The organism is Corallococcus sp. AS-1-6 (genome assembly GCF_020037015.1).
Classification (GTDB): domain Bacteria; phylum Myxococcota; class Myxococcia; order Myxococcales; family Myxococcaceae; genus Corallococcus.
Genome location: NZ_JAIQDE010000026.1, coordinates 1 through 55708 on the forward strand (window position 1 = coordinate 1; position 55708 = coordinate 55708).

The window sequence follows — 55708 nt, forward strand, 5'->3', positions numbered from 1 at the left end:
GGGCCTGCCTGCTCGGCTGCACCTATGTCTTTGATTCTGCTTTGCTTTTCGCCGCCGCGTTAAACGGACGCGGATGGTCGAAGGGCGACTCGATGAAATCTCTGGAGAATGACTTCTAGCTTTTCGAGCGCAGGCGCTTCGACAGGTACGGATGACCGCAGGCTTCGGGCTGCCAATCGGTCTAGGTATTGGACTGCCTCTGCAAGTAGCAGATTCTTCGTGTGTACCTCTTCTCGTCTTTGCTCGGCGAGTTCGTATTCCTCCATGTAGATGATGTTGAAAAATTGCCCGGCGCTCATGGTTCTTTCGACCCAGTCGGAAGCTTCGCCAAAGGCATCTACAAGTGCTGATTTTAAAGTGGCTTTGAACGCAGAGAGTTCTGCTGCGGAGATTGGTGTGGAAGCCATTCTTCTTCCACGGTCCATTAGAGAGCGAAGGTGTGCTGCCCCCTCTGAAGGGGGTAGTGTGGGAGACTGTTGTGTGAGTTCTGGCATGTTGGATTCTGATATGATGGCTACATTCTTATGGGGCATTAAGCCAGAACCAGTCCCCATTGCTTCGAAGTGCTTCCGCTAGAAAGCGTGAGAAGCTTGGTGCGATCTCCGGGCAATACTCCGGATTGGGGAACATCTCGCGATAGCCGTCCCGGATCGAGTAGCGATCTTCCTGTGACGCGCTGACATCCAGGATGATGCAGTTGCCGTCCTTGACCGCGCAGATGGACCACCAGTGAGCGGGTCCTCTGTCGTCGGTGTCCTTCCCGCGAATCGCGACACGCGCGCGGACGATTTGCGCGAGCGGATGGAAACGAAACGGGGGATCGATCCGGTCGAAGAGATCCGCTCCGTCACAATGCAGGTAGAACGCACGCAGGTCCGGATCCAACCTCCATCCCACCCGCTGCTCGAAGGCTTCGATCTGCTCGGCCGTAGCGGGCGGATTCGGAAAATGCCGCTGGGAAATCTCCAGCAGCATCGCGCGCATCGGCTCCGGTTCATTCGCCATAGGGATAATCGACTCCCACGCCATTCCATGGCGGTGCTCCGGCATAGCACTGGCCATATGAGTCCGTGACGTACTGGTGGAGGTCCTGAGGCAGCGGAATCACGTTGTCCCAATTGACAGGGTCGCCACCATGACCCAGGTCGAAGACATGGTGCCCTTGCCAGGGTGTGCCGCCCGCGTCGCTCGGCCATGCTCCCATGCGCTTCGCCCACTCACGGCGGAAGGTGTCGCGGATGTTGTTCCAGCGACTGCGGTTCGCTCGCGTCGCGGCTGGCGCAATGGGTGTGTAGTTGCAGCAGCAGTGCGTCACGCCGTACCGGCTGCCCGCGTGGACGACAGGGCCTTCGAAGTCCATCTTGATGTCCGCCAGCCAGATGCATCCCATGACCACGTTGCCCGTCGCCGCGCACTTGCTCTCGCAGGAGCGCATGAACGCGGGTCTGCATTGCCACGGGCCGTAGTGGATGACCGTGCGGAAATGACCTCCTCCGGGGACGGCAACCAGGGGCCCCACCCACTTCCGACCAGGACCCACCAATGAGGGGGTGACCGAGCCGCAAGCCGTGGAGGCAAGCATCAGGGCCACCATGACCAGGATGCTGCATCGCAAGGACCAGGAGGGGGAGGATTCCACGGCCACGATGTTAGAGCGTCCGTGACCTGCGCCGCGACGGTCCATGCTCGCCCGCCAGGCGTGCGTCCCGGGCCGCGTGAGGGTGCGGTCCCATGGCCACGGGGCAGGGGCTCCCCTCGGTGACGCAGGCGGGCACGCGCGGTGCACTGAAGCGGACGTTCCAGGGGAATCTTCCCCCCGCTCAAGTGTCGACGGAGCCGCACCCGCGCTGCTATGCACCTCGCCATGGAAGTCCTCTCCGCATCGCGCCGCGCGCTCGTCGCCGCGCTGGCCCTGACGTTGACCGCCTGCCCCAAGACGCCTTCCCGCACTGACGGCCGGGACGACACCTCCGGGGGTGACTCCACCCAGCCCAACCGGCCGCGCGTGGAGGTGAGACAGGACGCCACCGCGAACGCCGCGCTCGCGCAGGCCCGCACCCAGGCGCAAGGCAACCCGGACAAGAAGCAGGCCGCGGAGGCCTACCTGTCCGTGCGCAAGGCGTACCCCGCCACCACCGCCGGCCAGGACGCGCTCTACAACGCGGGCGTCCTCTACTTCGAGGCGAAGGACTACGCGAACGCGCGCAAGACCTTCAACGAGCTGCTCTTCGAGAACCCCCTCCACGCCCAGGCCGAGGACGCCAAGCACAAGCTCGCCATCTCCGCCATGGAGGTCGGCGCCTACCGCGACGCGTACCAGACGCTCACCAGCCTGGCCGAGCGCGCGGAGGGCGCGGAGAAGGAGCAGCTCCTGCGGGAGGCCGCGCGCGCCGCGGAGGGCGCGGGCCTGTACTCGCAGGCGCTGTCGTCCGCGGTGAAGGAGGCGGGCGACGCGCGGACGGAGGAGGAGAAGGCCGCCTCGGTGAAGAAGGTGGAGCAGTTGGTGGAGGGCCGCGCCAGCTTCCTCGACATCGCCCGCGTGCAGGAGGGGCTGTCCCCGTCCAACCCCGCGTGGCCGGTGCTCCAGTTCAAGCTGGCGCGCATCTACTACCACCTGCGTGACTGGACCCGCCTGGAGGAGACGCTCCAGACGTTCCTGCGGGACGCGCCCAACAGCACCTTCGCGCCGCAGGCCAGGGAGCTGCTCGCGCGCGCCACCCGCCGCGTGGAGGTGCGCCCGCGCACCGTGGCGGTGCTGCTGCCCATGACGGGCCGCTACCAGCCCATTGGCGAGGCGGTGCTGCGCGGCGTGAAGCTGGGCCTGCAGGGCAGCGACATCGAGCTGGTGGTGAAGGACACGCAGGGCGACGTCAACAAGACGGGCACCGCGATGGAGCAGCTCGCGTTCGACGACGGCGCCATCGCCGCCATGGGCCCGCTGCTGGTGGACGACACCAAGCGCGCGGCGCTCCTGGCGGAGGAGCTCCAGGTGCCGCTCCTGACGATGAGCCGTCAGGAGGGCGTCACGGACATTGGCCCGTACGTCTTCCGCAACATGCTGACGAACTCCGCGCAGGCGCGCGCCATCGCGGACTACGCGATGAACGTGAAGGGCTACAAGCGCTTCGCGGTGCTCTACCCGAACATCCCCTACGGCGTGGAGCTGGCGAACGAGTTCTGGGACGACGTGGTGTCGCGCGGCGGCGCGGTGCGCGGCGCGGAGTCGTACTCGTACGACCAGACGACGTTCACCGGCGAGGCCAAGCGCCTGGTGGGCCGCTACTACCTGGAGGACCGCGGGGACTACGCGGAGGCCGTGCGCGACGTGCAGGGTGAGAACATCACGGACGCGTACCGCCGCCGCAAGGCCATGGAGAAGGCGCGCAGCGGCGTGGAGCCCATCATCGACTTCGAGGGCCTCTTCATCCCGGACGACTGGCGCCGGGTGAGCCTGGTGACGCCCGCGCTCGCGGTGGAGGACATCGTCACCAACGCGTGCGACCCGCGCGACCTGGAGCGCATCCGCAAGACGACGGGCAAGAAGGACCTGAAGACCGTCACGCTCTTCGGCACCAACCAGTGGTCCAGCCCCAAGGGCCGCTCGGGCCTGCCGGAGCTGCTGGAGCGCGGCGGCAAGTTCGTCACCTGCTCGGTGTACGTGGACGGCTTCTTCGTGGACTCGCAGCGGCCGGCGACGCAGAAGTTCGTGAAGACCTACCGCGACGCGTACAAGGAGACGGGCCGCGACCCGGGCCTGCTGGAGGCCATCGGCTACGACTCGGCGCGCATGGTGCGGCAGGTGCTGGACAAGCAGCGCCCCAACACGCGCGCGGCGATGCGCGAGGCGCTGGCGGGGCTGAAGGACTTCGACGGCGCCACCGGCCGCACCTCGTTCAACGACAAGCGTGAAGCGGACAAGCAGTTGTTCCTCCTGTCCGTGGACAACAAGGGCGTGAACGAGATCAACGTGGAGAAGGAGAAGGCCGCCGTCCGCGGCTCGGGTTCATGAGCCCGCGCACCGGGGGCTTCGTGCTCGCGGGCGCGCTGGCGCTCACGGGCTGCGCGCACACGGCCGCGGGCCTGCCGCCGGACGCGCGGGGCCGGTTGGCGTCCACGCCCGGAGGCTTCCTCTCCGGCGCGGTGGAGGGCTTCGACGGGGAGCCCACCGTCCTCAACCGCAAGGACTTCATCTACGCGTTGGACTTCGCGCCGCGCGGCCAGCGCGTGGCGTACACGCGCCTGGGGGATGACGCGTACCACGTCTCCGTCTGGGACCTGGCGCCCGAGGCGAAGTCCGGGGACGACGGCGCGCCGGTGCTGCGCGCGGATCCATCGGTCAACGTGCAGCAGTACGACCTGGAGGGCGTGGCCTTCTCGCCGGACGGCGCGCGCGTGGCCACGGTGAGCCGCAGCGGCGCGGTGCAGCTCTTCGACGCGGCGACGGGCTCGCAGGTGGGGGTGCTCGCCACGGAGGAGCCGCTGGTGTCGGTGGCCTTCCATCCGGACGGCCGGTGGCTGGCGGTGGGCAGCGCGCAGGGGCTGGTGTCCCTGCTGTCCGTGCCGGAGCTGGCGTTCGGCGCGGAGGCGCGGCTGCACGCGGGGCCGGTGAGCGCGCTGGCGTTCGCGGCGGACGGGACGCTGTACTCGGGCGGCTGGGACAAGCACGTGCGCGCGTCGGACACGCCGGAGCAGCAGATGCGGCCGGACGTGGCGCGCACGCACTTCGAGCGGCGCGGCGGGTTCGCGGCGGTGCAGGGCCGCGTGGACAGCGGGCCGCCGGTGGTGCTGGCGCTGGACTCGCGCACGCCGGTGGTGGTGCTCACCGCGGCCGCCGCGGCGGCGTCCGGCATCGACGCGGCGTCCCTCCAGGACACCGTCACCGTGCCGGGCGCGATGGGCAACACCGTGGCGCGCCTGTCGCGCGGGCGCACGCTGCGCTTCAAGCAACTGACGCTGCCGGGCGTGGACGTGGCGGTGTGCGACGCGTGCGTGCCGCAGGGCAGCCAGGGCGTGCTGGGCGCGCCCTTCGCCGAGCGCGTGGACACGGTCTTCGACGAGACGACGGCGGAGGCGGTGCTCACGCTCAAGGGCGGCGCTCCGCAAGGGGCGGCCACGGCGACAGGCCGGGCGCTCACGCCGCGGCGGGACTTCACCTTCCCGGCGCACGTCAACGACGTCACCGTGGACGCGCGCGGCCAGCGGCTGGGCGTGGCCTTCAGCCAGGAGAAGGCGGAGCGCAACCGCACGGTGTACGAGCGCGAGCGCAAGGGCGTCCAGGAGCCCCAGGGCCCGTGGAACGCGGGCGCGCTGGTGGACGCGGCCTCCGGGCAGGTGCTGCGCAAGTGGGAGCTGCACCACGGCGTGGTGTCCACCGCGGCCATCTCGCCGGATGGGCGCTCGCTGGTGTCGGGCGGGTGGGACCGGCGCGTGTATCTCTTCTCCGAGGGCGCGCCGGACGCGAAGGGCGAGCTGGAGTTCGGCTGGTCCGTGCGGCGCGTGCGCTTCTCACCCGACGGACGCCAGGTGGGCGTGGCCGCGTGGACGCCGCAGAAGGTCACCGGCAACCAGGAGAGCGACCCGGCGGCGGTGGTGGTGGGCGTGCGCTACGCGGCCCCCACCGTGGAGACGCGCGCGGCTCAGTAGTTGAGGAACACGGCGCTGCGCGGGACGCCGCGCTGGCCCAGTTGGGCCATCACGTCCTGCACCATGTCCTGGGGGCCGCACACGAAGGCGATGGCGTGCTCCAGCCGCTCCTCGCCCAGGTGGGCCTGCACGTAGCCGGTGAGGCCCTGCCAGCCGCTGGCGCCGGGGCGGCTCACGGTGCACAGCACGCGCACGCCGTCCGCCTGCCACTGCTGCAGCTCATGCTGGTACGCGAAGCCGCCCGCCGTGCGCGCGCCGAAGTACAGCGTCACCCGGCCATACGCGCCGCGCTCCTGGCGCACGGCGGCGATGACGGGGCGGATGGCGGAGATGCCGGAGCCGCTGGCGAACAGCAGCAGGTCTCGGCCGCGCGCCTTCTCCATGGGGAAGCCCGGGCCCGCCGGGAGCGTCACCTCCACGCGCGCCCCCAGGGGCAGGTGCAGCAGCGCGGACGGCAGCGAGCCTTCGTCCTTGAGGAGGAACTCCCACCGCGTGCCGGTGGGGGTGGGCGGCGAGGCGATGGCGAACATGCCCGGCTGCCCACCCGGGAGGCGCAGTTGGACGTACTGCCCCGGGTGGGTGTGCGAGCCCACGAGCGGCGTCCCGCCGACGTCGAGCACCCAGTCGGTGAGGCCATCCGCCGAGGGGGTGCGGGCGGTGACGGTGGCGGTGTGCCAGTCGCTCATGGGGACTTTCTAACCCGTCCTCCTGGCGCGTGCCTCCCCTGCTAGAGTCGTGCCCGTGAAGACCGTGTTCTGGCTGTTCATGTTCCTCGTCGGTCTGGCCGGCGTGGTGATTCCGATCACGTACCTCTACACGGCCAGCAAGCTGCCGCGGCTGGAGAGCGAGTTCGACGTCGAGAGCCAGTTGCGCCATCGCATCGAGGGCGACCGGATGAGCGTGCTGGCCGGGCGGATGGACCAGGGCATCCGGGATCGCTCGTCGGTGACGTTCACGCGGCCGGACTTCTCGCGGATGCCCAAGGACCTGGTGGCGCTCTACATCCGCCAGATGAACTGCCCCACCTACTTCCAGACGCCGCGCGAGGACGGGCGCGCGTGGGCGTGGCGCCTGTTCGCCGGCGTGACGCTGGGCAAGGCGCCCCCCGGGGACGGCGCCTGTGAGCGGCGCCTGGCCATGCGCATCGCGCGGGAGATGGGCATCGAAGGGGACCTGCAACTGTCCGTGGCCGCGCACCGGCTGCACGCCTTCTTCCAGAAGGACCAGCTCGTGGCCTACGACCTGTCCATCATCCGCTTCGAGCGCGGCGTCGTCGGCGTGGAGGACGCGGCCCGCAAGCTCTTCCACCGCGAGCTGGGGGAGCTCCAGTTGGCGGAGCTGGCGGAGCTGCAACTGGCGCTGCCGCCGTACGGCTATTACGGCGACATCAAGGCGTGCAAGAACGCCAGCCTCATCCGGCAGAACCGCGACATGCTGTTGCAGGACCTGGCGGGCTACGCGCTGGTGAGCGAGGAGCGCGCGCGCAACGCCATCGCGCAGCCGGTGGCGTGCCTGTCGGTGAAGTAGCCGGCGCTCAGCGCCGCACGTCCGCGGGCACCTGGGGGAGCCAGCCCACCTCCAGCGCGCCCCACAGGCCCAGCAGGATGGCCTCCGCGGCGTCGTGGCGCAGCGAGGTGGGGCGGGGCGCGCGGGACCAGTCGATGACCCGCCGCGCGAGCGTGTCCGCGGCGTCCTTGGCCTGTGCGCCGCTGCGCTGCTCGCGCGCGTAGAGCAGCCGGTGGCGCCAGTCCTCCGCGGCCACGCGAAGCACGGGCAGGGCGCGGCGCAGGGCCTCGCGCTCCCAGACGTCCGCGATGGGGCCGCCGCCCTCCAGCACGAGCCACGCGAGCGGGGACGCTTCCTGGAGCACGGCGGGCACCGCGCGCTTGAGCCGCGCGTGCGTGCCCAGGTTCTGGGAGCGGTACCACTGAAGCCGCCCGTCCGCGCCGAAGCGCGCGAGCCCGCAGCGCAGGCCCAGGTCCACCGCGAGCAGCGCGGCGGGGCCTGGGGACGCGGGGAGCGTCAGAGGGCTTCCTGCTTGACCTCGTTGAGGTCCTTCACGATGCGCGCCCGGTCCGCGGCGGAGGACTCCTCGGTGGCCAACTGGAGCTGGTAGAGGAACCCGACGAAGTGCTTGCGCTCCGTCTCGCCCAGCTTCGTGTTGGCCTTCACCCTGGCGGCGACGGAGCGGATCTCCGCCAGGAGGTCTTCCTCGGAGGGGATCCGGCTGCCGCGGGACGTCGGGCGGCCCTCTGACGGCGCGGCGTGCTTCGCCGCGACCCTGGGGGCCGGCTCCGCCTGCTTCGCGGGGGCCTCCACGACGGGGGCGGGCGGCGGCGGCGGGGTCGCTTCCCGCACGGGCTCGGCGACGGCCTCCGGCGGAGGCTGCGTGGGCGTGGGGTCCGCCTTCGGGGTGGGCGGCGGCGGCGCGGCGACGGCGACGGCGGGCGGCGGCGTCCCACCCCCGCGCGTGGCGATGACCACGCCCACGGCGGCGAGCAGCACGGCCGCGCCCACGGCGATGGGGGCGAGGCGGCGCAGGGACGACGTCTCTTCCTGCGGCACCACCCTCAGGTCGTCCGGCGGGACCGGCGGCGGGACGTGGGTGGTGGGGCGGCGCGCGTCCGCGTCGCTGACGGCGACCGCGGGGGCGGCGGGCTTGGGCGGCGCGGGCTCGACGGGGGCGAGCGCGGTGGGGTTGGTGCGCGTGGCGCGCAGGGTGCGGCGCAGCTTGGCCAGGTGCTGACGCAGGGGGTCCGCGGAGTTGGGGCGCGTCTCCGGGTCCTTGGTGAGCATCTGCAGGATGAAGGCGTCCACTGCGGGCGGCAGGTCGGGGACGAACTCCGACGGCCGGGGCGGGCGCGCCTCCACGTGCTTCATGAGCAGGTCCACCGGGGAGCTGCCGATGAAGGGCAGCCGGCCGGTGATGATTTCGAAGGTGACGACGCCCATGGCGTACAGGTCCGTCATGGGCCCCACGGACTGGCCGCGGGCCTGCTCGGGCGCCATGTACTCCGGCGTGCCGACGACCATGTCGGTGCGCGTCTGCGCGGTGCGGCCGGTGGGGCCTTCGCCGCGCTTGGCGAGCCCGAAGTCCAGCAGCTTCACGTAGCGCGAGCCGTCCGGCTGGCGCACGAGGAAGATGTTGCTGGGCTTCAGGTCGCGGTGCACCACGCCCGCGCCGTGCGCGGCGCCCAGGGCGGCGAGCACCTCATCCAACAGGGACAGGGCCTCCGGGACGGGGAGGCGGCCCTTCTCCGCGAGGATGGCGTCCAGCGGCTGGCCGTCCAGGTACTCCATGACGATGTACTGGCGACCGTCGGGGAGCTGGCCGAAGCCGAAGATGTCGATGATGCCGCGGTGGCGGATGGCGTTGACGGCGCGGGCCTCCGCGAGGAGGCGGGCCACCTGCTCGGACGAGTGCGCCAGCTCGGGGCGCAGCACCTTCACGGCGACGCGCTTGCCGATGAGGGGCTGGATGCCCTCGTAGACGAGCCCCATGCCGCCCACGCCGATGCGCGCGCGCAGCTCGTACTCGCCCAGCTTCAGGCCGATGAGGGGGTCGGTGATGGCGGTCGCTTCGGTACCGGGGTGCTCCACGATGACCTTCGGTTCCGGTGGAGTCGGATGGAACGACGACAGCACGACGGTGCCATCGCGAGGGCACACCGCCGTCTCGGACGGAACGGTGAGGCCGCAGGTTTCGCAGATCAGCTCGGAAGACATCTCCACCACGGGGGAGCGTAACAGGTGAAATCCCGGGAAGCGAAACGCCCGCCCCGGGGCGCCGGGCAAGCAAACAGGCACCTGCCCCCGGGTCGCGTTTTCTCACCCGCTGGTGTCCGGCAGCGGGCGATGTGGTGGGTCAGGGAGCCGTTTGGACACAGCCGCCACGGGTCTCCTGGGAGATGCCGGGGCTGCCCGTGCCGCCGCCGTCGCTGGTTCCACCATCGCCACCGGGGCCCGCGATGACGGTCACCGTGGAGGCCTTGAAGACCGTCGAGTTGGCCCCACACCAGATGCCCACGGACGGTCCACCGCCGCCTCCGCCACCCGCACCGCCGGAGCCGCCCGGACCGCCGTTGCCTCCACGACCTCCATTGCCACTCACGATGTAGTAGTCGGGAGGTGCCCCGGCGACCCGGGAGGTGGACGAGTTGTAGACGCCACCATCGCCGCCCATGCCGCCGGCACCGCCTTCGCCTCGCTCGCCTCCCGCGCCGCCGCTACCGCCGCCCCGGGTCGTGAGCTGCGCGTCCGTGATGGCGACGCTGGAGTCGAGGACGAGCAGCGCGATGGATGCGCCACCGCCCTCGCCCCCACGGCCTCCGGTGCCGGGGCATCCACCGCCACCGCCACCGCCTCCGCCCGCCCCTCCCGTCAAGGTGATGGCCAGATTCGAATTGCAGCTCCCGCCACCGCCTCCGCCTCCACCCCCGCCACCCGCGGCGCCTTGCCGGCCGTCCTCACCCGCTTGATTGGCCATCCAGCGGCCATCGGCTGACACCACGCCGTCTCCGCTGCCTCCATCGCCCGGAGCGCCTGCATCCCCGGCAAGGCCGTCCGCGCCGGGCATGCCGTCGGAGGCGGTGCAGGTACACGTGGTCGCGTTGCACTGGGCGCTTGGAGGAGGCTGCACCCGGGTGGTCGCGCCCCCTTCACCCCCGTCCGCGCCGGCGGCCGCGATGTCGCCCGCGGCGCCCGCGGCGCCCGCTCCGCCCTTGCCCCCCAGGCCACCACTGCTCTTGGGCTCACACGATGTCCCGCCGTTTCCGCCCGGCTGGGGCAACCCGGAGTTGTAGACCGAGGACACGCCCGCTCCACCGTCGGTCCCCTCTTTGCCCGGCGTCCCCGGTGCGCCGCTCTTCCCCATGGCGCCCAGCCCGGCCTCGACGACCAGGCGCCGGAGGTCCACCGAGGGGCTGCCAATGATTCGCAGCGCGATGGAGCCTTCGCCTTCCTGGGTCGCGTTCGAGGAGGCGATGTGCAGCGCATCCAGGAGGACCCCCGCGTCCTGGACGTTCACATCGCGGATGGTGAAGGCCAGCGTTCCTCCGTCGATGAGCGTGGTGCCGCTGCCCGGCAGACGGTTCCAGACACCTGAGCCCGGACCGTTCCAGCGATAGCCCCCGTAGACGGACACGGGCGTCGTCACCAGGGTCGCTGGCTCGTTGTACGCGCCCACGCCCAGATACAGGTTCGTGCGCCCCGGCTCCGCGGTACGGATCAGCTCGAGTGCACGGGCCAGCGTGCGGACTGGAGCCAGGTGCGAGCCCTCATTGGCGTTGTCGCCCCGCTCGGGGTCCACGAAGAAGCCCGCGGCCGCGACGCCATCCACACCGTCGCAGTCCGTGTCCCTTCCCTCATCATCGGGGAGGTCAGGCCCCGAATTGGGAACGGGCTCGCAGTCATAGCCCGCATCCGGGCCACCGTCGGTCCCGGCATCCCCGCTCGCCTGCGGTCCGCAGCGGCCCTCGCCCTGACAGTTCTCATAGGCCGCGTCGAAGTCACTGCAGCCGCCCGCGCCGAGCACCGCACCGAACACCGCGCCCAGCGCGCCGACCTTCCAGAGGTTCCGCATGGCTTTCCCCGTGCTCACTGCCACGTCCCAGCGAAGCTCAGTCCACCGCCCTGCGGTGTGAGCGTCACGGACGGCTGAACGTTCGTCTGCTTCACCGGCAGGAAGTACATCAGCGCGCCCGCGGCGATCGCCGCCGCGCCCACCCCGATCCCCGCCACGCCCAGCGTCTGCGAACGCTTGCCGGAGTCGCGCACCTTCTCCGCGTCCTGCAGGTCCGGATACTCGTTCGTGTTCAGGTCGCTGAGCTTCCCGCGCGACTGCACGTAGAGCACCGTCCCCACGCCCGCGAGCACCACGCCGCCCGCCGCCGGCACCCACGCCCACTTGCGCCGTCCCGGCGTCTCCACCTTCGACCCCTCCCCGGTCACGCCCAGCGCGGTGGGCGGCTGCACGCCGGGCGTCAGGTCCGGTCCCGGCACGGGCTGCTTCACGCCCGGCGTCACGTTGGGCGTCTGCTGCGCCACGGGCGGCGTCACCGGCGGCGGCGCCACCGGCTCCGGACGCAGCACCCGCAGCGTGATGGGCACCACCTCGTCCAGGGACCGCGTCAGCGCGTCCATCACCTGGTCCTTCTTCACCTCCGGGACGGAGTGCTCGGTGAGGGGCGCGCCATCCTGTGCCGTGTACACGCGCACGCCGGCCTTGTAGCCGTTGAGGTAGGGCAGCACCTCCGTCACCATCACCACGTCCGTCTTCGCCGCCGCGCCCAGCGACGCGATGCACGCCGGCTGCGTGCGCTTGCAGCGCATCATCGCCGTGCGCTGCTTCTTCGGCAGCGTGCGCGTCACGTCCTCCACGCGGATCACCTCCAGGCCCCGGGCCTTGAGCTGCTCGGCCACGTGCTCCTGGGCGATTCCGATGAGGTAGCGCGGCGTCCCCCGCGTCGCGTCCGTGGGCGCCAGCAACACGGTGACGGGTTTCGCGGAGGAGGCGGGTGCGGGCGCCTGGGCGACCACCAGGGTGAGCGCGGCGAGGAAGGGGATCAACACGGGAGCACTTTCTCCCTGACCCGCCCTCCTCGCAAGGTCAGGATTCGCGGACCCATGTGGTGGGACAGGGCCCCACCCACCCGGGGGCGACACCGGTGTCCGGCGCCGGGCTCCCCGCGTGGATGCGCTCCGTCATCACGGCGCGGGAGACCTGGAAGGTCCCCCCGCCGTCGGCTACCGGCGCGGGCGCTCCGGCGGCGGGCGGATCTGCGTCTTCTCGGACGTGTTCAGCTCCGTCCTCGGCCGGTCGTCGTCCTCGTCCTCGTCGTCCGAGGGCGGCGGAGGAGGACCCGGCGGACGGCGCGTGGGCGTGGCACCCGCGCGCAGCGTGTTGGACGGCGGCGGACCGGGACGGGCCGGAGCCGGCGGTGGACGGCGCGGCGGCGGCGTGTTGCGCGCGGGCGGGGCCTCCGCGAGCAGGTCCTCGGACACCTGCACCAGCGGCTCGGACGCCGGCGTGGCGCGGGTGTCCTCCTGCTCCGCGAACGGGTTGCGCGTGGGCGGCGGCGTCTTGTCGTCGTCCTGCGGGGGCGGCGGGCGCGGCGGCAGCGAGGGGCGCAGCGCCGGCGCGGCCTTCGCGGGCGGCGGCGCCGGAGCCGGCGCGGCGGCGGGCTTGGACGGGGGCGCCGGCTGCTTGGGGCCGGCGACCGGGCCGTCCGGGGCCGCGTTGCGGAGCACCTGCTCGAACCGGGCCCAGTCCTCCTTGAAGTGCGCCGGGTCCGGCAGCCCCTGCTCGCGGTGCTTCAGGGACGGGGCCCAGCGCAGGGTGTACGCCTCGCCCACCTGGAAGCTGGGCGGGGGCGGCACGCCGTAGGTGGCCGGGTCGAAGAAGGCGTCGTCCAGGTCGTCGAAGCCGTACGCGCGCGCCTTCTGGATGAAGTTGGGGATGATGCCGGTGGGCGCGTGGTAGCCCAGGATGTTGCCGTGCTCGTCCTTGGCGACGGGCGTGAAGACGAAGATGTCCTGGGTGCGGTACTCGCCCTTCTCCGTGAGGGGCAGCACCTCCGACAGGGCAATCGTCTTGCGGCTGCCGTCGTGGAGGCGCTCGCAGCAGATGACGAAGTTGATGGCGCTGGCCACCTGGGCGCGCACGGCGACCATGGGCAGCTCCACGGACGACATGAGGCACAGGGACTCGATGCGGCGCAGCGTGTCCGTGGGCGTGTTCGCGTGCGTGGTGGCCAGCGAGCCGCCGTGGCCGGTGTTCATGGCCTGCATGAGGTGGAAGGCCTCGCCGCCGCGCACCTCGCCCACCACGATGCGGTCCGGGCGCAGACGCAGCGCGGAGTGCAGCAGGTCGCCCATGTCCACGGCGCCCTTGCCGAACTTGTCGGCGGGGCGGGACTCGAAGGCCACGATGTGGGACTGGTTGAGCTGGAGCTCGGCGGAGTCCTCGATGGTGAGGATGCGCTCCTCGTCCGGGATGAGGGACGAGACGATGTTGAGCAGCGTCGTCTTGCCGGAGCCCGTGCCGCCGGCCACCAGCATGTTGAGCTTGGTGGCGATGCCGGCCTCGATGAGGCGCGCCATGGGCTTGGTCAGCGACTTGAACTTCAACAGCGAGTCGATGGTCAGCTTGTCCTTGAAGAACTTGCGGATGGAGATGGTGGTGCCGTTGCGCGCGATGGGCGGGATCACCACGTGGATGCGGCTGCCATCGGGCAGGCGCGCGTCCAGGCGGGGGCGCTCCTCGGACAGGGGGCGGCCCACGAACTGGGCCATGTTGCGCGCGGCGCCCAGCAGGCCTTCATCGGAGAAGGAGGCATCCGTCTTGATCAGCCGGCCCTTGCGTTCGATCCACACGTCGGTGGGGCCGTTGATCATGATTTCCGACACCGACTCGTCGTCCAGGTAGGGGAGGACGGGCTTGAGGAAGGCGCGGAGCGACTCGGTGTACATCGTCATGGCGGGCGCAAGGCTAGCGCGCCCGGGCCCGGGCCCCAAGCTCCCGCCCTGATTGCCTGCTCGCTTTCCGGTGCGGCGTTCCGGCACGATGCCGCCCACGGGCGGCCCTCCGCCCTCCGTTTCCGAGGAAGGGGTGCCAGCCCATGCGCGGTCCCTGGTGGTGCTGCCTGGTGTGCTGCCTCGGAGGCTGCGCGTCCTCCGCCGTGCTCGACCCGGACCTCGTGCGGCCCGAGCCAGGAGCCCCCTTTCTGGAGGAGATTCCCGGGCCCCTGCTGGGCCCCTTCGATTCGGCCTCGGACGCGCTCCTGGCCGCGTGCGGGAAGATCCTCTCGAAGCCCCACGCCAGCGCGGGCCGCCCGGATCACCCCAGCTTCAGCACCCACTGGCGCGTCTCCAGCGAGTACTGCGCATGGCTGTACTACACGCCGGAGCACCAGTTCTCCGTCAGCCGGCTGACCGACCAGTCGAAGGTCGATCCCGCTCAGCGGAGCAAGAGTTGCCTGCTGCCCTCCAAGGTCGCGGATGCGCGGTATCCCTCCGACTCCATCCGCTACATCTACGCCCTCCACAACCATCCCTATGGCAGTGCGCTGTCCTCGAATGACCTGCGCTTCATCGTCTCCGAGGGCCGGGTGCACGGCTTCGAGACCGAAACGAAGGTCGGACGCGTGCGGCTCTCCATCGTCGCGTTCTTCTCCAATGCGATGGAGCCGGCATCGTGCGACGGCTTCCATCAATACATCCCCCTCACGGGGCAGTTGCTGAAGTGGACACGCACCGCATCGGCGGGATGGCAGTGCGAGCAGACGGGGCGCGTCACGTGGCACGATGCGGACGCATTGGACTTCACCCTCCAGAAACTCCAGGGCCCCTGTCTCAGAGGGGCAGGGCCATGAAGCGGCTGCTGCTCGTGGGCGCGGTGCTGTGCACCGCGTGCATGCGGCGCGAAGCGGGTCCTTCTGACTCGCTGACGTCGGAGGACCGCTCCGTCGTCTTCCCGGAGATGTTCGCGCGAGAGGCGCTGACCGTTGGGGCTCCGGGGCAGCCGTACTCGCTGGAGGGCAGCCTGCTTCGGGCCATGGTCGTGGCGGCCGATGACTTCCTCCCCCGTCATCAGGAGGGGCGGTCCTGTTCGAGCAGGAGGGAGGCCCATCGCTTCCGGATCCTCCGTGAAGGAGACATCGTCTTCATCCGCATGGACCTGGACCCGCGCGCCTGTGAACCCGGCGGGATGCTGCTGGATGGAGGCGCCACGTACGCGGTCCGGCTGTCGGACGGACGCATCCTGCGGCGGCTCCACGATGGCGAGCCGGATGGAGCGCTCGTTCCTGCAGGCTCCGATGCGGGTGTGCACACCGGCCCTTCGGACTCGTCCATCCCCGTGGGGGACACCTCCTGGGGCGAGCCGCAGCCCTCGTTTCCAGTCCAGTTGCTGGACGCCGGGAGCCCCCATCCCTGAACGGGCCGCCTCAGGACGCGCGCGCTGGTCTAGGGTGCGGCCCACGGAGGAGTGCAATGAGCCTGGCGGATGGGTTGCCCGAGGACTGGAAGGAAGTACTGCAGGACGCCATCCACGCCCCGTCGTTCGCGGAGCTGGAGAAGTTCCTTCGCAAGGAGCGCCAGGAGCACACCGTGTTCCCGTCGGAGGAGGACCTGTTCTCCGCGTTCCGTCTCACGCCCTACGCGGACGTGCGCGTGCTGCTCCTGGGCCAGGACCCCTACCACGGCCCGGGGCAGGCCCATGGCCTCGCCTTCTCCGTCCAGCCCGGCGTGCCGCCCCCGCCCTCGCTCGTGAACATGTTCAAGGAGCTCCAGAGCGACGTGGGCGCGCCGAAGCCTCGCGACGGGTCGCTCATCCCGTGGGCGAAGCAGGGCGTGCTCCTGCTCAACACCGTGCTCACCGTGCGCCAGGCCTCCCCCAACAGCCACGCGAAGCACGGCTGGGAGCCCTTCACCGACGCCGTCATCCGCGCCGTCAGCGACAAGCAGGACCCCGTCGTCTTCCTGCTCTGGGGCAAGCCCGCGCAGAAGAAGAAGGCCCTCATCGACACGGAGCGCCACATCGTCCTGGAGGGCGTGCACCCCTCGCCGCTGTCCGCCAGCAAGGGGTTCTTCGGCAGCAAGCCGTACAGCACCACCAACGCCGCGCTGAAGAAGCACGGCCAGCACACCATCGACTGGGAGCTGCCCTCGTAGGAGCGTGCCCCGGGGGTTGGCTATAGTGCCCGCCCACGATGGCCACGACCTTCCTCGAAGACGCCGCACGCACCCAGGCCGCGGAAGCCGTCGCGGCCATTGAGTCCCAGACCGCCGCGGAGGTCGTGGTGTCCGTGCGCCGCGCCTCCGGCGACTACGCCCACACCGATGCCCGGCTGGGCGCCGCCGTCGCCTTCGTCATGCTCCTGGTCCTCCTGTTCATCCCGCAGGAGGTCCACCTCTTCGCCTTCCCGCCCGTGGTGCTCCTCTCCTACGCCGCGGGCGTGATGGGCGGCCGCCTGCTGCCGTCGCTGCGCCGCGCCCTCACCCCGCGCAAACTCCAGGAGGACGCCGTGCGCACCGCCGCGAAGGCCGCCTTCACGGAGCTGGGCGTTTCGCACACGTCGCGCCGCACCGGCATCCTGGTGTTCGTCTCCCTCTTCGAGCGCCGCGTGGAGGTCGTCACCGACTACGGCGTGGACACCTCGCTCATGGGCGCCGAGTGGCAGGACGCGCTCACGCAGGTGTCCGCCGCGCTCGCCGCGTCCACCGCGCCCGAGCCCTTCCTCCAGGCCCTGCGCCGCATCCAGGCGCCGCTCGCGCGCGTGCTGCCCCGCCTGGAGGATGACGTGAACGAGCTGCCGGACATGCCCGGAGCCGTGGCGTGAGGCGCTCCCGGTCCGTCCTCCTCCTCGCCGTCGCGCTGTTCCTCGGGCTGGGCCTCGCCGCCCTCCCGGAGGCCGAGGCGCGCCCCGGCGGTGGCAACTCCTACCGGGGCTCCAGCCGCGGCTCGTCGAGCAGCCGCAGCTCCTCCAGCAGCCGCAGCTCGTCGAGCAGCCGCAGCTCGTCGTCCTCCTTCGGCTCCAGCAGCAGCCGGTCCTCGTACAGCTCCGGCAGCCGCTCCTACAGCTCCAGCGGCTCGTCGTCCTCGAACGGAGGAGGGGCGTTCGGCGGCTTCTGCCTGCTCATCGTCGTCGTGGGTGTGATCGCGATCGTGCTCATGAACGCGAAGTCGGGCGCGGGGCAGCGGGACTGGAGCACCACCGCTCCCCGTGCGCCTCCGCCGCCCCGGCGTCAGGGCTCGCTGCGCACGAAGCTCGCGAACCTGGCCCGCGTGGGGCCCAGGGGCTCGGACGGGTCGACGCAGCCGTTGGATCCGGAGTTCTCCATCGTCCTCTTCGAGGACTTCGTCTACTCGCTCTTCGCCCGCGTGCACGAGGCGCGCGGCGGCGACCGCCTGGCCACGCTGGGCGGCTGGCTGTCCGATGACGCCATCGCGTCGCTCCAGCAACTGGGCACCCCGGACGCGGTGAAGGCCGTGGTGGTGGGCGCCGTCACGTACGAGTCCGTGGAGGGCGTCAGCGCGAACAGCCAGCGCGTCCGCGTCGTCCTGCGCTTCGAGGCCAACTACACGGAGGCCACCTCCGGCGCCGAGCAGAGCTGGTACGTCGCGGAGGAGTGGCGGCTGGAGCGCGACGCGTCCGCGAAGTCCCGGGCGCCCGAGGACGCGCGCGCCTTCAAGTGCCCGAACTGCGGCGCGCCGCTGGAGTCCGTGCACGGCCACAAGTGCTCGTACTGCGACACGGTGGTGAACACCGGCGAGTTCGACTGGGTGGTGACGCGCGTGTCGTCGCTGGAGCGCGAGCGGCGCGGCCCCCAGCTCACCGGCACCACGGAGGAGCAGGGCACGGAGCTGCCCACCGTGAAGGACTCGCGCGCGCAGGAGCGGCTGAACGCGCTCCTGCACGACGACCCGGAGTCCACGCCGCTCGCCCTGCGCAGGCGCCTGGAGTTCATCTTCCAGGAGATGCAGACCGCGTGGGCCCAGCGCGAGTGGAAGGGCATGCGGCCCTTCCTCAGCGACAACCTCTTCCAGACGCAGTTGTACTGGATCAACGCCTACCGCCAGGCGGGCCTGCGCAACATCACGGAGGACGCGCACATCACGAACCTGGTGCTCGCGCGCGTGACGCGGGATGCGTACTTCGACGCCGTCACCCTGCGCGTGTTCGCGTCCAGCCTGGACTACACCGTGCGGGACCGGGACGGACAGGTCGTGGGCGGCAGCCGCTCCCGGGAGCGCGCGTACAGCGAGTACTGGACGCTCATCCGCGGCCGGGGCGTGCAGGGCAGGCCCTCCACCCAGAAGCAGTGCCCGTCGTGCGGCGCCCCGCTGTCCATCAACATGGCGGGCCACTGCACGCACTGCCAGGCGCGCGTGACGTCCGGCGAGTTCGACTGGGTGCTCAGCCGCATCGAACAGGACGAGTCCTACCAGGGGTAGGCGAGGGAGCGGGGAGGCGCGCACCCGCTCATCCAGGCCAGGACATCCCCGCCGGGGACACTAGGATGGCGCGCACCATGACCGCGCCCTTCCTCGCCGCCACCCTCGTCGAACCCCTGGAACCCGGGCGCTACCGCTCGCGCTACGAGGCCGCCTGGTATCAGGGCCGCGGCGCCTACGGCGGCGTGGTGGCGGGGCAGGTGCTGCGCGCGCTGGAGCACCACCTGAACGACCCCCAACGGCCGGTGCGCTCGTTCACCGTGCACTTCTGCTCGCCCGCGGCGGAGGGCGTGGCGGACCTGCACACGCGCATCGAGCGCGCAGGCAAGCTCGTCACCCACGCCACCGCGCGCGTGGAGAGCGGCGGCGCGGTGGTGGCCGTCGCCACGGCGACCTTCGGCGCCGCTCGCGGGGGCGCTCCCGGGTACCTGGACTTCGCCATGCCGCGGGTGCCCGCGCCCGGCACGCTCACGCCCGTGCACGAAGACACGCCCATGCCGGACTTCTGCCGCTTCTTCGAGTACCGCTACTGCGTGGGCTCGCCGCCGTACTCGGGCGGGCCCGAGGCGGAGGTGGGCGGCTGGCTGCGGCCTCGCGTCCCCACGGCGCTGGACGCGCCCTTGTGCGTGGGGTTGATGGATGCATATCCGCCGTCCGTCCTGTCGCGGCTGGACGGCTTCCGCGCGGCGGCGTCCGTGGACTTCAGCGTGCAGTTCTTCCAGACGTTCCCGCTGAAGGGCACCGCGCCGGACGCGCAGTACCTGCGCACCGGCCGCTCGCGCCAGGCCGCGGACGGCTACACGGAGGAGACCCAGCTCCTCTGGGCGGAGGACGGCACGCTGCTCGCGCAGTGCCGTCAGCTCGTCGCCGTGCTCGGCTGAAGCGCCAGCTCGGCCACCACGGCATGGTGGTCGGAGACGGCGTCCGGCAGGCGCGCGTAGCGGGTGAAGCGCAGCGCGTGGGAGACGAGCACCTGGTCCAGGCGCTGGCGCGCGTCCGGGACGGGGTAGGTGGGCTCGCCTTCGGTGGGCGTGTGCAGTCCCAGCGCCGCGCACAGGCGGTCCACGGGCCCGTCCGCGTCCTCCGCGTTGAAGTCACCCATCACCACGCGAGGCCGCCGGGGCCGCTGGCGCAGGGCGTGGATGAGCTGGTCCACCTGCCGCCGCCGCACCGCCGCGGAGAACGGATCCAGGTGCAGGGACACCACCTCCGGCCCGTGCTCCCCGGCGAGCGTGGCCACGACGTAGCCCTTGTCCACGCGCCGGTCGCGGCCGAAGTGCGCCGTGTCGCGTGACTCCAGGGGATGCCGGCACAAGAGCGCGGTGCCCTGCGCGAACAGGCCGGGGACGCCGGAGTGCACGCCGTGGTGCACGTGCGGATAGCCGGCCTGCTCCGCGATGCGGGCCACCTGATCCACCCGCCCGCTGAAGAGGCTGGAGCGGTCCGCCTCCTGCAACGCCACCACGTCCGCGCCTTCACGGGCGAGCAGCGCCGCCACCCGGTCCAGCGTGCCCAGCAGCGCGGACCGGCCGCGCAGGAAGGGCAGGGGCACGGCGAACGGCGCGCCGTGCGCCACGTTCAGGGTGAGGACCTTGAGCCGCACGGAGCCGGTGCGCGCGTGACGGCTCAGGCGGCGATCTGCTTGCGCAACAGCCGCGTCAGCTCCGCGGGGTCCACCGGCTTGGGCAACAGCTCCGCGCCGTAGCGGATGGCCACGGGCAGCAGGTCATCCAGGTCCGAGTGGCCGGTGAGGAAGATGAACGGCGCGCGGCACTCCTGCAGCTCGCGCATGGCGACGAGCACGTCGGAGCCGTTCATGTCCGGCATGTTGTAGTCGCACAGGATGGCGGCGACGCCGGTGAGGTCCAGGTGGAAGGCCTCCGCGGGGGACTGCACCGTGAGCACCGTGTAGCCCGCGCCCCGCAGGGTGTCTCCCACGGTCGCGAGCACGAAGAGGTCATCGTCGATGACCAGCACGGTTGGCATGGCGGTCCTCCAGCGCCTGGGCGGCGCGCGCGATGCGCCCGAGTGTATCCGAGCCCGCGCGTCCGCGCGCCACGCCCCACCGTTCAAGTCGCCGGGTTCGGACCCACCCACGTCGTAGGGTGTGGGCAGGGTCCGCGCCCCGGGCCCTCAGCGTTGCGCGGGCGTGACGGGGGAGGGGATGAGGATGAGCTGCTCCTGGGGTGGGTTGAGGTACTCGGCGCCGGTCTCCGTGACGACGGCCATCTCCTCCACGGAGAGGATGCGCAGCGCGTCCGGGCTGCTGCCGTCCTTCCACGCGTAGAAGCCGTCGAAGGCGAACACCTGCCCGGGCTGGAGCTTGCGCAGCGAGGAGCCCGTGGGCGGCTTGCCGGACGCCGCGCCGGACAGGGCGGGGCCGGCGTCATGGGCCCAGTAGCCCACCGGATGGCCCGTGCCCCACATCACCGGCTCGGAGCCCGCTTCGCGCATCCAGTCGCGCTGGGCCTTGTCCACGTCGTAGCCGCGCGCGCCGGGCTTCATCGCCGCGAGCGCGATGCGGCTGCCCTTCTTCGACTTCTCCCACTTCGCCAGCGCCTCCGCGGGCGGCTGCTTCTCCCCCGGCGCCAGCACGTACGCGAAGCGCTGGATGTCCGTCACCCACGTGCCGCCCACGCGGATGCCGAAGTCCGTCTGGATGAAGTCCCCCGGCTGGATGACGCGGTCGGTGGCGTTGGAGTGCCCGCGCGTGGGCCCGCTGTTCACGTTGGGGTTCTGGTCCGGCTGCCACCCATCCCCCACGCCCAGCTCCGCGATGCGCTTCTTGAGGAAGCGCGCCACGTCCGAGTCCCGCGTCTTGCCGGGCACCACCGTGCGGTACGCCTCCTCCTCCAGCTTCGCGGTGAGGTCCGCCGCCTTGCGCAGGATGTCCACCTCCTCGGGCGTCTTCACGGACAGCCACTCGGAGACCAGGTCCTCGGAGGACACCAGCTTCTTGCGCAGCGCGGGGGACAGCGCCGCCTCCAGCTTCGCGCGCTGCGTGGCGGACAGCCCGTCCGCGATGGACATCCGCTCCGACGAGTTGATGGCCACCTTCGCCGGCTTCGCCTTGGCCAGCCGCGCGGCGATGAGCGCGTTCACGTCCGCGCCGCGCTCGAAGGCCACCACCTCGTCCACCACGCCCATGTCCCGGAGCGCCGTGGCCTCGCCCTCGGGGGAGAGCGCGGTGGAGCGCAGCGAGTCACCGTCGCGCAGGAACAGGAACGCGGCGGTGCCGCCCGCGTTCTCCCCGCCCACGTGGGCCGCGAGCGGGTCGTTGTCGTTCTCCCGGCACAGCACCACCCACGCGTCCACGCCCGCGCGGGCCATGGCCTGGGGCAGCAGCTTCTGGAGCCGCTCCTTGCGCACGCGGGGCCACGCGCCCTCCGCCGCGGGCACGGCGGGCGCCGCTTGGGCGAGGGAGGCGAACAACAGGGCGGAGAGCAGCACGGGCCGGACGCGCGTCGTCATGGCGGAGGCGTTCCTTCAGGGTGGGGGGACGCGCGGATTGTTTCACGGCCGCGCCGCGCGGCAACCCACGCGCCGTGCACCGCGCGGGGGCTTCACCCGGAAGTCCAGGAATCACAAGAGACATGTCCGGGACGTGGGCCTGTCCGGGGATGGACGCGGCCCTGCCCTCCGGTCGCGGAGGCGGATGGCTGTCTGTCATTGCGCCGGGACCGCCGGGCGGGCGCGCACGGCGCCAGGGCTTGCGACCGTGCGCGTCGTCTCCAACCCCGGAGTCGCACATGCGTGTCGAAGAAACCAGTGCCGCCGCGGAGTACGTCCAGGGCAACGAGGACCGGGAGCTGCGACGGCTGATGCTCCAGGCCCAGGTGTACGCGCCGCTGACGGAGGGAGTGCTGCGCGGGGCCGGCTTGAAGCCCGGCATGCGCGTGCTGGACGTAGGCTGCGGCGTGGGGGACGTGTCCTTCCTCGCCTCGGAGCTGGTGGGCCCCACGGGCGAGGTGGTGGGCGTGGACCGCGAGGAGCGCGTGCTCGCCTGCGCCCGGCGCCGCGCCGGAGCGCAGAAGCTGTCCCACGTGCGCTTTCAGCAGTGCAGCCTGGAGGCCCTGCCCGTCGGCGCCCCCTACGACGCCGTCATCTGCCGCCTGGTGCTGATGTTCCAGCCGGATCCGGTGTCGTTCGTCCGCCGCATGATGGAGCACCTGCGCCCCGGCGGCGTGCTGGCGGTGCACGAGCTGGAGCTCGCGGCCATGGGCCTGACGCACCCCAGGCTCCCGCTCTTCAACCGCATCTGGAACTGGATGCTGCCCACCTGCGAACGCCTGGGCATCAAGGTCCACATGGGGCTGGAGCTGGTGTCCACGCTGCGGCGGGCCGGGCTGGTGGTGGATGACGGCGTGGTGGGAGGGCGGCTGAGCGTGACGCCGGACTCGGAGCCCACGCAGACCCTGGTGGAGACCGTGCGCACGCTGCTGCCCCACATGGAGCGGCTGGGCGTGGCGCTGCCCATGGAGGTGGACATCGACACGCTGGCCGCCCGCCTCACCGCCGAGCTGCGCTCCAACGGCGGCGTGCTGGTGCCCAGCCTCATGGTGGGCGTCTGGGCCCACCGTCCAGGCCCCGTCTAGCGCGGCCGGCTTCGCACGACTTCACGAGCGGCGGGGGAGTGGGTCGCTTAGAGTGGCCCCATGGCAAAGACGGCATCCCGCAAGTCCCCCGCGAAGGCGAAGAAGCAGCCCGCGCGCCCCGCCGCGCCCGCGAAGCCCCCGGCCCGGCCGGTGAAGGCGAAGGTGGAGAAGGTGGAGCCTCGCCGCGCCTCCGCGTCATCCCCGAAGCCCCCCGTGCTGGAGGCCGAGCCCGTCTTCGACTCCAGCCCCCAGGCGGCCCCGCCCCGGGCCACCCCCAAGGGCCTGCCCGCGGGCGAGCCCCAGGGCCGCGTGCTGCCCTTCGAAATCGACCCGGCGCAGTTGGAGGCCGGCTTCAAGAAGCTCCGGGGCGAGCTGGTCCACTGGACCAACAAGGGCCGCTACACCAAGGTCCGCTTCAAGTTCCGGGGCAAGCAACTGCTGCCCGACCTGCCCCTGGCCGCCGTCGTCGCCGCGGAGGGCCTGTCGTTCTACTGGGGCGGCATCCTGCGCGTGCTCGTGGCCAACGTGGTGGGCAAGAGCGTGCTGGAGGTGGAGCTGGTCAACGACGCGGACAAGCGCGTCCAGGCGGGCCGCGAGGCGCTCCTGTCCGGCGACGTGGACCAGGCGCTCACGCTGTTCCGCGAGGCGCTCGCCATGGACCGCGACAACGCCTCCGCGCACCTCAACGTGGGCGTGGCGCTGAAGCTCCGCGGCGACCGCGAGGGGGCGCTCGCCGCGTTCGAGGCCGCGAAGGCGAAGGACCCCGAAGGCGGCGTGGGCGCGGAGGCCGAACGGCTGGCCGCGAACCTCCGCCCGAAGGCCTGAAGACAGGGCCGGAAGGGCCCCGGAAGACGGGCCTGGAAAGGGCCTCCGGTGGGGCTGAAAACGCACCGCCCGGATGTTCCCTCCGGGTGCCCCGGAAAGGCCCCCTCCGACCCCTGGAACCGGGCGGGCGGGCAGCCGTGGCGAATCCCCCCTGTTTCCCTTATTGACTGAGGGAAATCCGGGGGTTACGAACACTCTCCCATCGGGCGGAGCCCCCCACGCGCGGGGCCCGTCCGCACCTTCCAGAGCCCATGGCTGACGACACCACCGACACGCCGGCAACGCCCCCCGCGCCCCCTCCGTCGAGCGGCGCCGGAGAGCTCATCCCCATCAACATCGAAGACGAGATGCGCCGCTCGTATCTCGACTACTCGATGTCCGTCATCATCGGCCGCGCGCTGCCAGACGTGCGCGACGGCCTGAAGCCCGTCCACCGTCGCGTCCTCTTCGCGATGAACGACCTGGGCAACCTCCACAACCGCGCCTACAAGAAGAGCGCGCGCGTGGTGGGTGACGTCATCGGTAAGTACCACCCGCACGGCGACTCCTCCGTCTACGACGCCATGGTGCGCCTGGCCCAGGAGTGGAGCCTGCGCTACCTGCTGGTGGACGGGCAGGGCAACTTCGGCTCCGTGGACGGCGACTCGCCGGCGGCCATGCGTTACACGGAAGTGCGCATGGAGCGGCTGGCGGAGGACCTGCTCGCGGACATCGACAAGGAGACCGTCGACTTCGGTCCCAACTACGACGACTCGCTGGAAGAGCCGCTCGTCCTGCCGTCCAAGTTCCCCAACCTCCTCGTCAACGGCAGCAGCGGCATCGCGGTGGGCATGACCACCAACATCCCGCCGCACAACATGACGGAGGTCATCAGCGGCACGCTGCACCTCATCGACAATCCGGGCTGCACCGTCCTGGACCTGATGGAGTTCATCGAGGGGCCGGACTTCCCCACCGCCGCCATCATCACCGGCCGCGAGGGCATCCGCCGCGCCTACGAGACGGGCCGCGGGTCCATGACCATCCGCGCGCGCACGGAGATCGAAACGTCCAAGAAGGGCGACCGTGAGGCCATCATCGTCACGGAGATCCCCTACCAGGTGAACAAGGCCCGGCTCATCGAGAAGATCGCCGAGCTGGTGCGTGAGAAGAAGCTGGAGGGCATCAGCGACATCCGCGACGAGAGCGACCGGCAGGGCATGCGCATCGTCATCGAGCTCAAGCGCGATGCCATGTCCCAGGTGGTGCTCAACAACCTCTTCTCCATGACGCAGATGGAGACGACGTTCGGCGCGGTGATGCTCGCCATCGACGGCGGGCAGCCGCGCACGCTCAACCTGAAGGAGCTGCTGGACCGCTTCATCGCGCACCGCCGCGACGTGGTGACGCGCCGCACGCGCTACGAGCTGCGCAAGGCGCTCTCGCGCATGCACATCGTGGAAGGCCTGCTCGTCGCGCAGGACCTCATCGACCTGGTGGTCAGCCTCATCCGCGCGTCGCGTGACCCGGATGAAGCGCGCTGGGGCCTGATGCACATCCTGTCGCCGGAGCTGTACACGCGCGAGCGCTTCCAGAACCTGGAGCGCATCGACTACGCGAAGGCCAAGGCGCAGATGGAGCTGTTGGTCAGCCGCGCTCGCAACGAGGAGCCGGCCTACGGCGGCCTGGAGCACAAGTACGAGGGCGCGGGCTTCAGCGAGGACCAGGCGCAGAACATCCTGGAGATGCGCCTGCAGCGCCTCACCGGCCTGCAGCGCGAGGAGCTCTTCAAGGAGCTGATCGGCCTGGTGCGGGACATCGCGCGCCTGCGCGACATCCTCGCCAACGAGCAGAGCCTGCTCTCCGTCATCAAGGCGGAGCTGATGGAGATCCGCGAGCGCTACGGCGACAAGCGCCGCACGGAGATCACCGGCGCGGTGGATGACTTCACCAGCGAGGACCTCATCGCGGAAGAGACGATGGTGGTCACGCTGTCGCACACGGGCTACGTGAAGCGCTCGCCCCTGTCGGAGTACCGCGCGCAGAAGCGCGGCGGGCGCGGCAAGACGGGCGCGGGGACGAAGGAGGACGACTTCGTCACCAAGGTGTTCGTGGCCAGCACGCACGCGTACCTCATGCCCATCACCACCAAGGGCAAGCTGTACTCGCTGAAGGTGCACCAGATTCCGCAGGGCAGCCGCACCTCGCGCGGCAAGGCCATCGTGAACCTGGTGCAGTTCGGGGAAGGGGAGCGGCTGGCGCAGGTGCTGGTGACGCGCGACTTCCCGGAGAACCGCTACGTCTTCTTCGTCACGAAGAAGGGCGTGGTGAAGCGCACGGACCTGAGCGCGTTCGAGAGCGTCCGCGCCAGCGGCATCATCGCGCTGGGCATCGACGAGGGCGACGAGCTGGTGGGCGTGATGATCACCGACGGCACCAAGGACATCCTCCTGTCCACGGCCACGGGCATGAGCATCCGCTTCAAGGAAGAGGATGTCCGCTCCATGGGCCGTCAGGCCTACGGCGTGAAGGGCATCACGCTGGAGGACGGCGACGAGGTGGTGGGCGCGGACCTCCTGGACAAGGAGCCGGAGGAGGGCCAGGCGCCCGCGGAGCAGAGCAGCGCCATCCTCACGGTGACGGAGAACGGCTACGGCAAGCGCACCGAGGGCGCCGAGTACCGGCAGCAGGGCCGCGGCGGCAAGGGCATCATCGACATCAAGACCACCGAGCGGAACGGCCGCGTGGTGGGCGTGGTGCAGGTGAAGGACAGCGACGAGGTGATGCTCGTCACCAACGGCGGCATGCTCATCCGCATGAAGGTGAAGGAGATCTCCGTCATCGGCCGCAACACGCAGGGCGTGCGCCTCATCGCGCTGGAGAACGGCGAGGAGAAGGTGATGGCCATCTCCAAGCTGCCGGAAGGCGAGGAGTCCGAGGAGGAGACGGAGGCCACCTCGCCGGTGGAGTCGTCCAGCGCCGAGGCTTCCTCGGAGGCCGCGCCGGCGGAGGCCGCTGCGCCGGAGGCTCCGGCGGATGACGCGGGCGCTGCCCCGGAAGGTGAGCCCGGCTCGGAAGGCTGAGCCCAGGCGGTAGGCATCACGGGAGGGCCGGGCATGTGACCCGGCCCTCTTCGTTTTCGCGGGGGACTACTTCTGGGTGACGTCCTTGGGCACGGCGAGGCCGGCGGTCTTCTCGTCGATCCAGAAGATGTTCATCACCCACCAGCGCTGGCCGTCGTTGAAGAGCTGGATGCTGTTGACGCCCTTGGCGATGAGCGGCCCGTCCTGCGTGCCGCGCGCCTCATAGGTGCTCATGACCTGCACCAGCGCGCCGAAGGCGTGGGTCTGGCGAGCAATCTCCTTCTCGAAGAAGCCGTGCGTCGCGGTGCTCTCCTGGCCCCACGCCACGTAGTCCTCCGGGGTGATGGGGCGGGCCGCCAGCGTGGTCGCGCCCGGCGGCTTCGCCAGCGGGATGAGCTGGGCGCCCGGATAGAAGAGGGAGCGGAAGCGCTGCCAGTCGCGAGGCGCGCCCGCCGGTCCGCTGATGACGTCGTAGAGGGCCTTGAGGATGGCGTCCTGGGACTTCACGTCCTCGGGCTTCGCCTTGGGCAGCCGGGCGAGCGCGGCCTGGGTGCGCTCCGCGGAGGACTTGAGGGGGTTGGGCTTCTCCGGAACAGCGGTGGCCTGGGCGAAGGACGTGGCTCCCAGCAGGACGGCACAAGCGACGAGCAGGCGCGACATGGGGACTCCCGGAAGAGGGATGGAGCGGCGAGGAGCCTAATCCCACGGCGCGGAGGTGCTCGTGGCGGACCGCACGAACCTGTCCGACAGTCGGACAGGTTGGGACCGGGCCGGGCGGCGGCGGGACCCGGTGCTTGGCCCGGCCGGTGCCGCACCGTAGTGTGCCCGCCGTCATGGCCTTCCTCTCGCTCGATGCCCTCAGCCTGAAGTTCCTCGGTGCCGCCGCCCCGGTGGTGCGGGACGTGTCGCTGGCGCTGGAGCCGGGCGAGGTGGTGGCGCTGATGGGCACCTCCGGCTCGGGGAAGACGGCGCTGCTGCGGCTGGTGGCGGGCCTGGAGCAGCCGACGTCCGGCACCCTCACGCTCGCGGGCCGCGTGGTCGCCGGGCCGGACGTGTTCGTGCCCCCGGAGCAGCGCCCGCTGCGCCGCGTCCTCCACGACGCGGAGCTCGAAGCCGGCCTCACCGTGCGCGACGTGGTGATGAGCGTGCAGCCGAAGGGCGAAGGCCTGGCGCACGCGCGCGGCATGCTGGCGCTGTTCCAGGTGGAAGACCTGGAGGCGCGCGCCTGCGGAACGCTGTCACGGGGACAGCGGCAGCGCGTCATGCTGGCGCGCGCGCTGGCCTCCGGCACGAAGCTGCTGGTGCTGGATGAGCCCTTCGCCGGCATGGACGCCGGCCTGCGCGCCACCGTCCTCGGGGAGCTGCGCCGCGTGCTCAAGGCCCGAGGCACCGCCGTCCTCTTCGCCACGCACGACGTCGGGGACGCGCTGGCCTTCGCGGACCGGCTGGTGCTGCTGCGCGCGGGCACGGTGGAGCAGCAGGGCACGCCCGAGTCCGTCTACGCGGCGCCGCGCAGCGCCTTCGCCGCGTACTTCCTGGGCGGCACCAACCTGCTGCCCGGCTCGGCCTTCGGCCGCGTCGCGCGCACGGCCCTGGGCAACCTGCCGCTGAGCACGGACGCGCGCGGCGAGGTGATGCTCTCCCTGCGCCCGGAGACGCTGCGGCTCGTCCCCGACACGGACGGCGTCGCGGTGGGCGGCGCCCTGCGCGCGGAGGTGCTGGAGCGCGCCTTCCGGGGCTCGCACGTGGACCTCACCGTGTCCTGCGCGGGCATGGCGCTGGTGGTGCGCGCCGCCGCCTCCGCCCCCTTTCGCGAGGGCAGCCGCGCCCGCCTGGAGGTCGCGGGCCGCGCGGACGTGCTGGAGGAGACATCCGGGGCCGCCCGCTAGCACCCCGGGCGTGCAAGCTCCCGGCACGAATGGTGCAATCACTCGCGTCCCCCATGCGTAGGGAGGGGTATGAACATCGCAGGCCTTCGAGGAATGGGAACCCGCTTCTTCCACTACGTGCGCGACCCTCGGGTGGCGACGTGGCGCAAGCTGGCCGGGCTGCTGGCCGTCCTGTACTTCGTGTCGCCCGTGGACGTGATTCCGGACTTCATCCCCGTGTTCGGCTGGCTGGACGACCTGGGCGTGCTGTCCGCCGCCGCGTTCTTCATGGTGCGCGAGGTCCAGCGCTGGAGCCCCGCCACGCCCGCCGGTGCGCCGTCGTTCGACGGGCTCCCGCGTGACGAGGAGGGCCGCGCGCGCGTGCCCTCGCTGCGCCGGCACTCCTAGCCGTCAGTCGTTGCCGCCGCGGCGGTCCTCGAAGTGCACGAAGTCGATGAGGAACGTCGCGGCCAGCACCAGCGTCCGCACGCGCGGGTCGTGCAGGCCGTCGAACCGGACGCCGAAGTTGTCGGCGTCCGTGAACAGCTCCTTGCCGAACCCGCTCCACTTCTTCGCGATGGTCCCCACCTCGCGGCCCTGCTGCTCCACGTTGAACGTCCACGGCCTGAAGAACGGCCCGCTCAGGTGGGCCAGCGCCTCGTCGTCGGGCCCGAGCACGTCGTAGGCGCGGGTGAAGAAGCGGAAGCGCTGCTGGATGGCGCCCAGGTGCCGCCCCGCGCCGTCCTCCACCTCCAGCCGGGACAGCCAGAAGCGCCACGGGCGGCGCAGCCGCAGGAGCGTCTCCCCGCGCTCGGACTTGAGCTCCATCGTGAAGGGCCGCTTCGCCTTGAGGAAGCCGCGCAGGAGGAACAGGCCCAGCCCGCTGCCCACCTCGCCCGCGAAGAAGAGCGGGCGGCCGTCGTCGCCCACCACCTCGTAGCGGTTGCGGCCCTCGAAGCCGGTGAGGATTTCGCCCCACTCCTTCACCTGCCGCACGCGCAGCGCGCGCTCATCACGCAAGAGGGTCAGCGCCTGGGACTCGACGGGCATGGGCGGCTCCGGGACGGCCGGGGAAAGACAGCCGCCGCAGTCTAGAACTGTCCGAGCACCGCGAGCCCCATCCCCCCGTGCCGCCCCATGGCCGCCGGGACGACGGAGACGGCCGGAGTGTTGTCTGGTGCATCGAAGTCACGCGTGAGGAACGTCGCGGTCCCCAGGCCGGCCAGCACGCCCACGGCGGTCCCCACCAGCAGGGCGTCCCCGTGGTCGTCGTCCAGCGCGAGGAACAGCGCGCTCAAGCCCAGCAGGCCGCCCAGGATGCCGCCCGCGTCGATGAGCAGCACCCGGCCCCGGGAGATGTCCAGGTGGCGCGACACCAGCGCGAAGGTGAGCAGGCCCGCGCCCACCACGCCCTGCTCGATGCCGATGAAGTCTCGCGTCTCTCCGCTCTGGGTGGCCATCAGCAGCCCCGCCACCACGCCCGCCCACAGGCCGCCGGAGTTCGTCAGCGACACCTGCCCGGCGGTGGGCCGCGCGAACTCCGCCACCAGGAGGCCCAGGCCCGTGAAGCCCAGCGCCCCCACCATCACCGCCCCCGTGGCGTTGTCCCCGTCCAGGTCGAACGAGCTCATGGACGCCAGGCCATAGCCGAAGCCCCACACCGTGCCGGAGTTGATGGCCGCCGCCTGGCCCTGCGTCAGCCCGCTCCGGGTGGCGAGCAGCGAAATCGCCGCCCCCGCGCCGCCGCCCAGCAGCGACACCGCCACGTACGCGCGCCCGTCCTCGCAGTGGGAGATGGCGCACAGCAGGATGCCCTGGGTGATGCCGTGCAGCGTCTGCACGACGGTCAGCGACGCCCGGGCGCTCTTGGACGGTCCCTCCTTCGCGCCCACCTCCGGCTCCGCCACCACCGGCCGCGCCAGCGTGTCCTGCGCCAGCCGCGCGGCCGGGTCCAGCCGCGTCCGCGCCAGCCGCGCCAGCTCCGGCGCGTACGGATGCCCGGGGCACACCAGCATCACGCGCTCCAGCAGCTCCAGCGCCTGCGCATCCTGTCCGCGCACCAGCGCGTCGAAGCCCGCCGCGTAGTCGGACTCGGCGGCGCAGGCCTCCTCGCTCGCCACGAGCGGCGGCGCGGAGACGGCGCCGGGAGCCGTGACGGCGGGAGGCGCCGCGGCTTCGCGGGGCGGAGGGCCGGGCTGCGCTGCGACGAGGACGGCCAGGACGAAGGGCGCGAGGACCATGCGGACGCCCACCCTAGTCGACCCCCGCGAAAAGACGGGAGGCCCGGGACCCCGGTCCTCCTGGAAGGGAGGCACGGGGCCCGGGTGACGCCACGCGGCGGTCTACCGCGTCGCCAGCGTCTCCAGGTGCTGGCGGAGCGCGGCCGTGTCCCCCAGCCGTCCGTCCAGGCCCGGAAGGGGCTTCGCGGCCTGCTCGATGCGGCCCCGCGTGCGCGGCCCCGCGGCCACCAGCCACGCCACCCCCAGCGCCAGCTCCGCCACGTCCGGCGCCTGGCCCAACTGCGAGGCCAGCGCGAGCAGCGCGTCCACGGCCTTCTTCACCTGCGCGCCGTGCAGCGGGTGGCTGCTGGTGATGCCCTCGCGCAGGAGCACCAGCAGCACCCGCGCGGTGGCGCGGGCCTGGCGCACCGGCTCCGGCCCTTCACCCGCGCCGGCCCACAGCCCGTTCGCCAACTGCCGTCCCAGCAGGCCGCCCACGTCCTCGGTGGGGATGGACCCCTCCGCCACGGACAGCGGCTGGGACTCCTCCTGCTCGTAGAACACCTCCGCCTTCCCCTGGGCGCGCTCCAGCTCCGGGGCGGAGTCCGGGCCGCGAGCGACGGCCTTGGACGGCATCGCCGCGGACAGCAGCCGGTCGAAGAGGCCGCCCTTCTCCTTCTTCACGGACTCCTGCTCCCTGCGCGCCGTGGGCGCGGCCCGGCCTCCCACGGCCCCGGCGCCATCCGCGGACTCCGCCTGGAAGGAGGCGCCGGTGGTGGGCTCCGGCCCCAGGTCGCGCGCCGGTGCGGGTGCGGGGGCGGCGGCGGGGGCGGACATGCCTGGCGGCGGCGGGGGCACCGCGCCGCCCCGGGAGCGGCTCGGCGCCGCCCCGGGCGCGGGCATCGGCTTCGACACCCTCCGCTTCAGCACGCGCGCCTGCTCCTGCGCGAGCCCGCCCTCCGGCACCTCGTCATCCACGTCCCGCGCGGTCTGGTTGAACATGCTCCAGCCCGCGGGCGCGTTCACCGGCACCACGCGCGTCTCCGGCGTGCCGGACGCGCGGCGGTCGCCCTGGCGCTCCTCCACCACCACGAACGACGTGTAGGGCGTGGCCAACTGGTGCTCGATGGCGAGCCGCACGATGCGCTCCTTCATCGCCTCCGCGCGCCGGCCCACCAGCCCCGCGTCCATCCAGCCCCGGATGCGCTCGGCGGCCCACAGCTTCTCCACCACCGGCCGGTCCGACTGCGCGGGCAGCTCCAACCGCACCGTGAGGGAGAAGGGCTCCCGGCCCGACTTCCCCTTCAGCGTCACGCTGCCCGTGCCCGCCTGCGCATAGCGCCCGAAGAGCGTCCACGGCGTGCCGTCCACCAGCGGCGGCAGCGTGGACGGCGCCAGCTCGCTGGCCTCCACGCCGTCGAAGCGCACCTCCAGGTCGGTGACGCGCGGCGCGAGCGCCCGCGAGAACTGCGCCACCACCTTCTCGTCGATGCGCTCCCCGGGGTGGATGAACTCCACCGCGCCGTCCGTGCGCCGCGCCAGGTCGCGCAGGAGCGCGTCGCTCACGTTGGTGCCGATGCCGAACGAGAACACCCGCCCCGCCCCGCGCGCCGCGAGCACCGCGTTGAGGATCTCCTCCTCGTTGCCCACCTGGCCGTCCGTCAGCAGCACCACCACGCCGTCCGGCGCGGCCTTCATCGCGGTGACCATCGGCTCCAGCAGCTCCGTGCCGCCATAGGCCTTCAGCCCCGCGACCCACGCGTCCGCCTGCTCCAGCGTGCGCTGGGTGAACGGCACCGTCTGCGCGGAGAAGGAGCGGAAGGAGTTCTCGAACGCGATGACGTTGAAGCGGTCGCCTTCACGCAGGTGGCGCAGGCACAGCCGGAGCGCGGCCTGGGCCTGGGGCAGGCTGTCGCCGTCCATGGAGCCGGACGTGTCCACCACGAACACCACCTCCTGCCGGGGCGGCGTCGTCGCCAGGTTCAAGAGGTCCGGCACCACCGTGAGCGCGAACGTGCCCGGGCCTTCCGCCTTCCGGTGCGTGACGACGGGCGTGAGCATCACGTCCGGGTTGGCGTTGCGCATCGTGAGCACCACGTCGCGGTCCAGCGCCACCTCGTCGCCCGCGAAGTCCTTGAGGAGCGAGTCGCGCCGCAGGTTCACCCGCGTGCGCGTGCCGTCCTTCGCGACGGTGATGCGGTGGGACGGGCTCTCCACCACCACGTCACGGCCCACGTCGATGAGCAGGTCCATGCGCAGCCCGTAGTCCACCGCGCCCGTGGGCGGGGTGATGCGGTCCGCGTCCGGCACCCGCGTCGTCGGGGCCGCGCTGCCGTGGCCGGTGCGGTCGCCGTGCACCGCGCCGGGGATGTACCGGGGCGCCACCAGCGTGGGCAGCATCCAGCGCACGCTGCCCTCCTCCGCGGTGAGCGTCTGGAGGAACTCCACCTCCACCCGCGTCTCCTCGCCCGGCAGCAGGTTGCCCACCTGCGCGGTGAAGACGTTGGCGCGCTCCTGGTCCAGCAGCGCCGCGCCGTGGCCTTCGGTGATGGCGTCGTCGTAGGCGCGGAAGGCGGCCTCGCGCTCCTTCACCACGCCGGCCACGCGGCGGCCCGCGCACGTCATGGAGAAGGCGCTGAGCGTCGCGTCGGAGGGCAGGGGGAAGGTGTAGAGGGCCTCCACCGGCCTCTTCTCGTCGTTGCGGTAGCGCTGCGTCACGCGCACCCGCGCGTGCCCCCCGAGCAGCTCACCGGTGACCTCCACTCCCTGCAGGGGCACCTGGGCGCCCTCACGCGTGAACAGCCCACACTTCGCCTGCTCGTTCATGACTGCGTTCCTTCCTGGGACTCCTCGATGAGGGCGCGCACCCGCTCCGCCAGCGCCCGGACCTTCGCTTCCGCCTGCTCCGACACGTGCAATTCCAACCCCGGCGCCAGGAGCCAGCGCTGGTAACGCGCCACCTCCACCGTCGGGTCTTTTCCCGGCCGCTTCAGCGGCATCCGGGGGGGCTCCTCCGGCACCGGCGACGTCCCCGGGCCCACCGGCGTCTCCGCCAGCCGGCGCAGCTCCTCCGGCGACAGCCGCAAGAGCTCCGCCTGGATGGCGTCCAGCGGCAGGAACCGGGCCTGGAGCACCCGGATGGCCTTGAGCCGCACCCGGTGCTCCTCTCCGTAGACCGTGTCCGGCCCCTTGAAGGGCGGCGCGGGCAACAGGCCCCGCTGGACGTAATAGCGGACCGTGCGAGGCGAGACGCCCACCTCCTCCGCCAGCGCGGTCAGCTTCCACTCCGTCTGTGTCTTGGGCGTGCTCACGAACCTGACAGTATGTTGTGACAGCTCGACTGTCAAGACGTCGGTGGCGATTCGTCAGTGGAAGTGTCGGGATGCGGGAGGTGGCGGCCGGGCGGGCGGTGGGCCAGAAGGGGGCATGAACGTCGGCGTGGAAGGCCTGGACCCCTCCTCCATCCAGCTCATCGGTACGGCGGTGACGCCCGCGGTGATGGTGTCCGGGTGCGGCATCCTGGCCACCGGCCTGGACAATCAGATTTCGCGCATCACCGCGCGCATGCGGGACATGGTCCGGGAGTGGCGCACGCTGCCGGAGGGCCACGCGCGCCGGTCGCTCCTGCGCGAGGAGGTGGCCATCCTGGACCGCCGCCACGCCATCCTCGCCCGGGCCATCGGCCTTACCTACGCGGCGCTCCTGTCCTTCGTGGTGACGTCGCTCTTGTACCTGCTGCGCCGCAGCGTCGCGGTGCCGGAGGGGCTGCCGGTGATGTCCTTCTCCCTGGGCGTGGGGCTGTTGGGCTCCACGGCGGTGCTGGCCCTGGCGTCGCTGCGCTTGAGCCGCCGCGCCATCACGCTGGAGGGCGCCGAGCTGTTTCGCGACGAGCGGCCGGACGGGCCTCCCGCGCCCTGAATTTGTTCCGCAGCGCACGCGAAGGTGCTAGCGGGTGCCTCCGAGACGCGCGGGTCTGGTACGTCCCGCCCAACCCTCACCGTGGAGCACGTGAACATGGCAAACGCCAAGGTCTTCTTCGACATGTCGATTGGTGGCCAGCCCGCCGGCCGCATCGTGATGGAGCTGTTCTCCGACGACGTTCCCAAGACCGCCGAGAACTTCCGCGCCCTGTGCACGGGCGAGAAGGGCGTCGGCAAGAGCGGCAAGGCGCTGCACTTCAAGGGCACGCCCTTCCACCGCGTCATCCCGAACTTCATGTGCCAGGGCGGCGACATCACGCGCGGCGACGGCTACGGCGGCGAGTCCATCTACGGTGAGAAGTTCGCGGACGAGAACTTCAAGCACAAGCACACGGGCCCGGGCATCCTCTCCATGGCCAACGCGGGCCCCAACAGCAACGGCTCGCAGTTCTTCCTCACCACCGCCACCACCTCGTGGCTCGACGGCAAGCACGTCGTCTTCGGCAAGGTCGTCGAGGGCATGGACGTGGTGAAGAAGATTGAAGCCGTGGGCAGCCAGTCCGGCGCCACGCGCCAGCCCGTGAAGATTGAAGACAGCGGCCAGCTCTAATCCGTCCCGCCGCTCCGTCTCACCCCGAGGGCCCATCCGTGCGACGCGCGGGTGGGCCTTCGCCGTTTCCTCCGGAGGCGCTTCAGGACGGACCGTGGGACGCGTCCTCGTCCTCCTCCTCGCGGGGCTCCTCCGGGCGGAAGGGCTGGGCGGGCACCGCGCCGAACGCGCGCAGCAGCTCCAGGGGGATGGGCAGGATGGTGTGGTTGCCGCCGCTGGTGATCTCCACCAGCGTCTGCAGGTAGCGCAACTGGAGCGTGGCGGGGTTGCGGCTGAGCACGTCCGCGGCCTGGGCGAGCTTCTCCGCGGCCTGGTGCTCGCCCTCCGCGGCGATGATCTTCGCGCGGCGCTCGCGCTCGGCCTCGGCCTGCCGCGCGATGGCCCGCTGCATCTCGATGGGCAGGTCGATGTGCTTCACCTCCACGTTGGAGACCTTCACGCCCCACGGGCCGGTGCGCGCGTCCAGCACCTGCTGCAGCTCGTGGTTGATGCGCTCGCGCTGGGACAGCAGGTCATCCAGCTCCACCTGTCCCAGGATGGCGCGCAGGGTCGTCTGGGCAATCTGACTGGTGGCGTAGAGGTAGTCCTCCACCTGGAGCACGGACTTGTCCGCCTGGATGACGCGGAAGTAGACGACGGCGCTGACCTTCACGCTGACGTTGTCCTTGGTGATGACGTCCTGCGGGGGCACGTCGCGCGCCACGGTGCGCAGGTCGATGATGACCATCCGCTCGATGAAGGGGATGAGCCAGCGGAAGCCCGCGCGCTTGAGGCCCACGTAGCGGCCCAGCCGGAACACGACGCCGTTCTGGTACTCCGCGACGATGCGCACGCCGGCGAGGAAGAGGAGGAACAGCAGGGCCACGGGGAGAAGCCACCCCAGCGCTCCGACCAGCTCGTTCATGGCATTGGCTCCGCGACGGTGAGGGTGAGCCCTTCCACGGCGCGCACCACGACGCGGGCGCCCTCGCGGATGGGGGTGAAGGAGACGGCGCGCCAGCGCTCGCCGTGGACGAACACCTCGCCGCCCGAGGGCGTGACGGGACCCAGCGCCGTGCCGGCCTCGCCGACGAGCCCCGCGTCGCCGCCCCGCTGGGGCAGCCTGCGCGTCTGGGCGCTGCGGTACGCGACGAAGACCGCGGTCCCCGCGAACACGAGCGCCGTGGGCAGCATCACGCCCCACGACATGCGGAAGGACGGGTCCACGAACCAGCCCGGTTCGAAGCGGTCCACCAGGAACACGCCACCCAATATCAGCAGCCCTACGCCCGCCGTGCCCAGCAGGCCGCTGGTGACGAACAGCTCCGCGAGGATGAGCCCCACGCCCATCAACATCAGCACCAGCGCGCCCGAGCGCACCGGCAGCGTCGCGGACGCCATCAACGCCAGCACCAGCGCCACGCCGCCGATGACCCCCGGCGCCACCCCGCCCGGATGGGACAACTCCACCACCAGGCCCAGCGCCGCGACGAGGAACAGCAGGTAGATGAGGGACGGCTGCGCGAGCGCGTGCACCACCCGCTGGGACAGCCCCGGCTCCAGCGACACCACGTGGGCCTCGCGGGTGGCGAGCGTCACGGTGTCACCGCCCGCCACCTCCACGCGGCGGCCATCGACGGCGGAGAGGAACGCGGCCTCGGTGGGAGCGACGAGCTCCACCACGCGAAGCTCCACGGCGCGGTCCGCGGGGACGCTGGCGCTGTCGCGCACGGCGGCGGCGGCCCACTCCGGGTTGCGGCCCCGCTGCCGGGCGATGCCCTCCGCGAAGGCGACGGTGTCGTTCTCCACCTTGCGGGCGAGCTCCTCGCCCCCCTCCTGCTCCACGTCCTCGCCCCCGGCGCCCACCGGGTGCGCCGCGCCGATGTTCGTCCCCGGCGCCATGGCGCTCACGTTCGACGCGAGCGCGATGAACACCCCCGCGCTGCCGGCACGCGAGCCGGAGGGCCCCACCCACACGAGCACGGGGACATGCGAGCCCAGGAACGCGCGCACCACGGCGCGGGTGGCCTCCAGCGAACCGCCTGGCGTGTCCAGCCGCACGAGCAGCGCCGAGGCTCCCCCGTCCTCCGCGCGCTTCACGCAGTCCGAGAGGTACGCGCCCGAGCCGGCGTCCACCACGCCCTCCAGCTCGCACCGCGCGACGAAGGACGATGCATCGGGGGCCGCCGGAGCGGCGAGGCCCACGAAGAGCAGGGCCAGGAGCCAGCCCCGGAGGGCGTGACGGCGCCAGCGCATCCTGTCGACGTGGTCCCGCATGTCCGCCCCCGCGTGCGCGCCCCTCCGCGCGCACGCACTCGGACAACGGTGCGCATCGGACCTTCGGATGACCGGGCCATGAAGCCGGGGGCCTGGAGGGCAGGCGGGCGGGAGGGCCCCGGTGCCCCGCTCGTGCATCCAATGTTGGACGTTGCAGGGGATGCGCGTTGCTGGAGGAGGACGCACCTCCCTAGGGTCGGCCTCTCGATCTTCTCCCAGGAGGTTTCATGCGCCGTGCCGTGCTGCTCATCGCTGCTCTGGGCCTGTCCGTTGCTGGAGCGGTGGCCTGCAAGACCACCCAGCCTCCGGGGACGGAGGACCAGATGCCCATCCAGGGCCCGGACACGGCCCGCGAGACCATCCAGAACGTGCCCAATGAACAGGGCGGCCCCGCGGGCCCCATCCAGGCGCCGGACGTGGACGGTGGCTTCCCCCAGGGCGGCGGGTAGTCTTCCGCGCCATGTCGGCGGAGACCACGGTCTACAGGGCGGAGCGCGTGTGGACGCTCGATGCGGAGCGTCCGCGCGCGGAAGCATTGGCGGTGCGCGACGGAAGGTTGCTCGCGGTGGGGACGCTCGCGGAGGCGCGCGCCGCCGCGGGGCCCGGGGCGCGCGAGGTGGACCTGGGCCGCGCCACGGTGGTGCCGGGCCTGGTGGACGCGCACGCGCACCTGCACGGCCTGGGCAGGAGCCTGACCACGGTGCGTTTGGAGAAGGCGCCCTCGGTGGAGGACGTCGTCCAGCGGCTGTCGAAGGCGCCCGCGTCGAGCTTCCAGGGGGACTGGTTGCTCGGCAAGGGGTGGGACCAGAACGAGTGGCCCGGCGCCGCGTTCCCCGGCCGTGAGGAACTGGATGCGCGCTTCCCCACCACGCCGGTGTTCCTCACGCGGGTGGATCATCACGCGGCCTGGGTGAACGGCGAGGCGCTGCGCCGCGCGGGCATCACGCGCGACACGCCGGATCCTCCAGGAGGCCGCATCCTCAAGGACGCGCGCGGCGAGCCCACCGGCGTCCTCGTGGACAACGCGATGGACGGGGTGGAGGCCGCCATCCCCGCGCCCACGCGCGAGCAACTGGAGACCCGCTTGCGAGCCGCCCTGGAGCGGTGCGCGCAAGTCGGGCTCACGGGCGTGCACGACGCGGGCATGGACCTGCAGGCCTTCCGCACGTTGCAGGCCTGGGACGCCGCGGGGACCCTGCCCCTGCGCGTGTACGCGATGGCGGCGGGGTAGGGCGAGCAGCGCCACGCCTATCTGGAGCAGGGGCCGTGGCAGGGGCGCCACCTGTCCATGCGCTCGGTGAAGTTCCTGGCGGACGGAGCGCTGGGGAGCCGGGGCGCGGCGCTGCACGAGGACTACAGCGACGAGCCCGGCCAGCGCGGCCTGTTGCTCCTCTCACCCGAGGAACTCGAAGTGCGGGCTCGGGCCTTCATGGCCCGGGGCTTCCAGGTGTGCATCCACGCCATTGGAGACCGTGCCAATACATTGGTCGTGGACGTCCTGCTCCAGGGCGCGGAGCGGACGGGCACGCAGGCCCTGCGCCACCGGGTGGAGCACGCACAGATTCTACGGCTGGAGGACATCCGGAGGTTGGGCGCGGCGGGCCTGGTGGCCAGCGTGCAGCCCACGCACGCCACCAGCGACATGCCCTGGGCCCAGACGCGGCTGGGGCGCGAGCGGCTGAAGGGCGCCTACGCCTGGCGCACGTTGAAGGACGCGGGCGCGCACCTGGCGCTGGGCAGCGACTTCCCCATCGAGAACCCGGACGTGCTCGCGGGGCTCTACGCGGCGCGCACGCGGCAGGACGCGAAGGGCTGGCCGGAGGGCGGCTGGTATCCGGAGGAGCGCCTGAGCGCGGCGGAGGCGCTGGAGGGCTTCACGGTGGGGCCCGCGTGGGCGTCCTTCGAGGAGGCGCGGCGCGGGAGGCTGAAGCCCGGCCTGGACGCGGACTTCGTCGCGCTGTCGGAGGACCCGCTGGAGGGGCCCGCGTCAGCGCTGGTGGACGCGCGCGTGCTGGCCACCGTGGTGGCGGGCGCGGAGGTGTTCCGCGCGGACGGGTGACGGGCTTCAGCCGCCGAAGATGTGCGAGCGCGCGGCCTCGGCGATGGCGACGACGGCGGGGTGGCGCAGGCGGCGCTCCACGGTGATGGCGTAGAAGCACTGCTCGATTTCGTCGGTGTGCCCGATGGCGGTGACGTTGAACTGCCTTTGCACCTCGGCGTCGATGATGGAGGGCATGGCGAAGATGCCGTGCCCCTTCTGACCGAAGGCCTGGAGCAGCGCGCTGTCGTCGAAGTCACCGGCGATGAGCGGCCGGATGCCGAGCCGCTCGAACCACAGGTCCAGCGAGCGGCGCACCGACGACTCCTCCGACGGCAGCAGCATGGGCGCGCCGTCGAGCGAGCGCGGGAAGTCCTTGCGCAGGTGCGCGAGCGGCTGGGCGGCGAAGAACGTCACGCCGCACTTGCCCAGCAGGTGGTTGAAGGACCGGACGCTGACGGGCTCGGAGCCGGGCGCGTCCGCGAGCACCACGTCCAGCTCATGCAGCGCCAACTGTGCGAGCAATTGGGGCAGGGGGCTCTCACGGCAGATGATGCGCAGCGAGGGCCCGGCGTCCAGCGCGGGCTTGAGCAACTGCTCGGCCACGAGCTTGGGGATGACGTCCAGCACGCCCACGTTGAGGCGCAACTGCTGGCCGGTGGGCAGGCCGGAGACGACGTTCTTCAGCTCGTTGCCCAGGCGGAAGATCTCATCCGCGTAGCGCATGACGGTGCGGCCCACGTCGGACAGCACCAGCTTGCGGCCCTTGCGCTCGAAGAGCTGGTGGCCCAGGGACTCCTCGAGAAGCTTGATTTGAGCGCTGATGGTCGGCTGGGCGAGGTGCAGCTCTTCACTTGCCTTGGCGATGCTGCCCGCCCGCGCAACCGTCCAGAAATACAGGAGATGGTGGTAGTTGAGCCACGCCATGAATTAGGAATAACCGAAGGTTTTCATCCAAACTAGCTTATTTTTTAAAGTGTCGCCCCCGCTTATCTCTACGTCCGTCACCGCGCGATGGGAGCGCGGGGGACTGATTGGGGAGGTACGCGTCATGGATGCCATCTGCGAGGAGTTCGAGTCCACGGTGGGGGCGGTGGAGGCCGAGGTGGACTCGGCGGAAGTGGAGATGCGGGTGCGGGGGCACCTGGAGCTGGTCCGCCGGCTGGCCTGGAAGTACCGCTGGACGGGCCTGTCGCTGGAGGAGCTGATGTCGGAGGGCAACGTCGGCCTGGTGGAGGCGGCGCGCCGGTTCGAGGAGCGGGGCGTGCCGTTCGGCGCCTACGCGCAGCAGTGGATCCGCGCGCGCATCCGGGCGTACGTGTCCCGCACGTGGAGTGTGGCGGGGGGCCGCGCGCCGTGGATCGTCTTCCAGCTCCGCCGCGAGCGCGCGCGGCTGGAGGCCCGCTGGGGCGAGGGTCACCCGGAGGTGACGAAGCGGCTGGCCGAGGCGCTGGGCAAGAAGGAGGAGGACGTGGTGCGGGGGACGGACGCGCTGGCGAAGGACGTGTCGTTGAACGCGCCGCTGGGCTGGGAGGGGGACGTGACGCGGCTGGACATGCTGGAGTCGGACGAGGACTCGGCGGAGGAGCAGGCGGACCGGGAGGCCTGGGCGGAGAAGCTGCGCCAGAGCGTGGCGGCGGCCTGGCCGGAGCTGGACGCGCGCGAGCGGGCGCTGGTGAAGGAGCGGATGCTGGTGGAGGACGGGGTGAGCGCGGAGTTCCTGGCGAAGCGCTTCGGGGTGACGGCGGTGCGCATCCGGCAGATCGAGCAGGGGCTGCGCCAGAAGCTGCGCCAGCGACTGACGGCGGGGTGCACGGCCTGGGACAGCGAATCCCCCCGGCTGGCGGCCTGAGTGTCGGGCGAGGAGGAGCGATGGTGGAAAGAGGTTGACGTCGCGGGCCAGTAACCGTAAATCGGCGCTGCCGCTCGCGGTGCGCGGTACGCCCAAGTAGCTCAGTCGGTAGAGCAGGGGACTGAAAATCCCCGTGTCGGTGGTTCGATTCCGCCCTTGGGCACACCAGTACGAAGAATCTGAAGGGCGTCGGACTCCGGTCCGGCGCCCTTTTCTTTTGCCCGCGCTGGCGGGCTGCGCCGTTACGGAGGGCTGATGCGTCCGGGGGCGCCATTGGCGCCGGCCACGGTGTGGCAGGAGCCGCAGGCCCCGGTGCCCTGCGGGCTGTTCATGGCCCACTGGGTGCCGCCGTGGGTGACGCGGGCGGTGTAGGGGAGCGCGAAGCCCTTCGCGTCGTCGGCCTTGAGGAAGAAGTTGCCGGAGGCGTTGGCCGTCAGGGTGTAGGCCTTCTGATTGGCGTCGGTGATGACGACCTGGGCGCCCTCCAGGCCCGCGCAGTCATCCGCCTCGTGCGCGGTGGCCTGGACGGTCCCCGCCACCACGAACTTGGGCCCCTCGCCCCGCTCTGTATGACATTGGATGCAGTTGCCACCGGGATGCATGAGGGCGTTGCCGCTGTCGCCGCCCGTCCACTTCATGCCCGTGGAGCACTCGGAGGTGCTCACCGCCTCCAGGCTGCCTCCGCCGCATCCAGTGAAAAGACTACCCGCCGACAGACACAGCATGAGTACCGGGGAGATGCGTTGTGACACGTGTCACCTCTGGGAAGACTGTGTTTCATTCGAGGCCTTCGCCGCCCCGCTGTCAACGGCACTCCTGGTACGTGGCCCCGCGGGGTGGGTTGGGATGACGAGAGGGTCCGGGGTGCACATCCGGGCGCGACGCGGTAGATGGGAGTTCCGGAGGTTCATCAACGCAATGGACGCGAACGTGGTGGCGGAGCTGGAGAAGGCGGGCGTGAAGGTGGAGGACCCCATGCGCCTGTTCATCCCCGTGGAACGGGACGAGCAGGGCCAGGTGAAGCCCGTGGGCGACGAGGTGCCCGTGCGCTTCGGTGACGTCACCGCCCACGTGCGCCTGCAGCCCATCTCCGCGCTGTGGACCGGCAACAAGCAGCCCCCCGACTTCACCCGGCCTCCCTTCCCCGAGTACGAGCCGTTCTTCTTCCTCATCGAGGCCACCGCCGCAGGCTTCTGCCGCGACACCCGCCACGCGGAGGTCGATCAGGAGTTCTCCCAGCTCTACCGGCACCTCGCGCGCCGGCCGGACGGCCACCACAAGAACCCGCTCTTCTCCTACCTGCGCGCCGCCGCCCGCCTGTACCTGTCCCTGCGCGACGTCAGCCAGGCGGAGTTCGAGGCCGTGGCCCAGCGCCTCCACCAGTCCGCCAAGCTGCACGCGGGCCACATCGGCAGCACGAACTACTTCCAGGCCGTGCTGCGGCAGGTGCTGGGCGCCTGACGCTCCTCGGGGACTCCCGCGCGGCGTTTCTGGAATAGGGTGCGCTTTCGCCCGTTCCCGGGCGCCGCCGTGGTCCCTCCCCAGGAGCAAGGATGTTCCGTCCGCCGTTGTCGTGGTTCGCCTGTCTGGCCCTCCTGGGTGCGCCCCAGGCCGGGGCCCAGGCCGTCTCCGAGTCCTCCGCGAGGCCCGCCGCCGCCTCCACCCCCGCCGCGAAGCCAGGCTCGGACATCCAGGCCCGCACGCTGAAGAACGGGCTCACCGTCATCGTCTGGCCGGACCACGACATCCCCAACGTGGCGCTCGCCAACTGGTTCCGCGTGGGCAGCCGCAACGAGCGCCCCGGCATCACCGGCCTGTCCCACTTCTTCGAGCACATGATGTTCAACGGCGCGAAGAAGTACGGCCCCGGCGAGTTCGACCGCGTCATGGAGGCCAACGGCGGCGCCAACAACGCCTTCACCTCCGAGGACGTCACCGTCTACCTGGACTGGTTCCCGGCCTCCGCGCTGCCCCTCATCCTGGACCTGGAGCAGGACCGGCTCCAGTCGCTCGCCTTCGACCCCAAGGTCATCGAGTCCGAGCGCGGTGTCGTCTACTCCGAGCGCCGCTCGGGCGTGGACAATGACAACAACGGCGCGCTCCAGGAGCAGCTCCAGGCCACCGCCTTCGTCGCGCACCCGTACCAGATCCCCGTCATCGGCTGGCCGTCCGACATCGAGTCCTGGCGCATGGAGGACCTCCAGCGCTACTTCAAGACGTACTACGCCCCCAACAACGCCACGCTCGTCCTCGCGGGAGACCTGGACCCGGACCGCGTCTTCGAGCAGGTGGAGGCCACGCTGGGCACCATCCCCTCGCAGCCCGCGCCGGAGCCCGTGCGCACCAAGGAGCCCGAGCAGCAGGGCGAGCGGCGCATCGTCGTGAAGAAGCTGGCGCAGTCCCCGCTGCTCCAGGTCGCCTACCACGGCCTCGCCGCCAACGACCCGGACATGGAGACGCTGGAGCTGCTGGGCCTCATCCTCACGTACGGGGACTCGTCGCGCCTGCACCGCAAGCTGGTGGACGAGACGCGCATGGCCATCCGCGTCCGCGGCTCCACCGCCGGGGGCTTCGACCCGTCGCTCGTCTGGCTCGCCGTGGACCTGCCGCCGGGCGGTGACCTGGCCAAAACGGAGGCGCTGCTCACCGCGGAGCTGGCCCGCGTGGTGAAGGACGGCGTCACCGACGCGGAGCTGCGCAAGGCGCGCAACGTGGCCCTGGCCACCTTCTGGCGCAAGCTGGAGACCAACAGCGGCCGCGCCCGCGAGCTGGGCAACGCCGCCACCTTCCGGGGAGACTGGAAGGCCCTGTTCGACGCGCCCTCGCGCTACGAGCAGGTCACCCGCGACGGCGTGAAGGCGCTGGCCGCCCGCATCTTCAACCCCGACCACCGCACCGTGGGCTGGCTCGTCCCCACCCCGGCCCCCGCCGCTCCCGCCAACAAGGAGGCCGCGCGATGAGTGCTCCCTTCCGCCTGCGTTCCGCCGGTCCCCTGATGATGCGCTCCACGCTCGCCGCGCTGCTGTTCACCTCCGCGTGCGCGACCACGCCGGCGCCCGCTCCCACGCCTCCGCCCACGCCGCCCGCCGCGGCGCCGGAGGCCCCGGCCACGCCCGCGCCCACCCCTCCGCTGTCCACGAAGGGCGTGACGCTGCCGGAGACGACCTCCGTCACGCTGAAGAACGGCGTGCGGCTGCTGCTCGTGGAGAAGCACGAACTGCCCCTGGTGTCCTTCAGCGCGTGGCTCAAGGGCGGCGCCGTCACCGACCCCGCCGGCAAGGAGGGCCTGGCCGCGCTCACCGCCGAGCTGCTCCAGAAGGGCGCGGGCTCCCGCAACGCCCAGCAGTTCGCCGACGCCGTGGACGGCGTGGGCGGCGAGCTGGAGGTCGTGCCCGCCCGCGAGGCGCTCGTCCTCAACGGCAGCTTCCAGTCCCGCGACACCGCGCTGATGGTGGAGCTGCTGTCGGACATGCTCGTGCGCCCGCGCTTCGACGCGCAGGAGCTGGAGAAGGCCCGCGCGCTGCGCGTGTCCGAAATCGCCTCCGCCAAGGACGGCGACCCGCGCGCGCTCATCGGCGTGTACTTCAACGCCTTCCACTTCCCGGCTCACCCGTACGGCGGCTCCGCGGTGGGCAGCGAGGCGTCGCTGCCGGGCATCAGCCGGGCCGACGTGCTCGGCTGGGCGAAGGCGAACCTGGGCGGGGACCGGCTCATCCTCTCCGTCGTGGGCGACTTCGACGCGAAGCAGCTCGCCGCGAAGCTGGAGGCCGCGCTGGGCGGATGGGCCCCGGCGGCGCAGCCGCTCGCGGCCGTACCCCCCACCGCGCCCACGAAGGGCCGCCACGTGCTGCTGGTGGACAAGCCCGACGCCACCCAGACCTACTTCGCCATCGGCAACACCGGCATCCGCCGCACCGACCCGGACCGCGTCGTGGCGGAGCTGGGCAACACCGTGCTGGGCGGCCGCTTCACCTCGCTGCTCAACACCGAGCTGCGCGTGAAGACCGGCCTCACCTACGGCGCGCGCTCCTCGCTGGCCCCGGCCCTCCAGCCCGGCACCGTCGTCCTCACGTCCTATACCCAGACAGACTCCACGGGCCGTGCCATAGACCTGGCACTGGACGTGCTGGCGCGCTACCGCCAGGACGGCATGGACGACGCCACGCTCGCCTCCGCCAAGGCCTACGTGCTGGGGCAGTTCCCCCCGACGCTGGAGACGGGCGAACAGCTCGCCATGAAGCTGTCGGAGCTGGCCTTCTACGGCCTGGACGCACAGGACGTGAACGGGTTCGCGGACGCCGTGTCCGCGGCCACCCGCGGCAGCGTGCACACCGTGCTCCAGCGCGTCCTGCCCGCCCGGGAGGACCTGACGTTCGTCCTCATTGGCAAGGCGGAGGCCCTGCGCGACGTGGCCCGGAAGTACGGCCCCGTCACGGAGATGAAGATCTCCGACAAGCGCTTCGCCCCGCCGGCCGCGCCGGGCCGCTAAAGGCAGAGGCAGGTGGGCGCAAGCCTGGAATTGCGCCCACCGGAATTATCCTCCAAAAAGTAAATAATCAGGAAGTCAGACGCTTCGCGTATAGAAGGCAGCGTCTGGTTTGGGCCGGGACCGGACAATCATTGCGATTGCTTGTCACGAAGGCCCATCATGTCCTTGCGACGTCTGTCGTTGTTGCTCGTCCCCACCTGCGCGGCCTGGCTGGGCTGCGGGGATGCCGCGCCTCCCTCCGAGGAGGTGAACCCTCCCGAAATCGCCATGGACCCCCGCGAGGGGACCGCGGTCATCGCCAACGAGGACATGCTGCCGGGCTGTGGCGAGCCCGACGGGGGCACGGGGCCTTTGGACGCGGGCACGTCCGTGCTGGTGACGGCGGACTCCCGCTTCCACTCCAGCGCCGGGGTGACGGTGGTGCCCCAGAGCCTGGCCGGCCGCGACCTGGAGATATTGGTCCCCAACGGCATCGCCTTCGACCGGTACTCCGGCACGCCGGTGGCGGGGGGCATGCGCTTCGACACCGTTCCGGAAGGTGAGTACTTCCTGCGCTCCGGCCGGAACTACTACCTGACGCGCGAGCGCCACTTCGACCTGGGCGTCAACCGCATTGGCCGGCCGGACGCGGTCTACCTGCCGGCGTTCGTGGATTCCCCCGCGTCGGTGGAGCTCTTCAACCTGGAGCCCTGGCAGGACTATGTGTCCATCTCCGAGCAGGGCAGCTCCGTGCAGCTCAGCAGCGCGGACGTGGACCTGTTCAGCGCGTTGTCCGTGTGGGCCCCGGCCGGTGACACGTCCATCGTCGACCCGTACGCCTCCGCGTACCTCAACAACGGCTACGGGGCCCCTGTCCTGGATGCGTCGAAGGGCGACCGCATCTACGTGAACCAGCTCAACTCCGTGCAGGCCGGGACGCTGCCGAGCGGCGGGACCCTGGCGTACCAGTCGGTGGTGAGCAGCGCGCACCTGCCGTCGTTCTCGTTCACCCCGGACGGCACCACCCCGCTGCCGCTGGCGGCCACGCTGCAGCCCGTGAGGCAGACGCCCTTCTCCCTGGAGTGGCGCCTGAGCGAGTTCACCCGCTGGCGCTCGGACGCGAACCCCAGCGGCACGCTCAACTACCCGTCGTTGTCGCTGGTGCCCGCGCCGTTCGGCTACCAGGACGGCTGGGTGGGCTATCAGGGGGAGCTGTTCAACATGTGGCTGCCGCGCGGCGAGGACGGCGTCATCGCGAGCCGGCTCGCCTACGGCAATCCCTATCCGTCCAACTGGGGCGTGGTGGGCACCGCCGGCTATTCGTTCCGGTCCGCGACGCCCGTCGTCATCGGGAGCCGGATCCACTACCCCAGCGGCAACATCTACGTCACCGACCGGCTGGACCGCCTCATCGCCGGTCCCATCCAGCCGCCGGTGTCGCCGCCGCGGGAGCTGCGCATCGACGGCGTGGACGCCTATGTGTCGCGCGTGGTGGGCACCAACCAGCCCGTCATCTCCTGGCGGCCTCCCGTCCTGGGCACGGCCCGGAACTACGTGGTGTCCGTCATCCAGTTGATCAGCACCTACGCCGCCAACCCCACGCTGCGCTTCTACGTGCCCGGTGACCGGACGCATGTCCGCCTGCCGCCGGACCTGCTGCTGCCGGGCACCACCTACTATGTGCGCGTGATGGCGGAGGGCTCGCCGAACTACGAGCCCTCGCGCGCCCCGTACGTCACCGCGGAGCTGCTGCCCATCATCACCGCGGACACGTTCAGCGCCGTCTTCACCACGCCGTAGTCCCGGCGTGGCGGCCCGCTACCGCGCCGGCTGGCGGTGGCGGGCCATGCACTGCTGGTAGCGGGCGTCCACCGACTTCGCGAACCACGCGGTGGAGCGCTCCCCGCTCAGCTTCACGCTCTTGAGCGTCACCTGGGGCAATTGGGCGTAGGCGGGCGCCTGTCCCGTCCGGTTCGCGTACACGCGCTTCACCGCCAGGTACGTGTCCGTCTTCTCGAAGTCCGCCGTCTTCTCCTCCTCCACGTCCCGGCGCACCCGGCGCTCGCTCAGGTCCGGCGCGTAGCGCTGACGGAAGAGGAGCAGCGCCTGGAGGCTCTGGCTGTCCTCGCCGCGCGGCTCACCGTCCTTGTCATAGAGCTGGAGGTCGCCGTCGGTCGCCAGGGGGACGCCGGTGAGCCGGCTGACCTGGGCCTGGAGCGCGGCGTTGCGCGAGCTGTAGACGCCGCTGTTGTAGTCCGCGAAGCGGTAGAGCGGCGCGTCGTACGCGGCCTGGAAGCCCAGGAGCCGCGCGGTGCCGTAGCGCACGCCGCCCGCGCGCGTGTAGAGCGACTCGCGCACCGCCACCGGATCCGCGTCCGGGCCCGCCTTCTCCACCGCGTAGCGCACGCTGACCTGCATGGAGCCCGCGGTGGTGACGGGGTTCTGCCCCGCGAACGAAGACGGACCGAACAGCGAGCTGGCCAGGTCCGCGGCCGCGTACGCCGCCGGGTACTCCGCTTCGTAGTACGCCAGCATGTCCCGGAAGAGCCGGTCCAGGTCCCGCTCCGTGCGCAGGGTGTCCAGCCGCGCCCCGAAGGTGCGCTTCGCCCCCTTCGGCTTCGCCGCGAGGACGTCATCCAAAAGCCGCCGCCCCAGGGGGCCCAGCCGCCCCGCGGTGCTGTCCAGCTTCTGACGCACCAGCCTGGGCAGCCCCGGCACCGCGGGGTCCGCCTGGAAGCCGGACTCCTGTTCAATGATGGCCAGCACCTGACACACCTCCGGCGCCGCGGCCGGAATCGCCTCCGCCTCCAGCGCCGCCAGCACGTCGCCCGCCCACCCCTCGCGCTCCGCCGCCCCCTTCACCTTCGCGGGCAGCAGCCGCGCCACCTGCGCCACCGACAACGTGGGCGGCGCTGGCACCTGCGTCACCACCGGGGCTCGGGACGCGCAGGCCGTGAGCGCCAGCAGCACCCCCACGCACAGCCCCTCCGCCCACCGGCGTTCGCCGTTCCGCGTCATGTCAGCCCCCTGAGGCATCCTTCCGCCCGTCTCATGAAACATTTTTTGAGACATCCTGGATGCAGGACCGTTGTCTCCTGAGATAAGCTGAAGAACAGCAAGATGGCTCAGGTTTGCTAAAGCTGTAATTCCAGCTATCCATGCTTGTTGTGTAGGGCGCGAGAAAGTGACCAAACGTACTTTCTCCAAAAAGTAGTTGATCTGATGAATTCAAGTGTGTCACGTAGCACCCCGCTGTTTCTTCATGGAGGTATCGCGTTGGCTCATCGACTGTTGAAGACGATTGGCGCGGCCTGGTTGGGCGTGGCTCTGACGGCGTGCGGTACGCAGGGTCCCTCGGGGGAAGAGGCTCAGGCGCCTGAGCAGGAGAGGTCGGGCGAGGACATCCAGAGCACGCTGAACGCGCTCGGCGGCGCCCAGGTGGTGGGCGTGCACGCGGACGGCATCCCGGACAGCATCCAGGGCGAGCTCGGCCGCGTGGAGCGGACGCTCAACACGCTGGACGCGAGCCGCCAGGCGGTGGCGCGCGTGGCGCCGGCGTTCCGGCTGAACGCGGAAGACATGGTGCTGCGCAAGTCGAGCACCGACGAGCAGGGCAACCAGCACCTGCGCTTCACGCAGACGAAGAACGGCCTGGAGGTCGTCGGCGGTGAGCTGGTGGTGCACGTGCGTCCGGACGGCACGGTGTTCCGCGCCAACGGCTCCGCGCGTGACGGCGCGAACGTGTCCGCGCTGCCGCGCATCGCGGCCGCGTCCGCGCGTGAGGCGGCGCTGAGCGCGACGGTGGGCACGGGCCTGGAGGCCCAGGGTGCTCCCCGCCTGGTGTACGTGCGCACCGAGGAAGGCGCGCTGCGCCTGGCGTACGAAGTGACGGTGACGGGTGAGAGCAACCTGATGCCGCTGCGCGACCGCGTGTACGTGTCCGCCCAGGACGGCTCCATCGTGCTGCGCGCGCCGCAGATCCACTCCGCGCTCAACCGCAAGGTGTACAGCGCGAACAACGGCACCTCCACCCCGGGCACGCTCAAGCGCAGCGAGGGCCAGGCGGCCATCGGTGACTCCCATGTCGACACCAACTACGACATGCTGGGCTACACCTACGACTGCTACAAGGTGCTCTTCAACCGCGACTCGCTGAACAACGCGGGCGCCACGCTCATCAGCACGGTGCACTACAGCACCAACTACGTGAACGCCTACTGGGACGGCACCCAGATGGTGTACGGCGATGGCGACGGCGTGAACTCCATCGAGCTGGGCAAGGACGCGGACGTCACGGTCCACGAGCTGACCCACGCGGTGACGGAGTACGAGTCCAACCTCACGTACTCCGGCCAGTCCGGCGGTCTCAACGAGGCGATGTCCGACACGTTCGGCGCCGTCTGCGAGAGCCGCGTGAACAACTGGAGCACGGCGGCGGCCATCTGGATGGTGGGCGAGGACGTCTGGACGCCGGGCACGGCGAACGACGCCTTGCGCTACATGGATGACCCGGCGAAGGACGGCGTGTCCAAGGACTGGGCGCCCAACGTGACGTCCAGCACGGACGTGCACTACAGCTCCGGCGTGCCGAACCTGGCGTTCGCGCTGCTCTCCAAGGGCGGCGTGCACCCGCGCGGCCGCAGCAGCATCAACGTGCCGGCCATCGGCGTCGAGAAGGCCGCCCGCATCTGGTACAAGGCCAACACCGACCTCTTCACGGCGAGCACCACGTTCGCGCAGGCGAAGACCTGGACCATCCAGGCCGCCGCGGACCTGGGCTACGACGCGGCGACGCAGGACGCGGTGAAGGCGGCCTGGGAAGCGGTGGGCGTGGGCGTGACGGTGCCGCCCCCGACCTCCACCCCGCTGTCCAACGGCACCGCGGTGACGGGCCTGAGCGACAGCGCGGGCAACGCCAAGTACTTCTCGCTGGTGGTCCCCTCGGGCGCCACGTCCCTGTCGTTCACCACCTCCGGTGGCACGGGTGACGTGGACCTGTACGTGCGCTTCGGCGCCGCGCCGGACTCGGCCACCTACGACTGCCGTCCGTACGCCAGCGGCAACGCGGAGACGTGCACCATCACCAACATCCAGGCGGGCACCTACTACGTGATGCTGAACGCCTACTCGGCGTACTCGGGCGTGTCGCTGACGGGCACGTACGGCACCGGCGGTGGCGGCGGCAACGTGCTGCAGAACAACGTGCCGGTGACGGGCATCGCCGGCGCCTCCGGCTCCTTCACCAACGAGTGGATCACCCTGGACGTGCCGGCCGGCCGCTCGGTCACCATCACCACCTCCGGTGGCACGGGTGACGGCGACCTGTACGTGAAGTTCGGCTCCTCGCCGACGACCAGCTCCTACGACTGCCGTCCGTACCTGTCCGGCAACACGGAGACCTGCACCCTCTCCAAGACGACCGCGGGCAAGTACTACGTGAAGATCCGTGGCTACAGCGCCTACTCGGGCGTGACGCTCAAGGCCGTCTGGTAGTCGCATCCGCTTCCAGCCCGGCTCCCTTCGTGTGAGGGGGGCCGGGATGAAGACAGGCACCCGGGGAGCCCTCATGGCTTCCCGGGTGTCGTCGTTTCCGGCCCTAGCGCCGGACCTGCACGTCGCGCGCGACGGTGCGTCCGCCCATGAGGACGAACTGCGCGCGCACCGGGGTGCCCTCCTGGATTTCCTTGAGGGGCACGCGCTGGCCCTGGCGCAGGCCGCGGCTGCGCTGGTCGAGCTGGAGCTCGTAGACGGTGCCTTCACCGTCGCGCACGTGCAGGGTGTTCCTGCCCACGCGCGTCACCCGGCCGCTCACCGTGCTGGACGCGATGATGACCTGCTCCAGCGGCCGGTTGGCGGAGGTGTCCGTCACCGCCGCCCGCGCCGCCTTGGCCGCGCCCTCGTACCAGGCCTCGTCGTCGCTGGCCTGCACGGCCTGGGCGCCAATCATCACCCGGCCCTCGGCGGGGGCCTGCGTCGCGGGCTGCTGCCGCGCGTTCGCCTGGGCCGGGGTGCCCCGCGCGGGCTCGGTGACGCGGGGGCCTGGCAGCGGCCGGGCGCCGGGCGGAGGCGCCGCGTCCGGAGGCACCTGTGCGTTCGCCGTGGGGCTCGCGTCGCCGCTGGGGGCGCGGTCGCCGTCCACCGTGCTTCGCGCCAGCGCGGGCGTGGCCGGCACCATCAGCCCGCCGCTCGCGGAGTCCCGGGTCCGCAGCGTCGCCGGTTCCGCCGGCACCGCGTCCACGGTGTCGTGCTCCCGACAGCCGGAAGCGAGCGAGCACAGCGCCACCATCCCCCACCACATCCAACGTCCACCCATCCGCCAACCCTCCCGCAGGCGAACCTGCGGACGACCCCCTGCCGTTGCAAGCGGCCCACGTGCGACGGGGTGTCGGGTTCTGGATGGCGCGGGCTCAGGCGGGGAAGGTGGCGGCCACGGCGCGCACGTGCTCGCGCACCCGCGCCCTGGCGGCGAGCAGCTCCGCCGCATCCGAGGGCGTGTAGCCCAGGCACAGCACCACGTCGTCCTCGGGGGCGGCGCGCGTGCCCAGCGCCGCGTAGTCCAGCGAGCGCGGGGTGGGTTCGCCCTCGGCGTCATGGGCGAAGCGGCCGAACACGGCGGCCTGCCCGTCGCGGCCGGGCGCCGTCTCCTTGAGGGCGAAGAGGCGACGCACGGCGGCGAGCGAGTCGGGGCGCTCGCGCAGCAGGTCCGGGGACGCGGGACCTCCCAGCTCCCACTCGAGGAGCTTCAGGCAGCCGCGCACGAACTCCACGTCGGTGATGACCAGCCCGTACAGGTACCAGTCCGCGCACGCGGCCTGGACCAGGCGGGCCTGCGCGTCGGTGAGCCAGCCGAAGGACGGGCAGGTGAACGTCTCACAGGTGGTGGCGCGGTAGACGCCGCAGTCGCGCAGGTCCGTGCCGCCCGTCACCCGCGGGTGGCCCAGGCAGCCCACGCGCTGGTGCTCCGCGTCCAGGAAGCCCAGCAGGGGACACACCCGCACGATGGGGAAGAGGGCGGGGGCGTCCCGGTTCGCGGTGAGCTCGCGCGCGGCCTCGCCGTAGGCCTCGGGGGTGTGGGGCGTGCGGGAGAGCCGCTCCGTCTGCGCGGTGAGCCTGCGGGTCAGCGCCGCGCGCGAGTGGTCGCGGAAGTTGTAGAGGCCGCAGCAGGCGCCGCACGACGCGCCCTTGCCGGGCTGGCACAGGTGGAAGGAGACGGACATGTCAGAACCAGTCCGGGCGCATGCGCGCGTACGAGTCCTCGCCCGTGCGGCACAGGTGGGCGAGCAGCGGCACGCGCGGCACCTCCACCGCGAACCAGTACTGCGCGGCGGCGAGCTTGCCCTCGTAGAAGGCGGTGTCCTCCGGCGAGGGCGCGCGCGAGAGCCCCCCCTTCGCGGCGGCGGCCTGCTCGAGCCAGCGCCACGCCACGGCCACCACGCTGAAGAGCTCCAGGAAGTCCGTGCTGTGGCGGAGCATCACGTCCACCTCGCCGGCCATGCCGCGCGCGCCCAGCTCCAGCGTGAGGGTCGTGGCCTGCTGGAGTGCGTCCTCCAGCGCGTCGCTCCACGCGGGCTCCACGCCGGCGGCGCGGGCGCGGGCGGCGGTGGCCCGCACCTCCTCGTCGAGCGCCTGGAGCGCGGCGCCGCCCTCCGCCACCGCCTTGCGCCCGAGCAGGTCCAGGCCCTGGATGCCGGTGGTGCCCTCGTGGATGCTGTTGAGCTTCTGGTCGCGCAGCCACGCCTCCGGGAGGTACTCGCTGGAGTAGCCGTAGCCGCCGTGGATCTGCAGCGCGAGCGCGTTGGCCTCGAAGCCCTTCTCCGCGGGGAACGTCTTGGCGATGGGCGTGAGCAGGTCCAGCAGCAGCCGCGCGCGCCTGCGCGTGGCTTCGTCCGGGGCGTGGTGGGCGAGGTCCGCCTGGGTGGAGGTGGCGAGCAGGAGCGCGAGGCCGCCCTCCACGATGGCCTTCTGGCGCAGCAGCATGCGCCGCACGTCCGCGTGCTCGATGATGGGGGACTGGGCGCGCGCGGTGTCGCGGATGCCGGCGGGGCGGCCCTGGGGGCGCTCGCGCGCGTAGGCGAGCGACTCCTGGTAGGCGACGGCGGCGGTGGACACGCCGTTGAGGCCCACCATGATGCGCGCCTCGTTCATCATCTGGAACATGCACGCGAGCCCGCGTCCGGGCTCGCCCACGAGCCAGCCGTGGCAGTCGTTGTTCTCACCGAAGTTGAGGACGAGGCTGGGCAGGCCGCGCCAGCCAATCTTGTGGATGACGCCGGCCACCTGGACGTCGTTGGGGACGAAGGCGTCGCCCTGGGGCCTCTTCGCGGGCACGGCGAAGAGGGACACGCCGCGCGTGCCGCCCTCCGCGCCCTCGATGCGGGCGAGGGTGAGGTGCACGACGTTGTCGGTGAAGTCCTGGTCGCCGCCGCTGATGAAGATTTTGGAGCCCTGGAGGCGGTAGGCGCCGTCCGGCGCGGGCGTGGCGCGCGTCTTCACGTCCGCGAGGCTGCTGCCGGCCTGGGGCTCGGTGAGGGCCATGGTGCCGGTCCACTCGCCGCTGTAGAGCCGGGCCATGAAGGTGTCGCGCAGGAAGGGCGTGCCGAAGACCTCCAGGAGGTGCGCGGCGCCTATCGTGAGGCCCAGGTAGCCATAGGCGCTCAGGTTGGCGGCCATGAGGTAGGCGCTGGCCACGGCGTGCACGGTGAGCGGGAGCTGCTGGCCGCCGACGTCGGGCGGGCGGGTGGCGGTGAGCAGGCCCAGGTCGACCATGCCGGCGTAGAGCGAGCGCATGGCCGGGTGGACGCGCACGCGGCCGTGCTCGAAGACGGGCGGGGCGGCGTCCATGGGCCGGTAGGTGGGGGCGAGCACCTCGCGGGCGAAGCGGCGGGTGCTGTCCAGCAGGAGCGCGAAGGTGTCGCGCGAGTGCTCCTGGAAGGCGGGGAGCGCACAGAGGGCGGCGGTGTCCAGCGCTTCGTAGAGCTGGAAGTCCACGTCGCGGTCCGACAGCAGGGGGTTGGGGCGGGGCACGCTCATGCCCGCTTTCCCTACCAGGACGCGATGGGGTCGTCGAAGTCGTCGTGCGGCGGGCATTCACCGCCGGACGCAGGAGGAGCGGCGTCCGGGCGTGGGGGCCGCGGAGGCAGCGGGGGCTTGGGCTTCCAGGTGGGGGGTGGGGGCTTGGGGCGTTGGGTGCCGGTGGTGTCTGGCATTGGCGCACCTCCATGTGGGGTGGTCCCGGCGGCGCTCTGGCAAAGGTGCGTCCCATGTCTGTCCATTGCCAGGCGGGGGGCCCCGGGGTCGCAGACACGGGTGGGGGCGGACAGGGAGACAAGGTCCCGCAGGGCGTGTCGGCTCAGGCCTGCGGGAGGGGCAGGCGCGACGCATCGTTGGGAGGTGGAGG

Annotated in this window: 48 protein-coding genes, 1 tRNA gene and 1 pseudogene; 25 read left to right on the forward strand and 25 right to left on the reverse strand. The window is 71.5% G+C overall.

Translation table 11 applies throughout. The annotated features are described in order from the left end of the window. Positions 1–522: 522 nt before the first annotated feature. Both K8612_RS29150 and K8612_RS29155 read right to left on the reverse strand, forming a co-directional pair. Positions 523–1005 carry an SMI1/KNR4 family protein gene (locus K8612_RS29150; RefSeq protein WP_223764670.1) on the reverse strand — a complete coding sequence of 161 codons (483 nt, stop codon included), beginning with the start codon at positions 1003–1005 and terminating at the stop codon, positions 523–525. Next, positions 995–1435: a hypothetical protein gene (locus K8612_RS29155; protein WP_223764671.1), complete on the reverse strand. Its 441-nt coding sequence runs from the start codon at positions 1433–1435 to the stop codon at positions 995–997. The genes K8612_RS29150 and K8612_RS29155 overlap by 11 nt, the downstream gene beginning before the upstream one ends. Before the next feature lie 429 nt (positions 1436–1864). Here K8612_RS29155 and K8612_RS29160 point away from each other — a divergent pair, with 429 nt between their 5' ends. Both K8612_RS29160 and K8612_RS29165 read left to right on the forward strand, forming a co-directional pair. Next, positions 1865–4009, forward strand: coding sequence for an ABC transporter substrate-binding protein (locus K8612_RS29160; protein WP_223764672.1), 2145 nt, complete (start codon positions 1865–1867; stop codon positions 4007–4009). Further along, positions 4006–5643 carry a WD40 repeat domain-containing protein gene (locus tag K8612_RS29165; RefSeq protein ID WP_223764673.1) on the forward strand — a complete coding sequence of 546 codons (1638 nt, stop codon included), beginning with the start codon at positions 4006–4008 and terminating at the stop codon, positions 5641–5643. Before K8612_RS29160 ends, K8612_RS29165 begins: the two co-directional genes overlap by 4 nt. On the opposite strand, the gene K8612_RS29170 is transcribed toward K8612_RS29165, so the two are convergent. Further along, positions 5637–6329 (reverse strand): NAD-binding oxidoreductase, encoded by a 693-nt coding sequence (locus K8612_RS29170; RefSeq protein ID WP_223739362.1) that lies wholly within the window; start codon positions 6327–6329, stop codon positions 5637–5639. The genes K8612_RS29165 and K8612_RS29170 overlap by 7 nt on opposite strands. Positions 6330–6384: 55 nt before the next feature. Here K8612_RS29170 and K8612_RS29175 point away from each other — a divergent pair, with 55 nt between their 5' ends. Then, entirely contained in the window at positions 6385–7170 is a 786-nt protein-coding gene (locus K8612_RS29175; RefSeq protein WP_223739361.1) for a transglycosylase domain-containing protein, read from the forward strand. 7 nt (positions 7171–7177) lie between these two features. On the opposite strand, the gene K8612_RS29180 is transcribed toward K8612_RS29175, so the two are convergent. The 5 genes from K8612_RS29180 to K8612_RS29205 form a co-directional block, all read right to left on the reverse strand. Beyond that, a complete protein-coding gene (locus K8612_RS29180) occupies positions 7178–7627 on the reverse strand; it encodes a hypothetical protein (RefSeq protein WP_223739360.1) in 450 nt (149 codons plus the stop codon). Positions 7628–7665: 38 nt separating this feature from the next. Beyond that, a complete protein-coding gene (locus K8612_RS29185; RefSeq protein WP_223764674.1) occupies positions 7666–9369 on the reverse strand; it encodes a serine/threonine-protein kinase in 1704 nt (567 codons plus the stop codon). Between the two features lie 139 nt (positions 9370–9508). Next, positions 9509–11224 carry a hypothetical protein gene (locus K8612_RS39385; protein WP_306799740.1) on the reverse strand — a complete coding sequence of 572 codons (1716 nt, stop codon included), beginning with the start codon at positions 11222–11224 and terminating at the stop codon, positions 9509–9511. Positions 11225–11238: 14 nt separating this feature from the next. Next, entirely contained in the window at positions 11239–12213 is a 975-nt protein-coding gene (locus tag K8612_RS29200; protein ID WP_223764675.1) for a hypothetical protein, read from the reverse strand. Positions 12214–12387: 174 nt separating this feature from the next. Further along, positions 12388–14118: a CpaF family protein gene (locus K8612_RS29205; RefSeq protein ID WP_223764676.1), complete on the reverse strand. Its 1731-nt coding sequence runs from the start codon at positions 14116–14118 to the stop codon at positions 12388–12390. 143 nt (positions 14119–14261) lie between these two features. On the opposite strand from K8612_RS29205, the gene K8612_RS29210 reads away from it, so the two are divergent. From K8612_RS29210 to K8612_RS29235, 6 genes are all read left to right on the forward strand, one after another. Next, on the forward strand, positions 14262–15014 hold the full coding sequence (locus K8612_RS29210; protein WP_223764677.1) for a hypothetical protein: 753 nt from the start codon (positions 14262–14264) through the stop codon (positions 15012–15014). Continuing rightward, positions 15011–15577: a hypothetical protein gene (locus K8612_RS29215; RefSeq protein ID WP_223764678.1), complete on the forward strand. Its 567-nt coding sequence runs from the start codon at positions 15011–15013 to the stop codon at positions 15575–15577. Before K8612_RS29210 ends, K8612_RS29215 begins: the two co-directional genes overlap by 4 nt. A gap of 56 nt (positions 15578–15633) precedes the next feature. Beyond that, on the forward strand, positions 15634–16314 hold the full coding sequence (locus K8612_RS29220; RefSeq protein WP_223764679.1) for a uracil-DNA glycosylase: 681 nt from the start codon (positions 15634–15636) through the stop codon (positions 16312–16314). 38 nt (positions 16315–16352) lie between these two features. Beyond that, positions 16353–16982, forward strand: a complete 630-nt coding sequence (locus tag K8612_RS29225; protein ID WP_223764680.1) for a TPM domain-containing protein — start codon at positions 16353–16355, stop codon at positions 16980–16982. Continuing rightward, complete coding sequence (locus tag K8612_RS29230) at positions 16979–18598, forward strand: TIM44-like domain-containing protein (RefSeq protein WP_223764681.1); 1620 nt, start codon at positions 16979–16981, stop codon at positions 18596–18598. Before K8612_RS29225 ends, K8612_RS29230 begins: the two co-directional genes overlap by 4 nt. Before the next feature lie 77 nt (positions 18599–18675). Next, complete coding sequence (locus K8612_RS29235) at positions 18676–19479, forward strand: acyl-CoA thioesterase II (RefSeq protein ID WP_223764682.1); 804 nt, start codon at positions 18676–18678, stop codon at positions 19477–19479. Here K8612_RS29235 and K8612_RS29240 read toward each other — a convergent pair. From K8612_RS29240 to K8612_RS29250, 3 genes are all read right to left on the reverse strand, one after another. Next, a complete protein-coding gene (locus K8612_RS29240) occupies positions 19455–20201 on the reverse strand; it encodes an endonuclease/exonuclease/phosphatase family protein (protein ID WP_223764683.1) in 747 nt (248 codons plus the stop codon). The genes K8612_RS29235 and K8612_RS29240 overlap by 25 nt on opposite strands. Before the next feature lie 23 nt (positions 20202–20224). Next, complete coding sequence (locus K8612_RS29245) at positions 20225–20584, reverse strand: response regulator (protein WP_223739351.1); 360 nt, start codon at positions 20582–20584, stop codon at positions 20225–20227. A 147-nt stretch (positions 20585–20731) separates the two neighbouring features. Then, positions 20732–22069, reverse strand: a complete 1338-nt coding sequence (locus tag K8612_RS29250; RefSeq protein WP_223764684.1) for a Xaa-Pro peptidase family protein — start codon at positions 22067–22069, stop codon at positions 20732–20734. 278 nt (positions 22070–22347) lie between these two features. Here K8612_RS29250 and K8612_RS29255 point away from each other — a divergent pair, with 278 nt between their 5' ends. The 3 genes from K8612_RS29255 (at position 22348) to gyrA (ending at position 27080) form a co-directional block, all read left to right on the forward strand. Beyond that, positions 22348–23193: a class I SAM-dependent methyltransferase gene (locus K8612_RS29255; protein WP_223764685.1), complete on the forward strand. Its 846-nt coding sequence runs from the start codon at positions 22348–22350 to the stop codon at positions 23191–23193. A gap of 60 nt (positions 23194–23253) precedes the next feature. After that, complete coding sequence (locus K8612_RS29260) at positions 23254–24018, forward strand: M48 family metallopeptidase (protein ID WP_223739348.1); 765 nt, start codon at positions 23254–23256, stop codon at positions 24016–24018. A gap of 251 nt (positions 24019–24269) precedes the next feature. Beyond that, positions 24270–27080, forward strand: coding sequence for a DNA gyrase subunit A (gyrA, locus tag K8612_RS29265; RefSeq protein ID WP_223764686.1), 2811 nt, complete (start codon positions 24270–24272; stop codon positions 27078–27080). A gap of 66 nt (positions 27081–27146) precedes the next feature. Here gyrA and K8612_RS29270 read toward each other — a convergent pair whose 3' ends face one another. Continuing rightward, positions 27147–27740, reverse strand: a complete 594-nt coding sequence (locus K8612_RS29270; RefSeq protein ID WP_223764687.1) for a nuclear transport factor 2 family protein — start codon at positions 27738–27740, stop codon at positions 27147–27149. A 173-nt stretch (positions 27741–27913) separates the two neighbouring features. Here K8612_RS29270 and K8612_RS29275 point away from each other — a divergent pair, with 173 nt between their 5' ends. Then, the gene (locus tag K8612_RS29275) at positions 27914–28969 is read left to right on the forward strand and encodes an ABC transporter ATP-binding protein (protein ID WP_223764688.1); all 1056 of its coding nucleotides are present in this window, start codon (positions 27914–27916) and stop codon (positions 28967–28969) included. Between the two features lie 93 nt (positions 28970–29062). Next, positions 29063–29356 (forward strand): YkvA family protein, encoded by a 294-nt coding sequence (locus tag K8612_RS29280; protein WP_223739344.1) that lies wholly within the window; start codon positions 29063–29065, stop codon positions 29354–29356. 3 nt (positions 29357–29359) lie between these two features. Here K8612_RS29280 and K8612_RS29285 read toward each other — a convergent pair whose 3' ends face one another. The 4 genes from K8612_RS29285 to K8612_RS29300 all read right to left on the reverse strand — a co-directional run bounded on the left by K8612_RS29285 (position 29360) and on the right by K8612_RS29300 (position 34478). Beyond that, complete coding sequence (locus tag K8612_RS29285) at positions 29360–29998, reverse strand: phospholipid scramblase-related protein (RefSeq protein WP_223764689.1); 639 nt, start codon at positions 29996–29998, stop codon at positions 29360–29362. Positions 29999–30039: 41 nt separating this feature from the next. Then, positions 30040–31188, reverse strand: a complete 1149-nt coding sequence (locus K8612_RS29290; protein ID WP_223739342.1) for a hypothetical protein — start codon at positions 31186–31188, stop codon at positions 30040–30042. A 102-nt stretch (positions 31189–31290) separates the two neighbouring features. After that, complete coding sequence (locus tag K8612_RS39035; protein ID WP_255672361.1) at positions 31291–33993, reverse strand: VIT domain-containing protein; 2703 nt, start codon at positions 33991–33993, stop codon at positions 31291–31293. Next, complete coding sequence (locus K8612_RS29300; protein ID WP_223764690.1) at positions 33990–34478, reverse strand: MerR family transcriptional regulator; 489 nt, start codon at positions 34476–34478, stop codon at positions 33990–33992. The genes K8612_RS39035 and K8612_RS29300 overlap by 4 nt, the downstream gene beginning before the upstream one ends. A gap of 115 nt (positions 34479–34593) precedes the next feature. Between K8612_RS29300 and K8612_RS29305 the strand changes: the two genes are divergently transcribed. Both K8612_RS29305 and K8612_RS29310 read left to right on the forward strand, forming a co-directional pair. Further along, on the forward strand, positions 34594–35085 hold the full coding sequence (locus K8612_RS29305; RefSeq protein ID WP_223764691.1) for a DUF2721 domain-containing protein: 492 nt from the start codon (positions 34594–34596) through the stop codon (positions 35083–35085). Between the two features lie 96 nt (positions 35086–35181). Continuing rightward, the gene (locus K8612_RS29310; RefSeq protein WP_223739338.1) at positions 35182–35697 is read left to right on the forward strand and encodes a peptidylprolyl isomerase; all 516 of its coding nucleotides are present in this window, start codon (positions 35182–35184) and stop codon (positions 35695–35697) included. 82 nt (positions 35698–35779) lie between these two features. Here the strand turns inward: K8612_RS29310 and K8612_RS29315 are convergent, their stop codons facing one another. Both K8612_RS29315 and K8612_RS29320 read right to left on the reverse strand, forming a co-directional pair. Beyond that, a complete protein-coding gene (locus K8612_RS29315) occupies positions 35780–36601 on the reverse strand; it encodes a slipin family protein (protein WP_223764692.1) in 822 nt (273 codons plus the stop codon). Then, entirely contained in the window at positions 36598–37953 is a 1356-nt protein-coding gene (locus K8612_RS29320) for a nodulation protein NfeD (protein WP_223764693.1), read from the reverse strand. Before K8612_RS29320 ends, K8612_RS29315 begins: the two co-directional genes overlap by 4 nt. 227 nt (positions 37954–38180) lie before the next feature. On the opposite strand from K8612_RS29320, the gene K8612_RS29325 reads away from it, so the two are divergent. Together K8612_RS29325 and K8612_RS29330 are read left to right on the forward strand one after the other, a co-directional pair. After that, the gene (locus K8612_RS29325; protein ID WP_223739335.1) at positions 38181–38402 is read left to right on the forward strand and encodes a hypothetical protein; all 222 of its coding nucleotides are present in this window, start codon (positions 38181–38183) and stop codon (positions 38400–38402) included. Positions 38403–38413: 11 nt separating this feature from the next. Then, positions 38414–40012: pseudogene (locus tag K8612_RS29330) on the forward strand (amidohydrolase). 6 nt (positions 40013–40018) lie between these two features. On the opposite strand, the gene nhaR reads toward K8612_RS29330, so the two are convergent. Beyond that, positions 40019–40918, reverse strand: a complete 900-nt coding sequence (gene nhaR / locus K8612_RS29335) for a transcriptional activator NhaR (RefSeq protein WP_014393518.1) — start codon at positions 40916–40918, stop codon at positions 40019–40021. A gap of 124 nt (positions 40919–41042) precedes the next feature. Between nhaR and K8612_RS29340 the strand changes: the two genes are divergently transcribed. Both K8612_RS29340 and K8612_RS29345 read left to right on the forward strand, forming a co-directional pair. After that, positions 41043–41843 (forward strand): sigma-70 family RNA polymerase sigma factor, encoded by an 801-nt coding sequence (locus K8612_RS29340; RefSeq protein ID WP_223739333.1) that lies wholly within the window; start codon positions 41043–41045, stop codon positions 41841–41843. A 90-nt stretch (positions 41844–41933) separates the two neighbouring features. Continuing rightward, a tRNA-Phe gene (locus tag K8612_RS29345) sits at positions 41934–42006 on the forward strand. A 79-nt stretch (positions 42007–42085) separates the two neighbouring features. Here K8612_RS29345 and K8612_RS29350 read toward each other — a convergent pair. After that, a complete protein-coding gene (locus K8612_RS29350; protein WP_223739332.1) occupies positions 42086–42508 on the reverse strand; it encodes a hypothetical protein in 423 nt (140 codons plus the stop codon). Positions 42509–42761: 253 nt separating this feature from the next. Between K8612_RS29350 and K8612_RS29355 the strand changes: the two genes are divergently transcribed. From K8612_RS29355 to K8612_RS29370, 4 genes are all read left to right on the forward strand, one after another. After that, positions 42762–43304, forward strand: coding sequence for a hypothetical protein (locus K8612_RS29355; RefSeq protein ID WP_120551272.1), 543 nt, complete (start codon positions 42762–42764; stop codon positions 43302–43304). 92 nt (positions 43305–43396) lie between these two features. After that, positions 43397–44803, forward strand: a complete 1407-nt coding sequence (locus K8612_RS29360; RefSeq protein WP_223764694.1) for a pitrilysin family protein — start codon at positions 43397–43399, stop codon at positions 44801–44803. Next, positions 44800–46332, forward strand: coding sequence for a pitrilysin family protein (locus K8612_RS29365; protein WP_223764695.1), 1533 nt, complete (start codon positions 44800–44802; stop codon positions 46330–46332). The genes K8612_RS29360 and K8612_RS29365 overlap by 4 nt, the downstream gene beginning before the upstream one ends. A gap of 159 nt (positions 46333–46491) precedes the next feature. Continuing rightward, positions 46492–48111: a fibronectin type III domain-containing protein gene (locus tag K8612_RS29370; RefSeq protein ID WP_223764696.1), complete on the forward strand. Its 1620-nt coding sequence runs from the start codon at positions 46492–46494 to the stop codon at positions 48109–48111. Positions 48112–48129: 18 nt separating this feature from the next. Here the strand turns inward: K8612_RS29370 and K8612_RS29375 are convergent, their stop codons facing one another. Continuing rightward, on the reverse strand, positions 48130–49329 hold the full coding sequence (locus K8612_RS29375; RefSeq protein WP_223764697.1) for a DUF1615 domain-containing protein: 1200 nt from the start codon (positions 49327–49329) through the stop codon (positions 48130–48132). A 258-nt stretch (positions 49330–49587) separates the two neighbouring features. On the opposite strand from K8612_RS29375, the gene K8612_RS29380 reads away from it, so the two are divergent. Next, complete coding sequence (locus tag K8612_RS29380; protein WP_223764698.1) at positions 49588–51804, forward strand: M4 family metallopeptidase; 2217 nt, start codon at positions 49588–49590, stop codon at positions 51802–51804. A gap of 103 nt (positions 51805–51907) precedes the next feature. Here K8612_RS29380 and K8612_RS29385 read toward each other — a convergent pair whose 3' ends face one another. From K8612_RS29385 to K8612_RS29400, 4 genes are all read right to left on the reverse strand, one after another. Next, on the reverse strand, positions 51908–52624 hold the full coding sequence (locus K8612_RS29385) for a hypothetical protein (protein ID WP_223764699.1): 717 nt from the start codon (positions 52622–52624) through the stop codon (positions 51908–51910). Positions 52625–52718: 94 nt separating this feature from the next. Further along, on the reverse strand, positions 52719–53528 hold the full coding sequence (locus K8612_RS29390; RefSeq protein ID WP_223764700.1) for a hypothetical protein: 810 nt from the start codon (positions 53526–53528) through the stop codon (positions 52719–52721). 1 nt (position 53529) lies between these two features. Continuing rightward, positions 53530–55341: an acyl-CoA dehydrogenase gene (locus tag K8612_RS29395; RefSeq protein ID WP_223739323.1), complete on the reverse strand. Its 1812-nt coding sequence runs from the start codon at positions 55339–55341 to the stop codon at positions 53530–53532. Between the two features lie 11 nt (positions 55342–55352). After that, complete coding sequence (locus K8612_RS29400) at positions 55353–55517, reverse strand: hypothetical protein (protein WP_223764701.1); 165 nt, start codon at positions 55515–55517, stop codon at positions 55353–55355. Between the last annotated feature and the right edge of the window lie 191 nt (positions 55518–55708).

What these genes read in the sequence shown, in the direction of transcription:
- K8612_RS29365 (WP_223764695.1), top strand. Translation starts at nt 44,800, where the DNA reads ATGAGTGCTCCCTTCCGCCTGCGTTCCGCCGGTCCCCTGATGATGCGC.
- K8612_RS29325 (WP_223739335.1), top strand. Translation starts at nt 38,181, where the DNA reads ATGCGCCGTGCCGTGCTGCTCATCGCTGCTCTGGGCCTGTCCGTTGCT.
- K8612_RS29285 (WP_223764689.1), bottom strand. Translation starts at nt 29,998, where the DNA reads ATGCCCGTCGAGTCCCAGGCGCTGACCCTCTTGCGTGATGAGCGCGCG.
- K8612_RS29385 (WP_223764699.1), bottom strand. Translation starts at nt 52,624, where the DNA reads ATGGGTGGACGTTGGATGTGGTGGGGGATGGTGGCGCTGTGCTCGCTC.
- K8612_RS39385 (WP_306799740.1), bottom strand. Translation starts at nt 11,224, where the DNA reads ATGCGGAACCTCTGGAAGGTCGGCGCGCTGGGCGCGGTGTTCGGTGCG.
- gyrA (WP_223764686.1), top strand. Translation starts at nt 24,270, where the DNA reads ATGGCTGACGACACCACCGACACGCCGGCAACGCCCCCCGCGCCCCCT.
- K8612_RS29160 (WP_223764672.1), top strand. Translation starts at nt 1,865, where the DNA reads ATGGAAGTCCTCTCCGCATCGCGCCGCGCGCTCGTCGCCGCGCTGGCC.
- K8612_RS29210 (WP_223764677.1), top strand. Translation starts at nt 14,262, where the DNA reads ATGCGCGGTCCCTGGTGGTGCTGCCTGGTGTGCTGCCTCGGAGGCTGC.
- K8612_RS29150 (WP_223764670.1), bottom strand. Translation starts at nt 1,005, where the DNA reads ATGGCGAATGAACCGGAGCCGATGCGCGCGATGCTGCTGGAGATTTCC.
- K8612_RS29205 (WP_223764676.1), bottom strand. Translation starts at nt 14,118, where the DNA reads ATGACGATGTACACCGAGTCGCTCCGCGCCTTCCTCAAGCCCGTCCTC.
- K8612_RS29155 (WP_223764671.1), bottom strand. Translation starts at nt 1,435, where the DNA reads ATGCGCTCCTGCGAGAGCAAGTGCGCGGCGACGGGCAACGTGGTCATG.
- K8612_RS29370 (WP_223764696.1), top strand. Translation starts at nt 46,492, where the DNA reads ATGTCCTTGCGACGTCTGTCGTTGTTGCTCGTCCCCACCTGCGCGGCC.
- K8612_RS29315 (WP_223764692.1), bottom strand. Translation starts at nt 36,601, where the DNA reads ATGAACGAGCTGGTCGGAGCGCTGGGGTGGCTTCTCCCCGTGGCCCTG.
- K8612_RS29310 (WP_223739338.1), top strand. Translation starts at nt 35,182, where the DNA reads ATGGCAAACGCCAAGGTCTTCTTCGACATGTCGATTGGTGGCCAGCCC.
- K8612_RS29340 (WP_223739333.1), top strand. Translation starts at nt 41,043, where the DNA reads ATGGATGCCATCTGCGAGGAGTTCGAGTCCACGGTGGGGGCGGTGGAG.
- K8612_RS29185 (WP_223764674.1), bottom strand. Translation starts at nt 9,369, where the DNA reads ATGTCTTCCGAGCTGATCTGCGAAACCTGCGGCCTCACCGTTCCGTCC.
- K8612_RS29360 (WP_223764694.1), top strand. Translation starts at nt 43,397, where the DNA reads ATGTTCCGTCCGCCGTTGTCGTGGTTCGCCTGTCTGGCCCTCCTGGGT.
- K8612_RS29260 (WP_223739348.1), top strand. Translation starts at nt 23,254, where the DNA reads ATGGCAAAGACGGCATCCCGCAAGTCCCCCGCGAAGGCGAAGAAGCAG.
- K8612_RS29355 (WP_120551272.1), top strand. Translation starts at nt 42,762, where the DNA reads ATGGACGCGAACGTGGTGGCGGAGCTGGAGAAGGCGGGCGTGAAGGTG.
- K8612_RS29375 (WP_223764697.1), bottom strand. Translation starts at nt 49,329, where the DNA reads ATGACGCGGAACGGCGAACGCCGGTGGGCGGAGGGGCTGTGCGTGGGG.
- K8612_RS29400 (WP_223764701.1), bottom strand. Translation starts at nt 55,517, where the DNA reads ATGCCAGACACCACCGGCACCCAACGCCCCAAGCCCCCACCCCCCACC.
- K8612_RS29245 (WP_223739351.1), bottom strand. Translation starts at nt 20,584, where the DNA reads ATGCCAACCGTGCTGGTCATCGACGATGACCTCTTCGTGCTCGCGACC.
- K8612_RS29235 (WP_223764682.1), top strand. Translation starts at nt 18,676, where the DNA reads ATGACCGCGCCCTTCCTCGCCGCCACCCTCGTCGAACCCCTGGAACCC.
- K8612_RS29320 (WP_223764693.1), bottom strand. Translation starts at nt 37,953, where the DNA reads ATGCGGGACCACGTCGACAGGATGCGCTGGCGCCGTCACGCCCTCCGG.
- K8612_RS29290 (WP_223739342.1), bottom strand. Translation starts at nt 31,188, where the DNA reads ATGGTCCTCGCGCCCTTCGTCCTGGCCGTCCTCGTCGCAGCGCAGCCC.
- K8612_RS29305 (WP_223764691.1), top strand. Translation starts at nt 34,594, where the DNA reads ATGAACGTCGGCGTGGAAGGCCTGGACCCCTCCTCCATCCAGCTCATC.
- K8612_RS29270 (WP_223764687.1), bottom strand. Translation starts at nt 27,740, where the DNA reads ATGTCGCGCCTGCTCGTCGCTTGTGCCGTCCTGCTGGGAGCCACGTCC.
- K8612_RS29215 (WP_223764678.1), top strand. Translation starts at nt 15,011, where the DNA reads ATGAAGCGGCTGCTGCTCGTGGGCGCGGTGCTGTGCACCGCGTGCATG.
- K8612_RS29280 (WP_223739344.1), top strand. Translation starts at nt 29,063, where the DNA reads ATGGGAACCCGCTTCTTCCACTACGTGCGCGACCCTCGGGTGGCGACG.
- K8612_RS29395 (WP_223739323.1), bottom strand. Translation starts at nt 55,341, where the DNA reads ATGAGCGTGCCCCGCCCCAACCCCCTGCTGTCGGACCGCGACGTGGAC.
- K8612_RS29255 (WP_223764685.1), top strand. Translation starts at nt 22,348, where the DNA reads ATGCGTGTCGAAGAAACCAGTGCCGCCGCGGAGTACGTCCAGGGCAAC.
- K8612_RS29390 (WP_223764700.1), bottom strand. Translation starts at nt 53,528, where the DNA reads ATGTCCGTCTCCTTCCACCTGTGCCAGCCCGGCAAGGGCGCGTCGTGC.
- K8612_RS29225 (WP_223764680.1), top strand. Translation starts at nt 16,353, where the DNA reads ATGGCCACGACCTTCCTCGAAGACGCCGCACGCACCCAGGCCGCGGAA.
- K8612_RS29250 (WP_223764684.1), bottom strand. Translation starts at nt 22,069, where the DNA reads ATGACGACGCGCGTCCGGCCCGTGCTGCTCTCCGCCCTGTTGTTCGCC.
- K8612_RS39035 (WP_255672361.1), bottom strand. Translation starts at nt 33,993, where the DNA reads ATGAACGAGCAGGCGAAGTGTGGGCTGTTCACGCGTGAGGGCGCCCAG.
- K8612_RS29170 (WP_223739362.1), bottom strand. Translation starts at nt 6,329, where the DNA reads ATGAGCGACTGGCACACCGCCACCGTCACCGCCCGCACCCCCTCGGCG.
- K8612_RS29165 (WP_223764673.1), top strand. Translation starts at nt 4,006, where the DNA reads ATGAGCCCGCGCACCGGGGGCTTCGTGCTCGCGGGCGCGCTGGCGCTC.
- K8612_RS29220 (WP_223764679.1), top strand. Translation starts at nt 15,634, where the DNA reads ATGAGCCTGGCGGATGGGTTGCCCGAGGACTGGAAGGAAGTACTGCAG.
- K8612_RS29275 (WP_223764688.1), top strand. Translation starts at nt 27,914, where the DNA reads ATGGCCTTCCTCTCGCTCGATGCCCTCAGCCTGAAGTTCCTCGGTGCC.
- nhaR (WP_014393518.1), bottom strand. Translation starts at nt 40,918, where the DNA reads ATGGCGTGGCTCAACTACCACCATCTCCTGTATTTCTGGACGGTTGCG.